The 57,671-nt window shown below is 39.7% G+C and carries 52 protein-coding genes and 1 other annotated feature (2 of these 53 only partly in view); of the genes, 46 read left to right on the top strand and 6 right to left on the bottom strand.

Going from position 1 to position 57,671, the window contains the following annotated elements; genetic code table 11:
* On the top strand, positions 1 to 295 hold the 3' portion of the coding sequence (locus tag FLK20_RS10385) for an RsfA family transcriptional regulator (protein ID WP_152656487.1). 167 nt of this gene lie to the left of the window's left edge; the window shows 295 of its 462 coding nt (coding positions 168-462); its start codon lies off the left edge, out of view; its stop codon occupies positions 293 to 295.
* 166 nt (positions 296 to 461) lie between these two features.
* Here FLK20_RS10385 and FLK20_RS10380 read toward each other — a convergent pair whose 3' ends face one another.
* Entirely contained in the window at positions 462 to 944 is a 483-nt protein-coding gene (locus tag FLK20_RS10380; RefSeq protein ID WP_152656486.1) for an N-acetyltransferase, read from the bottom strand.
* 376 nt (positions 945 to 1,320) lie between these two features.
* On the opposite strand from FLK20_RS10380, the gene FLK20_RS10375 reads away from it, so the two are divergent.
* The 38 genes from FLK20_RS10375 to FLK20_RS10190 all read left to right on the top strand — a co-directional run bounded on the left by FLK20_RS10375 (position 1,321) and on the right by FLK20_RS10190 (position 43,675).
* The gene (locus tag FLK20_RS10375; protein ID WP_152656485.1) at positions 1,321 to 1,701 is read left to right on the top strand and encodes a DUF3397 domain-containing protein; all 381 of its coding nucleotides are present in this window, start codon (positions 1,321 to 1,323) and stop codon (positions 1,699 to 1,701) included.
* A 102-nt stretch (positions 1,702 to 1,803) separates the two neighbouring features.
* Positions 1,804 to 3,432, top strand: a complete 1,629-nt coding sequence (gene bshC, locus FLK20_RS10370) for a bacillithiol biosynthesis cysteine-adding enzyme BshC (RefSeq protein WP_152656484.1) — start codon at positions 1,804 to 1,806, stop codon at positions 3,430 to 3,432.
* Between the two features lie 196 nt (positions 3,433 to 3,628).
* Entirely contained in the window at positions 3,629 to 4,060 is a 432-nt protein-coding gene (gene mraZ, locus FLK20_RS10365; RefSeq protein WP_152656483.1) for a division/cell wall cluster transcriptional repressor MraZ, read from the top strand.
* A gap of 22 nt (positions 4,061 to 4,082) precedes the next feature.
* The gene (gene rsmH / locus FLK20_RS10360; protein WP_152656482.1) at positions 4,083 to 5,060 is read left to right on the top strand and encodes a 16S rRNA (cytosine(1402)-N(4))-methyltransferase RsmH; all 978 of its coding nucleotides are present in this window, start codon (positions 4,083 to 4,085) and stop codon (positions 5,058 to 5,060) included.
* Positions 5,060 to 5,434 carry a cell division protein FtsL gene (gene ftsL / locus FLK20_RS10355; protein WP_152656481.1) on the top strand — a complete coding sequence of 125 codons (375 nt, stop codon included), beginning with the start codon at positions 5,060 to 5,062 and terminating at the stop codon, positions 5,432 to 5,434. The genes rsmH and ftsL overlap by 1 nt, the downstream gene beginning before the upstream one ends.
* A gap of 16 nt (positions 5,435 to 5,450) precedes the next feature.
* Entirely contained in the window at positions 5,451 to 7,730 is a 2,280-nt protein-coding gene (locus tag FLK20_RS10350) for a penicillin-binding protein (RefSeq protein ID WP_152656480.1), read from the top strand.
* Positions 7,731 to 7,979: 249 nt separating this feature from the next.
* Positions 7,980 to 9,914, top strand: coding sequence for a stage V sporulation protein D (locus FLK20_RS10345; RefSeq protein WP_152656479.1), 1,935 nt, complete (start codon positions 7,980 to 7,982; stop codon positions 9,912 to 9,914).
* Between the two features lie 264 nt (positions 9,915 to 10,178).
* Positions 10,179 to 11,660 (top strand): UDP-N-acetylmuramoyl-L-alanyl-D-glutamate--2,6-diaminopimelate ligase, encoded by a 1,482-nt coding sequence (locus FLK20_RS10340; RefSeq protein WP_152656478.1) that lies wholly within the window; start codon positions 10,179 to 10,181, stop codon positions 11,658 to 11,660.
* A 3-nt stretch (positions 11,661 to 11,663) separates the two neighbouring features.
* Entirely contained in the window at positions 11,664 to 13,019 is a 1,356-nt protein-coding gene (locus tag FLK20_RS10335) for a UDP-N-acetylmuramoyl-tripeptide--D-alanyl-D-alanine ligase (RefSeq protein WP_152656477.1), read from the top strand.
* Between the two features lie 234 nt (positions 13,020 to 13,253).
* Positions 13,254 to 14,234, top strand: coding sequence for a phospho-N-acetylmuramoyl-pentapeptide-transferase (gene mraY, locus FLK20_RS10330; protein WP_152656476.1), 981 nt, complete (start codon positions 13,254 to 13,256; stop codon positions 14,232 to 14,234).
* Complete coding sequence (gene murD / locus FLK20_RS10325; RefSeq protein WP_152656475.1) at positions 14,234 to 15,583, top strand: UDP-N-acetylmuramoyl-L-alanine--D-glutamate ligase; 1,350 nt, start codon at positions 14,234 to 14,236, stop codon at positions 15,581 to 15,583. The genes mraY and murD overlap by 1 nt, the downstream gene beginning before the upstream one ends.
* A 207-nt stretch (positions 15,584 to 15,790) precedes the next feature.
* Positions 15,791 to 16,915 carry a stage V sporulation protein E gene (gene spoVE, locus FLK20_RS10320; protein ID WP_370453184.1) on the top strand — a complete coding sequence of 375 codons (1,125 nt, stop codon included), beginning with the start codon at positions 15,791 to 15,793 and terminating at the stop codon, positions 16,913 to 16,915.
* Positions 16,916 to 17,157: 242 nt separating this feature from the next.
* Entirely contained in the window at positions 17,158 to 17,994 is an 837-nt protein-coding gene (locus tag FLK20_RS10315) for a cell division protein FtsQ/DivIB (protein ID WP_152656473.1), read from the top strand.
* Between the two features lie 197 nt (positions 17,995 to 18,191).
* Entirely contained in the window at positions 18,192 to 19,481 is a 1,290-nt protein-coding gene (gene ftsA / locus FLK20_RS10310; protein ID WP_152656472.1) for a cell division protein FtsA, read from the top strand.
* A gap of 65 nt (positions 19,482 to 19,546) precedes the next feature.
* A complete protein-coding gene (gene ftsZ, locus FLK20_RS10305) occupies positions 19,547 to 20,704 on the top strand; it encodes a cell division protein FtsZ (protein WP_152656471.1) in 1,158 nt (385 codons plus the stop codon).
* A gap of 366 nt (positions 20,705 to 21,070) precedes the next feature.
* The gene (gene spoIIGA, locus FLK20_RS10300) at positions 21,071 to 21,991 is read left to right on the top strand and encodes a sigma-E processing peptidase SpoIIGA (protein WP_152656470.1); all 921 of its coding nucleotides are present in this window, start codon (positions 21,071 to 21,073) and stop codon (positions 21,989 to 21,991) included.
* A gap of 21 nt (positions 21,992 to 22,012) precedes the next feature.
* Entirely contained in the window at positions 22,013 to 22,726 is a 714-nt protein-coding gene (gene sigE / locus FLK20_RS10295) for an RNA polymerase sporulation sigma factor SigE (RefSeq protein WP_152656526.1), read from the top strand.
* Between the two features lie 121 nt (positions 22,727 to 22,847).
* Positions 22,848 to 23,630 carry an RNA polymerase sporulation sigma factor SigG gene (gene sigG / locus FLK20_RS10290; RefSeq protein WP_152656469.1) on the top strand — a complete coding sequence of 261 codons (783 nt, stop codon included), beginning with the start codon at positions 22,848 to 22,850 and terminating at the stop codon, positions 23,628 to 23,630.
* Between the two features lie 122 nt (positions 23,631 to 23,752).
* Positions 23,753 to 24,013, top strand: coding sequence for a YlmC/YmxH family sporulation protein (locus FLK20_RS10285; RefSeq protein ID WP_152656468.1), 261 nt, complete (start codon positions 23,753 to 23,755; stop codon positions 24,011 to 24,013).
* A 120-nt stretch (positions 24,014 to 24,133) separates the two neighbouring features.
* The gene (gene pgeF / locus FLK20_RS10280; protein ID WP_152656467.1) at positions 24,134 to 24,952 is read left to right on the top strand and encodes a peptidoglycan editing factor PgeF; all 819 of its coding nucleotides are present in this window, start codon (positions 24,134 to 24,136) and stop codon (positions 24,950 to 24,952) included.
* A gap of 12 nt (positions 24,953 to 24,964) precedes the next feature.
* Positions 24,965 to 25,645 (top strand): YggS family pyridoxal phosphate-dependent enzyme, encoded by a 681-nt coding sequence (locus FLK20_RS10275; protein ID WP_152656466.1) that lies wholly within the window; start codon positions 24,965 to 24,967, stop codon positions 25,643 to 25,645.
* A 15-nt stretch (positions 25,646 to 25,660) separates the two neighbouring features.
* Positions 25,661 to 26,098 (top strand): cell division protein SepF, encoded by a 438-nt coding sequence (locus FLK20_RS10270; RefSeq protein ID WP_152656465.1) that lies wholly within the window; start codon positions 25,661 to 25,663, stop codon positions 26,096 to 26,098.
* Positions 26,099 to 26,107: 9 nt separating this feature from the next.
* On the top strand, positions 26,108 to 26,368 hold the full coding sequence (locus FLK20_RS10265) for a YggT family protein (RefSeq protein WP_152656525.1): 261 nt from the start codon (positions 26,108 to 26,110) through the stop codon (positions 26,366 to 26,368).
* Between the two features lie 14 nt (positions 26,369 to 26,382).
* A complete protein-coding gene (locus FLK20_RS10260) occupies positions 26,383 to 27,159 on the top strand; it encodes a YlmH family RNA-binding protein (RefSeq protein WP_152656464.1) in 777 nt (258 codons plus the stop codon).
* 70 nt (positions 27,160 to 27,229) lie between these two features.
* The gene (locus FLK20_RS10255) at positions 27,230 to 27,733 is read left to right on the top strand and encodes a DivIVA domain-containing protein (protein ID WP_152656463.1); all 504 of its coding nucleotides are present in this window, start codon (positions 27,230 to 27,232) and stop codon (positions 27,731 to 27,733) included.
* 92 nt (positions 27,734 to 27,825) lie between these two features.
* Positions 27,826 to 28,042, top strand: a binding site (T-box leader).
* Positions 28,043 to 28,123: 81 nt separating this feature from the next.
* Entirely contained in the window at positions 28,124 to 30,880 is a 2,757-nt protein-coding gene (gene ileS / locus FLK20_RS10250; protein WP_152656462.1) for an isoleucine--tRNA ligase, read from the top strand.
* Positions 30,881 to 31,336: 456 nt separating this feature from the next.
* A complete protein-coding gene (gene lspA / locus FLK20_RS10245) occupies positions 31,337 to 31,807 on the top strand; it encodes a signal peptidase II (RefSeq protein ID WP_152656461.1) in 471 nt (156 codons plus the stop codon).
* On the top strand, positions 31,804 to 32,715 hold the full coding sequence (locus tag FLK20_RS10240) for an RluA family pseudouridine synthase (RefSeq protein WP_152656460.1): 912 nt from the start codon (positions 31,804 to 31,806) through the stop codon (positions 32,713 to 32,715). The genes lspA and FLK20_RS10240 overlap by 4 nt, the downstream gene beginning before the upstream one ends.
* Before the next feature lie 164 nt (positions 32,716 to 32,879).
* Positions 32,880 to 33,428, top strand: a complete 549-nt coding sequence (pyrR, locus tag FLK20_RS10235; RefSeq protein WP_152656459.1) for a bifunctional pyr operon transcriptional regulator/uracil phosphoribosyltransferase PyrR — start codon at positions 32,880 to 32,882, stop codon at positions 33,426 to 33,428.
* Between the two features lie 150 nt (positions 33,429 to 33,578).
* Positions 33,579 to 34,508 (top strand): aspartate carbamoyltransferase catalytic subunit, encoded by a 930-nt coding sequence (locus FLK20_RS10230; protein WP_152656458.1) that lies wholly within the window; start codon positions 33,579 to 33,581, stop codon positions 34,506 to 34,508.
* Positions 34,465 to 35,748, top strand: a complete 1,284-nt coding sequence (locus FLK20_RS10225) for a dihydroorotase (protein WP_152656457.1) — start codon at positions 34,465 to 34,467, stop codon at positions 35,746 to 35,748. The genes FLK20_RS10230 and FLK20_RS10225 overlap by 44 nt, the downstream gene beginning before the upstream one ends.
* Positions 35,741 to 36,841, top strand: a complete 1,101-nt coding sequence (locus FLK20_RS10220; protein WP_152656456.1) for a carbamoyl phosphate synthase small subunit — start codon at positions 35,741 to 35,743, stop codon at positions 36,839 to 36,841. The genes FLK20_RS10225 and FLK20_RS10220 overlap by 8 nt, the downstream gene beginning before the upstream one ends.
* Entirely contained in the window at positions 36,834 to 40,034 is a 3,201-nt protein-coding gene (gene carB, locus FLK20_RS10215; RefSeq protein ID WP_152656455.1) for a carbamoyl-phosphate synthase large subunit, read from the top strand. The genes FLK20_RS10220 and carB overlap by 8 nt, the downstream gene beginning before the upstream one ends.
* Positions 40,034 to 40,789, top strand: a complete 756-nt coding sequence (locus tag FLK20_RS10210) for a dihydroorotate dehydrogenase electron transfer subunit (RefSeq protein WP_152656454.1) — start codon at positions 40,034 to 40,036, stop codon at positions 40,787 to 40,789. Before carB ends, FLK20_RS10210 begins: the two co-directional genes overlap by 1 nt.
* Positions 40,786 to 41,700: a dihydroorotate dehydrogenase gene (locus tag FLK20_RS10205; RefSeq protein WP_152656453.1), complete on the top strand. Its 915-nt coding sequence runs from the start codon at positions 40,786 to 40,788 to the stop codon at positions 41,698 to 41,700. The genes FLK20_RS10210 and FLK20_RS10205 overlap by 4 nt, the downstream gene beginning before the upstream one ends.
* Positions 41,697 to 42,386: an orotidine-5'-phosphate decarboxylase gene (gene pyrF / locus FLK20_RS10200; protein ID WP_152656452.1), complete on the top strand. Its 690-nt coding sequence runs from the start codon at positions 41,697 to 41,699 to the stop codon at positions 42,384 to 42,386. The genes FLK20_RS10205 and pyrF overlap by 4 nt, the downstream gene beginning before the upstream one ends.
* Positions 42,376 to 42,984: an orotate phosphoribosyltransferase gene (pyrE, locus tag FLK20_RS10195; protein WP_152656451.1), complete on the top strand. Its 609-nt coding sequence runs from the start codon at positions 42,376 to 42,378 to the stop codon at positions 42,982 to 42,984. The genes pyrF and pyrE overlap by 11 nt, the downstream gene beginning before the upstream one ends.
* A 232-nt stretch (positions 42,985 to 43,216) precedes the next feature.
* Positions 43,217 to 43,675, top strand: a complete 459-nt coding sequence (locus FLK20_RS10190; RefSeq protein ID WP_152656450.1) for an SRPBCC family protein — start codon at positions 43,217 to 43,219, stop codon at positions 43,673 to 43,675.
* Between the two features lie 130 nt (positions 43,676 to 43,805).
* Here the strand turns inward: FLK20_RS10190 and FLK20_RS10185 are convergent, their stop codons facing one another.
* From FLK20_RS10185 to FLK20_RS10175, 3 genes are all read right to left on the bottom strand, one after another.
* Positions 43,806 to 44,696: a manganese catalase family protein gene (locus FLK20_RS10185; RefSeq protein ID WP_152656449.1), complete on the bottom strand. Its 891-nt coding sequence runs from the start codon at positions 44,694 to 44,696 to the stop codon at positions 43,806 to 43,808.
* A 62-nt stretch (positions 44,697 to 44,758) separates the two neighbouring features.
* On the bottom strand, positions 44,759 to 44,971 hold the full coding sequence (locus FLK20_RS10180; RefSeq protein ID WP_152656448.1) for a YuzF family protein: 213 nt from the start codon (positions 44,969 to 44,971) through the stop codon (positions 44,759 to 44,761).
* Positions 44,972 to 45,117: 146 nt separating this feature from the next.
* A complete protein-coding gene (locus FLK20_RS10175) occupies positions 45,118 to 45,879 on the bottom strand; it encodes a class I SAM-dependent methyltransferase (RefSeq protein WP_152656447.1) in 762 nt (253 codons plus the stop codon).
* A gap of 129 nt (positions 45,880 to 46,008) precedes the next feature.
* Between FLK20_RS10175 and FLK20_RS10170 the strand changes: the two genes are divergently transcribed.
* Positions 46,009 to 46,875, top strand: coding sequence for a LysR family transcriptional regulator (locus tag FLK20_RS10170; protein WP_152656446.1), 867 nt, complete (start codon positions 46,009 to 46,011; stop codon positions 46,873 to 46,875).
* 530 nt (positions 46,876 to 47,405) lie between these two features.
* Here the strand turns inward: FLK20_RS10170 and FLK20_RS10165 are convergent.
* Complete coding sequence (locus FLK20_RS10165) at positions 47,406 to 47,948, bottom strand: NADPH-dependent FMN reductase (protein ID WP_152656445.1); 543 nt, start codon at positions 47,946 to 47,948, stop codon at positions 47,406 to 47,408.
* Positions 47,949 to 47,983: 35 nt separating this feature from the next.
* Positions 47,984 to 49,687 carry an Rqc2 family fibronectin-binding protein gene (locus FLK20_RS10160; RefSeq protein ID WP_152656444.1) on the bottom strand — a complete coding sequence of 568 codons (1,704 nt, stop codon included), beginning with the start codon at positions 49,685 to 49,687 and terminating at the stop codon, positions 47,984 to 47,986.
* A 100-nt stretch (positions 49,688 to 49,787) separates the two neighbouring features.
* On the opposite strand from FLK20_RS10160, the gene FLK20_RS10155 reads away from it, so the two are divergent.
* The 6 genes from FLK20_RS10155 to fmt all read left to right on the top strand — a co-directional run.
* On the top strand, positions 49,788 to 52,442 hold the full coding sequence (locus FLK20_RS10155; protein ID WP_152656443.1) for a calcium-translocating P-type ATPase, SERCA-type: 2,655 nt from the start codon (positions 49,788 to 49,790) through the stop codon (positions 52,440 to 52,442).
* A 244-nt stretch (positions 52,443 to 52,686) separates the two neighbouring features.
* Complete coding sequence (gene remA, locus FLK20_RS10150) at positions 52,687 to 52,947, top strand: extracellular matrix/biofilm regulator RemA (protein WP_152656442.1); 261 nt, start codon at positions 52,687 to 52,689, stop codon at positions 52,945 to 52,947.
* 157 nt (positions 52,948 to 53,104) lie between these two features.
* Positions 53,105 to 53,299: a DNA-directed RNA polymerase subunit omega gene (gene rpoZ / locus FLK20_RS10145; RefSeq protein ID WP_152656441.1), complete on the top strand. Its 195-nt coding sequence runs from the start codon at positions 53,105 to 53,107 to the stop codon at positions 53,297 to 53,299.
* A 399-nt stretch (positions 53,300 to 53,698) separates the two neighbouring features.
* The gene (gene coaBC / locus FLK20_RS10140; RefSeq protein WP_152656440.1) at positions 53,699 to 54,907 is read left to right on the top strand and encodes a bifunctional phosphopantothenoylcysteine decarboxylase/phosphopantothenate--cysteine ligase CoaBC; all 1,209 of its coding nucleotides are present in this window, start codon (positions 53,699 to 53,701) and stop codon (positions 54,905 to 54,907) included.
* Entirely contained in the window at positions 54,904 to 57,312 is a 2,409-nt protein-coding gene (gene priA / locus FLK20_RS10135) for a primosomal protein N' (RefSeq protein ID WP_152656439.1), read from the top strand. The genes coaBC and priA overlap by 4 nt, the downstream gene beginning before the upstream one ends.
* A gap of 73 nt (positions 57,313 to 57,385) precedes the next feature.
* On the top strand, positions 57,386 to 57,671 hold the 5' portion of the coding sequence (fmt, locus tag FLK20_RS10130) for a methionyl-tRNA formyltransferase (RefSeq protein WP_194165596.1). The gene runs 656 nt beyond the window's last position; the window shows 286 of its 942 coding nt (coding positions 1-286); it begins with the start codon at positions 57,386 to 57,388; its stop codon lies off the right edge, out of view.

Below are 57,671 nucleotides of genomic sequence, written 5' to 3'. Positions count from 1 at the left end.
AATAAGAAAACAGTGTCAGGAACAGGTTCAGACTGCAAAAGAAAAGAGAAAAGCAGGCTTAAAGCAGCGAATCCTCTACCCAACGATAGAAGCGTCATCGATTCAATCTATTGATGCAGCGATTCAGCTGTTAGAAAAAATGCGGACAGATATACCGCAGCAGGCGGATTTTGTAAAGCGTGAAGAATTAGATAAAATCCTGCTGGAAAATAAAAATTTAAAGAAACAGATTGAAGCTTATGAAGTGGTATGGGGAAAAATAAATCATCTTATTAAAACCATATCTAACCCTTAAGAATTAGAAATCATTCTTCTTTATCTTAGTGAAATGAAAAGCGCAAAGCGCCGCGAGTTTGTGGCGCAACACCTGTACTAGCACGTCCTGGGACAGCGATTACTCGTCCCGCCGAAAACCATTGCTGCAATTTTATACTTTCCTAATGTGAAAAAAGACAGGAAGCTTATTGCTTCGTGTCTTTTTCTTCAACGCCTTCAGGCAGCCAGAGTAATGGGTTTTCCCCTAAATCGCGTTCCACTTCATAATGCGGCTTAATAAAATCCATCTTTTCCCAAAAATCATGTGAATTAATTCTTGGACTTGTTTTGATAGGGAGCTTAAAGCTTTTTGCAAAATCTACAAGTGCTTTTCCGTATCCCTTTCCTTGATAATCAGGAAGCACCTCTAATTTCCATAGGGTGAGATAATCCTGAGGAGGATCGAAGTAAAAATCATACTTCTTACTCACTTCATACAGACTCATTCTAGCGATTAAATTATCACCAATATAGATTCCGTAAAAAGGAGATTTACTATTATTCTCAATAATCTTATTCTGTAAATCTTCCATCATCGTCAATTCTTGATTCCCGTATTCACGAAAACGCTTAAATTTTTCCAGAGTTTTAAAATTGATAAGTAAATTTTCTATCTTTACATTTCCCATTGTAACTCCTCCTGAATAGTGTAGTGTCCTCTTTCTTTAAAACATTAAAAGATGAATGTGGATTTCCTTCTCTGTCTAAATTATAATACATAGGAGACAATTTTAAAATTATTTCAGTCTATTTTCACACAAACTAGCTAAAAATGAATCAGACTATTTTGTGTTGGAAGGTTAGTAGTATGTCTATAAAAGGATGTTTAAAAGTCCAATAAAAGTGATACGGCAGGAAAAGGAACTTCTACAAAGAACACCCACACCGTGTGGACAACACAGAAATCATCACAACACGCGAGAAGCCCGCCAGCCTGAGACTTGGTCCTTTTTATCAAACTTTTTGAACACGCACTATAAATAATTGTTAGACAGGGGGAAAAGAATGCGGGATTATATTTATTACACAGTAGCTTTTTTTATTGCATTTCCATTCACCGTTACTTTTTTGGCGTATTGGATAACGAAGCTGCGGAAAAAACACACATGGAAAGCTGTACATAATGCTGTCCAGTGGTCAGCAATCTTTTTTATCTTAGGTGCAGGCGTTTTATTGCAGCTTCTGTTTGATCGCACCTTTTTTGGCTGGATTATCCTTCTGCTCCTGGTAAGTCTGACAGCCATTTTAATTAACCAGTATCGGAAGCAAACAGATATATCCGTAGCCAAAGCGATTAAAATTGTTTGGAGAAGTGCATTTTTATTATTTGCTTCTGCTTACCTTATTTTAAGTCTTATATATATTATCCTGGGAATTTTTTCTTGAAGTGTGATGGGTTCGTTTTCTCATAAAGCAGATTAGTTTGATTCTTACTGTTTTTTCTGTACAATACGGAATGTATCCAAATCGATATAAGGGGAAAATGATATGCAGATAAATTCATTAACTTTACCTACTGCCAACAGGTTAGTAGCTGATTATAAAAGTGAAAAAGATAATATAACCAATTTGTTTGATTACCATCCATATAAAGATTTTCGTAAAAGACTTCAGGATATATCAGAAAAAGCGTTTAACCGTAGTGCGCTGACGGATGTATTACATACATTAAATAAAGGGTGGGGGGCGCCCGAAGAAACGCTTAAACAAATTGAGCGCTTAAATGATGAACGTAGTACAGTTGTCATTGGCGGTCAGCAGGCAGGGCTTTTGATAGGTCCAATTTACACGATGAATAAAATTATCTCTATTCTTGAGCTGGCAAAGCAGCAGGAAGAAGCATTACAAGCGCCAGTTATTCCAGTTTTTTGGATTGCCGGTGAAGATCATGATTTTGAGGAAATCAATCATATTCACTGTCCCGGTGATGATGGAGATTTTCATAAAATAAAACTGCGGACCAAGAATATAGATGCCGGTAAGAAAGCTGTTTCAGAATTAAAGATGGATAAGGAAGAGCTCTCAAAATGGATAGAAGCTGTTTTTGAAGCACTGCCGGAGACAGTACATACAAAAGATATCTATACGTTAATTCAAGGAGTGCAGGAAGAAGCTTCGAATTATATTGAGTTTTTTGCACGTCTTATTTTTGCCCTGTTTCCTAATCAGGGGATTGTTCTGGTTGATTCCGGAGATCCATCATTCCGTAAATTGGAGACAGATTGTTTTCTTAAATTGATTGAGAAGCAGGCACAAATTAGTGAAACGGTAGTCAAGACTTTGAGCGATTTAGAAGCGTTTGATTATCCGCTTGCTATAGAAGCTGGTACATCAGATGGAAATTTATTTTACCATGATGATGTACAAGGAAGAATCTTGTTGAAAGTGGACGGGAGCGGGAACTGGGTTGGCAAACAGCAGGAGATTTTACTTACGGAGAAGGAACTTGTGGATATCGCCAAAAATACACCATGGAAATTAAGTAATAATGTCGTAACAAGACCAATCATGCAGGAGTATATGTTTCCTACGCTGGCTTTTATAGCCGGACCCGGTGAGATTGCTTATTGGGCTGCATTGAAATCAAGTTTTCATGTGATGGATTTACAGATGCCCCCTGTTGTCCCAAGGCTTTCTTTAACATTTATAGATTCGTCTACAAGGAAATTAGTTACGAAATATCAGCTGTCGGTAAAAGAAGTTATCTTAAACGGTGTTCAAACAACAAAGAAAAAATATATGGAAATGAATGGTCAGCAGGAAATTGATCAAGTAACCGAAGACGTTGCAAAGAAGATTAAAGAGGCACATCTGCCGATTCGAAATATGGCTGCCGAAATGGGAGACGATATTCAGGCACTGAGTCAAAAGAATTTAGCATACTTGTTAGAGAATATTCAATTTATGAACAAACGTTTCCATAAGGAATTTAAGAAAAAGCATTCCCGCTCTTTGAGTGAATTTAATCAGCTGGAGCAGGTGCTTCATCCACATGGAGGCTTACAAGAGCGTGTTTGGAATCCGCTATTTTTATTAAATCACTATGGTACGGAATTTATTTCACAGTTAACCACTTTTTCATTTGCTATTGAAAAAGGACATTGGGTGGTTGAATAAAATCCCCCACAAGTCCCCACCACCATTCTATATTTTATTGAAAAACTGTCTATCTACTGATATGACAGTTTTTTTTAATGCTTTTAAACAGCGGGTTACACATGCTTAGGCGAAGAAATAAAATATTTTTGAAGAAATAGTGGAGCATAGTGGGGGGATGTGGTATTATGAATTTACGAAAGTGGGGGGCGTCTATATGTTTATGGGAGAATTCCTGCACAGCATTGATACAAAAGGACGAATTATTGTCCCTTCTAAGTTTAGAGAAGACTTAGGGGTCAGTTTTGTGTTAACGCGTGGACTCGATAAATGTTTATTCGCATACCCCAAGCATGAATGGGAAATTTTAGAAGAAAAGCTAAAACAGCTCCCACTGACTAAAAAGGATGCCCGGGCTTTTACACGTTTCTTTTTCTCCGGTGCGGTGGAATGTGAAGTAGATAAACAGGGAAGAATAAATATTCCTGCGAATCTGCGAGCTTACGCTAATCTGGAAAAGGATTGCAATGTGATTGGTGTTTCCAATCGGGTAGAGCTTTGGGCCAGTGACCACTGGAATACGTATGTGGAAGAATCGGAAGAATCGTTTGCAGAGATCGCTGAGAATCTAATGGATTTTGATATTTAATTTGAAGAAGTTGGTGGCTTAGATGTTTGAACATTATAGTGTTTTGAAAGAAGAAACAATAAAAGGGTTAGGAATAAAACCAGATGGTATCTATGTAGATTGTACAGTAGGCGGCGGCGGTCATTCATTGGAGATCGCATCCAGGCTGAATGGAAAGGGCAGGCTTTTTGCATTTGATCAAGATGTACAAGCTTTAGGGGCTGCCAAGGAACGCCTGCTTGCATATCAAGATAAAATCACATTTATTCATTCTAATTTTCAAGGATTGAAAAAAAATCTATCAGCACATGGTGTGACACGAGTGGATGGAATTCTTTTTGATTTAGGCGTATCCTCTCCGCAGTTGGACCAGGCGGAGAGGGGCTTCAGTTATCATCAGAATGCAACATTAGATATGCGTATGGATCAATCTCAGGCCTTGACAGCATATGAAGTAGTCAATGAATGGCCCTATGAACAATTAGTGTCTATTTTTTTTCGTTATGGCGAGGAGAAGTTTTCCAAGGGGATTGCCCGGAGAATTGAAAAGGTAAGAGAGGCGGGGTCAATTGAAACAACTGGGGAGCTGGTAGAGATTATTAAGGATGCCATCCCTGCACCTGCCAGAAGAAAGGGCGGACATCCTGCCAAGCGTATTTTCCAAGCGATACGTATTGCTGTGAATGATGAGCTGGAAGTATTTAACCAGGCACTTCATCAGGCTGCTGAATTGACAGGTGAACATGGAAGAATTGCAGTAATTACATTCCATTCATTAGAGGATCGCCTTTGTAAGCAGGCTTTTAAAGCGTGGAGTACGGATAAACCGGTACCCAGGAATCTTCCTGTTGTCCCGGAAACACATCAGGCTCCATTTAAATTAATAACCAGAAAACCAATTATAGCTCAGGGAAGTGAGCTGGATGAAAACAGACGATCACGATCAGCCAAGCTGCGGATTGTCGAAAAAATAAATGAATGGAATAATGATTTTCGTTATGAAGAAGGGTGGAAAAAGTGATGAGTGAAAACCAGGCTAGAAAATGGCAAGCAGATCCCCAGTATACTCCTCAGAAAGAATCGAAAACGGTAGTCAGAAAAGTAAAGAAGACACCTTGGATTACCAAAGGAGAAAAGGTTATTTACTCTGTTACGGGTGCTGCTATTTTAGCATTCGGGATTGGAGTGGTTTCTTATGCCTCCGGAACGGATACGTTAAACCGTGAAATGCAGCAATTGGAAGATAGTATCAACAGTCAGGTAATTATAAATGAAAACCTGAATTTTGAGAGGGAAGAATTGTCACGTCCAGAGAGAATTATTGAAATTGCAGAGAAAAACGGTTTGAAAATCCAAAACTCAGAAGTGAAACAAGCTGAAACGGTTAACAACTAGCAAGGGGTTTCTTAACATGAAAAAAAATAAGATGGCAAATATAATGGCCGGCATTTATATGCTGGTTTTCGCTGCTTTATTCCTTGTAATTGCGGGCAGGTTTATGTATATACAAGCTACAGGTGAAATTAGCGGTGTTTCGTTGGACGATTGGGCGGAACAGCAGCGGACTGCTTCTTATAGTATGCATGCACAGCGCGGTCAAATCATGGATAAAAATGGTATGGTATTAGCCTATGACCGTCCTGCATATCGCATGTATGCCATCTTAGATGAAGCATATTCAGAAAATTCACCTGAGGATCTGCATGTTACAAATACAGAAGAAACAGCAGAAAAACTAGCATCTATTTTAGATGAGGAAGAAAGTGAAATCCAAAGAATCTTAGATGGAGCTGTCGAAGCAGACAGATTTCAGGTGGAATTTGGAAATCTGGGACGTCAGCTGTCACAGCAGGAAAAAGAAGCAATTGAAGATGCAGAGATTCCAGGAATTTATTTTGATGAGGAGCCAATGCGCTATTATCCAAATGGCATATTTGCTTCACACATTATCGGCTTTGCCCGTGAGGTAGAAGAAGAAACAGAGGACGGCATTGAGCATCGTATTACAGGTGTAACTGGAATGGAAAATGTTATGAATGAGATTCTTGGTGGAGAGGATGGCTTTATTTCTTATCAGCGTGACCGCTATAACAAGAAATTATTGGATCCTGATGAAATTATTCAAGAGCCGGAAGATGGAGATCTTGTTTATTTAACACTTGACCAAAAAATTCAAACCTTGTTAGAAGATTTAATGACACAAGTGGATAAACAGTATAAGCCTGCAAAAATGAATGCAATTATTATGGATCCGAAAACAGGTGAAATTCTGGCAATGAGTACACGGCCAAGCTTTAACCCAAATAGCCCTGATAATGTGGAGAATTGGTATAACGATCCGATTTCTTCTCCTTTTGAACCCGGTTCTACATTTAAAATTTTCACATGGGCGGCAGCAATTGAAGAAGGTGTCTATAACGGGGAAGATACATTTGAATCAGGAACATATAAGCCTAATGAAAGAATTGAAACAATCCGAGATCATAACCAGGGTGAGGGCTGGGGAAAGATTTCCTACGATGAAGGCTTTATGCGTTCTTCCAACGTAGCTGCTTCTAAATTACTTTGGGAAGATATTGGTGCAGATGAATTCTATGAATATATTCAAGCATTTGGTTTTGAGGAACCTACGGGAATTGATCTTCCTGATGAATCTATCGGCCGGATTCAATACAACTGGCCATCAGAAAAATTAAGAACCGCCTTTGGGCAAGGCTCTACTGTAACTCCGATACAGCAAATGAGAGCAGCATCAGCTATTGTGAATGACGGGCAGATGGTAAAGCCATATGTATTGGATAAAATTGTTGACTCTACGACAGGTAATGTACTGGAAGAAACGGAACCAGAATACACTGGACAACCGATTTCACCAGAAACAGCAGAGGAAATGAAAGAATTGCTGGCGTCTGTGGTGAATGATGAAGATGGAACCGGTGCTCCATATCGGTTAGATGATTATGTGGTCGGAGGTAAAACTGGAACAGCTCAAATGCCGGACCTTGAAAACGGCGGCTATTTAACCGGGAGAGAAAATTATGTATTTTCATTTTTAGGGATGGCTCCGATGGATGACCCTGAATTAATGGTTTATGTATCGATTCAGCAGCCGGAATTAGAAGATACAGAATCAGGCTCTACGCCGCTTGCTTTTATATTTAATAATGTGGTAGAGAATAGTCTTCACTATTTAGATGTTGAACCGGACGAAAATGAATCTAACCAGATTGAAGAGGTTGAATTCCCGGAAGTAGTTGAGCAATCTACGGAAACTATCCAGTCTGATTTAGAAGAGAGAGGTTTTCAGCCAATTGTCATCGGTGAGGGAGAAACCATTGTGTCCAGTAATGTGCAAGCAGGAGAGAGAATATTACCAAATGAAAAAGTTCTGCTGCTTACAGATGAACCAACGATGCCTGATTTAACAGGCTGGTCTCTAAGAGAAGTAATGCATTTTGCTGATATGCTGGATCTGCAGACAGAAAGATTTGGTAATGGCTATGTCACATCACAAAGCATTGAGGCAGGAAAACCAATTCAAGAAGGAGACTATCTAGGCTTTGAATTAGAAGTCCCTACTGGTGAATCAGCAGATACATCATCAGATGCCGGCGATGCGGATGATACAGATGATGGAGAAACAGAAAATAATGAAGATAATACAGAAACAGAAAACGAAGAAGCAGAATAAAAGGAAGGCTTGCTGAAAAGGCAATAACTTTTTCAGCAAGCTTTTTCTTTATGATTAAGAAAGTATATAAGTTTTGCACAAATTTAGAGACAGTCATGTTCAGCTCCAAGCGCAGACAGAAGTTTTCTTTATGATGAACAATTGAAAAAATAGCTGAGTGGAGTAGTGCAAGGTATAGAACATAGCTTGTTCTATTCCATTTTTTTCATTCATATAGTGGATACAAAGCATGATGAAAGGAGTTCTTTCATGAAACGCACATCCACAATCATCATAAAAAAACGAATGGTCACTGTTTTTTTATTTGCGATTTTTATTTTCCTTGTTATTATGGCAAGATTAGCTTATGTTCAGCTTATATTAAGCGATGACCTGGCAGATAGTGCAAATGATTTATGGACAAGGGATATAACATTTGCTGCTGAAAGAGGGTATATCCTTGATTCTGAAGGAGAAATCCTGGCAGAGAATGTAACGGCTCCTACAGTCTTATTAATGCCGCGGCAAATTAAAGAACCGGAAAATACAGCGAAGCTTCTGGGGGAAATACTTGATGTGCCGGAAGAAAGAATGATGGAATTAGTTACACAAAATTCTCTTAGTGTTATGGTGCGTCCGGAGGGAATCAAAGTGAATAATGAGCAGGAGCAGGCAATTAGGGAATTAGATTTGGATGGTGTTTATTTAGCAAAGGATTCCAAGCGCCATTATCCCAATAATAGTGCTTTATCGCATGTGCTCGGCTTTACCGGGATTGATAATCAAGGATTAATGGGACTTGAATTATACTATGATGATAAATTAAAAGGAGAAAATGGAAGTTTATCATTTTATTCTGATGCAAAAGGAGGAAGATTAGATCAGCTTGCAGATGAATATAAATCTCCAAAAGATGGTTTAAATTTAAAAACAACGATTAATAACAAAGTGCAAACGATTATGGAAAGGGAGTTAGACCAAATTGTTGCTGCATATAATCCGGACGGCGCAACAGCAATTGCGGTTGATCCTAAAACAGGTGGTGTGCTTGGTATGTCCAGCCGGCCAAATTTTGATCCGGAAAATTATCAGGATGTAGATGCATCTATATTCGGCAGGAACTTGCCTATCTGGAGTACGTATGAGCCAGGGTCAACATTTAAAATTATTACATTAGCTGCCGCTTTAGAAGAAGGTGTCGTTGATTTAGAAAAAGATCGATTTTATGATGATGGTGATATTAAAGTCGGCGGGGCAACAATTCATTGCTGGAAACGTGGGGGGCATGGAGATCAGTCATACCTTGAAGTTGTACAAAACTCTTGTAACCCGGGATTTGTAAATTTAGGACAAATGCTGGGTACAGAAAAGCTTTTTTCGTATATTGATGCTTTTGGATTTGGAAGAAAGACGGGAATTGATTTACAGGGGGAAGGGAATGGCATCCTTTTTAAACCGGAAAATGTCGGTCCAGTTGAGCTGGCAACGACATCCTTCGGGCAAGGTGTCTCGGTAACCCCGATTCAGCAGGTGATGGCTGTTGCCGCAACAGTAAATGGCGGTTATTTATATGAGCCAATGATTGCGAAAGAATGGGTTGATCCTGTGACTGGAGAAGTGGTTGAAAGCTATGAACCTAATTTAAAGGAACAAGTAATCTCTCAGGAAACATCTCAAACTATTCGAGAGACTTTAGAAACGGTGGTGGCACAGGGGACAGGGAGACCTGCATATGTTGATGGATACCGTGTCGGCGGGAAAACAGGGACTGCTCAGAAGGTAGGGCCCAACGGCGGTTATTTAGAAAATAACTATATTGTATCTTTTATTGGCTTTGCACCTGCCGATGATCCGGAAATTGTTGTTTACCTGGCTGTCGATAACCCGAAAAATACGATTCAATTTGGCGGTGTTGTTGCTGCGCCTGTTGTTGGAACGATTATTGACGACAGCTTACGGGCGATGAATGTAGAGACACGTACGGATGGCTTGGAGAAAGAATATGCCTGGCCGGATCAGCCTAAAATTGAAGTACCGGATTTTATAGGCGAAAGCACAGATAAATTGGTGGAATATCCTTTGGATCTTTCTATTGAAGTAAATGGTGAAGGAGATGAAATTATTGATCAATCTCCTCAGGCAGGGACAATGCTAGAATCTGGAAGTACGATTCGCTTATTTTTAGGTCATGAAAATAATCGTTAAATCTATTAAAATTTGCTATAATAGATTTTGTTACACTTTAAGAAGGAATAAAGAGTTTAAAGAATAAAGTATAAGTGCAGCGATTTTCATGGGGGGAGTAATCGCGACCCCAACTAAGACTGTCATCTAAAGGCCTGGTGACGACCAAGTTTTATAAAACACTATACGAATAAAAATGTAAACAGAACATTCTTGACAACCCTCTTAAACAAGAGGTTAGCCGAGAATACATTAAAAGGAAAAGAATAGAAACAGGGTGTAAAAATGAAGCTTAAACAACTATTAGATGGAATTGGATTCTATCAGACAACAGAATCAATACAGGATATAGAAATTGCAAATATTGAAATGGACTCCAGAAAAGTAGAATCAGGGAGTTTGTTTGTATGTATTGAAGGTTATACCGTGGATGGTCATGACTTTCTAAAGCAGGCAATAGACAATGGTGCGGCAGCAGCAGTTGTCTGTAAAGACGTGGATGTTGACGGGAATATCCCGCTCATCCGTGTGAAAGACACTGGACGTGCTCTGGCGATGCTCTCGGCTGCATACTATGATTATCCAACAACGAAATTTCCGCTGATCGGTGTAACGGGAACGAATGGGAAAACAACAACAACCTATTTATTAGATGCTATTTTTGAAAAACAGGGTAAGAAATCTGGTGTTATTGGAAGCATTCAAGTGAAAATTGGTAATGAAACATTCCCGGTATTGAATACAACACCGGATGCGCTAGCGTTAAACCGTATTTTTCAGCAAATGCAAGAAAGAGAAGTGGATCAGGCCATTATGGAAGTTTCTTCGCATGCCTTAGACATGGGAAGAGTTTTTGGCTGTGATTATGACATTGGTATTTTTACCAATCTATCGCAGGATCATCTTGATTATCATAAAGATATGGATGATTATTTGCGGGCAAAAAGTCTTCTCTTTGCCGGGCTGGGGAATGACTATCACCATGGGAAGAATAAATATGCTATCATCAATGAAGATGATGCATCCAGCGATTTGTTAAAACGAAGTACTGCACAACAGGTGCTCACATACAGCTGTAAGCAGGATGCTGATATTATGGCAAAAAATATTATGCTGTCTCCGGCCGGAGTAGCGTTTAACCTGGTAACACCAATTGGTACAGCACATATTAAAACGAATTTAATCGGCATGTTTAATGTGTATAATATGCTTGCGGCAAGCAGCGCTGCAATTGCATCGAATGTAGGTTTAGATGTCATTAAAGAAGCTTTAGAGGATATTAAAGGCGTAGACGGCAGGTTTGAACCGATTAATGAAGGACAGGATTATTCTGTAATTGTAGATTTTGCGCATACACCTGATTCCTTGGAAAATGTTTTGCAAACCAGTCGTGAATTTGCGGAGCGTAAAGTATATGTTGTCGTTGGCTGCGGAGGCGATCGTGATCGTACCAAACGCCCGTTAATGGCAGATGTTGCCGTAAAATATGCCGACCATGCATTATTTACATCAGACAATCCGCGTACAGAGGACCCGGTGCAAATCTTAGATGACATGACAGGGCATTTAACAGAAGAGGAAGCAACGTTTGAAGTCATTGTGGACCGCGCTGAAGCAATTAAGCATGCTGTGGGGCTTGCTCAAAAAGACGATATTATTTTGATTGCAGGTAAAGGGCATGAAACCTATCAAATTATCGGTAAGACGAAATATAATTTTGATGATCGTCAAATTGCCAGAGAAGCCATTAAAGAGAAAGGGGAATAAGAGATGTTATTTACTGCATCGGAATTAATAAAATTATTTCCCCGGTATCAAGGGAAAGCGCCTGCTGATTTGGAGATTCATGAAGTAGTTCATGACAGCCGTGTACATTCCCATCAGGGGCTTTATGTACCGATTGCCGGTGAAAAATTTGATGGGCATCAATTTATTGAAGGAGCAGTAAAGAATGGAGCTGTGGCAGCCTTTTGGCAAAAGGACACGCCGCTTCCGGAAAATCTTCCTGTTTCTCTTCTGATTTTATTTGCAGAAGACACTGTAAAAGCATTGCAGGAGCTTGCTTCTGCTTATCGTAAGAAAGTGAATCCAACCGTTATCGGCATTACTGGATCAAATGGGAAAACAACCACGAAAGACCTTGCCAGAGCTGTTTTGCAGACGACTTTTAAAACTCATGCCACACAAGGGAATTTTAATAATCATATCGGGCTGCCGTTAACGATTTTATCGATGGCCCCGAGTACAGAAGTATTGATTCTTGAGATGGGTATGAATCATTTTGGAGAAATAGAGCTGCTGAGCAATATCGGTCAACCGGATCAGGCGATTATTACCAATATTGATGGACAGCACATTGAAAATTTGGGGTCTAAAGAAGGAATTGCCAAAGCGAAATTAGAAATTGTCTCAGGAATCAAGCCTGAGGGTGCATTAGTTATTGATGGAGATGAACCTCTTTTAACCGGTGCAGCTGTACCTGTTCCTAAAAAAAAGGTCGGCTTCCGTGAGGACAATGATGTTGTTGTACGTCATATAGCTGTGGAGGAAGCAGTAACCACTTTTGAGATTGAAGAGGAATCCTATCAAATTCCGCTTTTAGGTAAGCATCATGCTAAAAATGCCGCTTATGTTATTCAACTGGCATATGGAATGGGGATTGCACCTGCAACAATCAAAGACGCATTCGGACAATTAGAGATGACAAAGATGCGTTTTGAAAAACATACGGGCAAAAACAACATTACTGTCATTAATGATGCTTACAATGCTTCTCCTGCATCGATGAAGGCATCCATTCAAGTGGTCGAAGAAATGAAGGGATATCAGGATAAAATTCTTATTTTAGGCGATATTTTAGAACTTGGGGATTACGCAGAAGAATTTCATCGAGGTATTGCAGATGTAATTAATTCAGAAATTACAGCTGTATATACGTATGGTAATCATTCACATTACATACATGATGAGTTGAAAAGGAGACATCCCGGCTTGATTGCTGTACATTTAACAGAAAAGCAAGAGCTTATGCATCATGTGGAAAAATATCTGCAGCCAGAAAATCTTATTTTGTTGAAGGCGTCGAGAGGTATGCGTTTTGAAACATTTTTAGAGCAGTTATGCTGAAGAACCCAATAGACAGATTTAAAGCGGTCAAGGAACAGAATCAGTGCGATCATATAAGGGCTTAAGAGACAATGGATCTCCATAGAGAAACCCATGAAAATTGCACTGATTCTATCATGTTTTTAAACCGTTCTTATAGAAGATGTTCAAAAAGTCCAATAAAAGTGACACCTGGTTCTTTTTATCGTCCTTTTGAACACGCACTTAGAAGGTTACAAATGAGGTGGAGAGAAAATGAATATTACAGGTTTATTAATTACAATCGCAGTAGCGTTTCTTATAACAGTTCTTCTATCTCCAATTTTTATCCCGTTTTTAAGACGATTAAAGTTTGGACAAAGTATTAGAGAAGAAGGCCCTGAATCCCATAAAAAGAAATCAGGAACCCCGACAATGGGAGGAATTATGATTGTTTTCAGTATCATGATTACATCGCTCATCATGGGAATGAGAACCGATGGTGGAATAGGCTATGAGCTGTGGCTATTACTTTTTGTATTATTTGGCTATGGTTTATTAGGTTTTTTAGATGATTATATAAAAGTAGCGATGAAACGAAACTTAGGCTTAACATCAAAGCAGAAGCTATTTGGGCAAATTATTATTGCACTCGTATTTTATTTTGTTTTACGCGGACAAGATTTCTCGACGGTAATCGCCATTCCGGGAACAGCGGTTGAATTTGATATTGGCTGGTTCTATGCAGTTCTTATCATTGTGATGCTTGTAGGGGCTTCTAATGCTGTTAATTTAACAGATGGATTAGATGGCTTATTAGCTGGTACGGCAGCGATTGCCTTCGGTGCTTTTGCCATTATTGCATGGTATGGTGTGCCTAACGATATGGTAACTATCTTTTCTTTAGCAGTAGTAGGTGCTTTATTAGGCTTCTTAGTGTTTAATGCGCACCCTGCCAAAGTATTTATGGGTGATACAGGATCATTGGCATTAGGAGGAGCGATTGCAGCGATTGCGATACTCCTGAAGCTCGAGATTCTGTTAGTAATTATCGGCGGTGTGTTTGTCATTGAAACATTATCGGTTATTATCCAGGTTATTTCCTTTAAAACAACGGGAAAGCGTGTTTTTAAAATGAGTCCCTTGCATCACCACTATGAATTAGTAGGATGGTCAGAGTGGAGAGTTGTGACAACGTTCTGGTTTGCTGGTCTCCTATTTGCGATTCTGGCTATTTATATTGAGGTGGGGATGTAATGAAGACCTTGAAAGAATTTGCAGAAAAAGTGCTTGTCTTAGGATTAGCCCGAAGTGGTACAGCTGCTGCTAAAGTCCTGTTAGAGCAGGGGAAGGATGTAACAGTAAATGATGCAGCAGCTTCTTATGATGATGCACTTGTTTTAGAACTTCAGGAAAAGGGGGCACACCTGGTGCTGGGCTCTCATCCTTTAAGTGTTTTAGAGGGCATCGAGGTGGTTGTCAAAAATCCTGGTATCCGCTATGATCACCCGGTTGTTGTAGAGGCATTGAAACGCCATATTCCAGTAATCACAGAGGTAGAGCTGGTTTCTTATTTAACACAGCAGCCAATTATCGGAATTACCGGGTCCAATGGGAAAACAACGACAACTACATTGGTTACGGAAATGCTAAGTAAAAGTAATTGTAATGTGAAGCTTGCAGGGAATATCGGGATTGCAGCAACGGAAGTCGCCGAAACGATACAAGCAGATGAAAAAATGGTTATTGAGCTTTCCTCTTTTCAATTGCAGGGAATAGACTCATTTCGCCCATCTACAGCAGTACTGTTAAATATTTATGAAGCACACCTGGATTATCATGGTGATTTAAAGAGCTATGTGCATGCGAAATGTAATATATTTAAAAATCAGCATCCGGATGATTATCTTGTATATAATGCCGATGACCCGGTGCTTAAAGAGCATATGGCGGATGTGAGGGCCAAGAAAATTCCTTTTTCAGCAACAAAGAATCTACATCAAGAAGGTGCCTGGGCTGATGATACACATATATACTTTTTCGATGAAGCAATTATCCCGTTAGAAGATATTGTATTAGTTGGGAAACATAATTTAGAAAATATCCTGGCGGCTGTTGCGGCAGCAAAATTAAATGGAGCAACAAATGAAGGGATACAGCATGTTTTAAAAACATTTTCCGGTGTAAAGCATCGTTTAGAATTTGTTGGAATGCTTCAGGACCGTTATATTTACAATGATTCCAAAGCAACCAATATATTAGCCACACAAAAAGCATTAGATTCCTTTAAAAAAGAAATTGTCCTTCTCGCAGGCGGTTTAGATCGCGGAAATGAATTTGATGAGCTTATTCCACATCTTAAAAATGTAAAAGCGATGGTTGTCTTTGGAGAGACTGCTGCTAAGTTAGAACGTGTTGGAAAAGAAGCAGGAATTCAGGTAATTGAGCATGCGGGCGGTGTTGATACTGCTGCGAAAATCGGTTTTTCATTAACGGATGAGGGAGATATTTTGTTGCTTTCTCCAGCATGTGCAAGCTGGGATCAGTATAAAACGTTTGAAGAAAGAGGAGACATATTTGTTCAGGCTGTTCATACAATGAACTAAGGGGCTTGTACGAATATAAAATGAAAAGTGCATGTTCAAAAAGGTCGATAAAAAGCCAAAAAGTTCGCTGTGTATTTTTGTTGAACCTTTTGAACGTTCTCTAAAAATAACAAAATAGAATTGGACAAGTTCTATATACAATATGTTAGCATGCCCCTATTTCCTAAGTTAATCTCGTGGAAAGAAGGGGTATTTTTGTATAAATTCATTCAAAATCAAAATAAACTGGACAAAGTCTTATTTGGAATTATTGTTGTTCTCTTAGGTATTGGACTGCTGATGGTTTACAGCTCCTCTCATATTTGGTCCGAATATAAGTTCAATGATTCCTTTTATTACTTAAAAAGACAGCTTTTATTTGCCGGGATTGGGTTTATTGGAATGGTTCTTATCTCTTATGTTCCTTACTACACATGGAAAAAATATGCAAAAATTTTATTGTTTTCTTGTTTCATTATGCTTTTGCTTGTGCTTATACCGGGAGTTGGAATGGTTCGTGGCGGAGCACAAAGCTGGATTGGTGTCGGCGCATTCAGTATTCAGCCGTCTGAATTTATGAAATTAGGATTAATCATTTTTTTGTCAGCTATTCTATCTGACTATCAAAAGTATATTACTTCGTTTAAAAAGGGATTCTTTCCATGCCTGCTTTTAATCTTTACTGCTTTTGGTCTTATTATGCTACAGCCCGATCTGGGTACAGGAATGGTACTTGTATTAACTTGTATGATTCTCCTTTTTGTAGCAGGAGCCAAGCTTTCCCATTTTTTTGGTTTGGCTAGTATTGGTGTCATTGGTTTTATTGGGTTAATTGTTTCTGCCCCTTATCGCATTAACCGGATTCTGGCCTTTTTAAATCCATGGGAGGATCCTTTGGGGCATGGTTTTCAAATTATCCAATCCCTTTACGCTATTGGGCCGGGAGGGCTGATGGGGCTCGGTTTAGGGAACAGTTTGCAAAAATATTTTTATCTTCCCGAGCCGCAGACAGATTTTATTTTTTCAATTATTGGTGAGGAATTAGGATTAATAGGAGGTTGTACAACTATTCTGTTGTTCTTTCTGCTATTATGGAGAGGGATCAAAATTGCGATGGAGGCACCAGATTTATTTAGCAGACTATTAGCAATAGGAATAGCGAGCATGCTAGTGCTGCAGGCAATGATTAATATCAGTGTAGTTATCGGTTTAATTCCTGTAACAGGCATTACTCTTCCTTTTCTAAGTTATGGAGGTTCTTCGTTAACTTTGACATTGTGTGCAGCAGGAATTTTATTAAGCATCAGCAGGCATGCTAAAAGCATGGAAAAAAGTACAAAGCCGATCATTTAACAGGGAAATAAATGAAATGAAGATAAGGTCTTTCCTTCCATATGTACGTAAAAGAAACTAAGATGTATGTTTCATTTAACCTATATTAGAGCAAAATTTTATAAGAAAAGAAAAAACTTTAAAAACAATGAAGGTCAGCTATATGTATCACCTTAATTTATGATATAATTTTTGTAAATACAAGAGGATATAGGCTATGCAGTTATATTCTCTGAAAATAATGGGCAAAGGAAGAAATGGAGATGAGTGATAAAAACATTGTTTCTATTGAGGATCGAATTCCAAAATTGAAGCAAGCCAGAAAGAAAAAAGCGAATAGGCGATTAATATTTTATCTATCAATATTTTTCTTTCTCATCGCTATTATTGTTTACTTACAATCTCCATGGAGTGAAATACGCTCGATTGAAGTAAATGGTAATATATTCTTAACGGATGAGTACATAATAGATGGATCAGGCTTAACAGAAGGTATGAACATCTGGTCTGTGAATGGGTCCTCTGTTGCAGCGCAGATAGAAGAAGACCCTGTCATTGAACAAGCATCTATTAGCCGGAGTTTTCCGAGCACCGTTGTGATTGAAGTGGAGGAACAATCTGTCCTCGGATTTGTTCAGGATGGAAGAGAGTTTTATCCGGTTCTGGCAGATGGTCAGGTCATCCGGCGGTATGTACAGGATTCTATTGGTAATGCGCCATTAATGACAGGCTTTAATGAAGAGCAGCTAACCGAATTAGCGTCAGAAATGAAGGATATTCGCCCGAGTATTTTTAATATGATTTCTGAAGTTGAACGGAATGAATCAGATACAGAAGCTGAGGGCGAGCTTATTACTCTTTATATGAGTGATGGCTTTCTCGTACAAGGAAAAGCAGACCAGATGTTTGATAAATTGGATTTCTATCCGTCAATCGTTTCTCAGCTTGAGGCAGGAGATAGTGGTATCATTCATATAGGGGTTGGGGTCTATTTTGAATCTTTTCAGAAAGAAGATATGGAAGAAGTAGATCTCGAAGACGAATTGGAAGAAATTAATGAGCAAGTTAATGAAGAAAATGAAGAAACAGGAAATGAATAATTTGCAGAATGAAGTCATATATCCGTTTTTTTTAACGAATGGTATATTGTCGATTTTTATGGAAATAGATTACTTGAAAAAATAAGCATAAAATATGTTTATTTTTTATTCATTTTCTTTTAGAATTAAAGACTATACAAAGGATAACGTGGCAGTAAAAATATCGGAAGCATATTTTTACGGGGAGGTGCACTTTTTTGAACAACAGCGAAATATTAGTTAGTCTTGATATTGGGACAAATACAATAAAAGTAATTATTGGAGAAGTACAGCCGGACTCTTTAAATATTATTGGAGTGGGTACTGCTACCTCAAACGGAATGAAGAAGGGTGCTATCGTTGATATCGATCAGACTGTTCATTCTATCAGAAGTGCAGTTGAACAAGCTGAAAGAATGGTAGGAATGGAAGTTCACCGCGTTGTAGTGGGGATAAATGGCTCCCATATCCAGCTTCAGCCTTGTCATGGCGTCGTAGCTGTACAAAGCGAGAATCGTGAAATTAATGATGAAGATGTAACAAGAGTAATTGATGGCGCTCAAGTCATTTCTATTCCTCCAGAACGGGAAATTATTGATGTGATTCCAAAGCAATTTATTGTGGATGGTTTAGATGAAATTACAGACCCCAGGGGAATGATTGGAGTTCGCCTGGAAATGGAAGGAACAATCATTACTTGCTCTAAAACGATTCTGCATAATATTTTAAAATGTGTAGAGCGGGCTAATTTAGAAGTGGCAGATATTTGTCTTCAGCCGCTTGCTGCGGGAACCATTGCCTTATCGAAGGATGAGAAGAATATGGGGTCAGCGCTTATTGACATTGGCGGAGGCTGTACAACTGTATCCGTATTTGAAAATGATCATTTAGCTGCAACAAGTGTCATCAATTTAGGCGGAGATAATATAACCAAAGATTTATCTATCGGCTTACGTATTTCTACAGAAGAAGCAGAACAAATTAAATTGAATTATGGGTATGCATTTTATAACGATGCTTCCGAGGAAGAGACTTTTGAAGTAGCCACAATTGGTAGTAATCAAAAACAAGTGTTTAATCAGCTTCAATTAGCTGATATGATAGAAGCTAGATTAGAAGAAATATACACTTACATTGATAGAGAAATTCGGAAAATGGGCTTTCAGGAGCTGCCTGGCGGTTTTGTACTGACAGGAGGCACTACTGCGATGCCCGGAAGTTTAGAGCTGGCTCAGGATTTATTCTATTCCAATGTGCGTGTAGCCGTACCGGATTATATTGGTGTCAGAGAAGCCCAATACACATCTGGTGTAGGTATTTTGCAATTTGCTTACCACAATGCGAAAATACAAGGGAAAGAATTATACCCTGCTGTAGCTTTAGATGGCGAAGAAATGGAACAGCGGCCAGTGAAGCAATCAAGACCTGTCAGTGAAAAGAAGGAAAAGAAAAAAGGCAAGAAGAAAGAATCAGGATTTGCTAATCTATTCAAATATTTCTTTGATTAATTCCTGTCTGCAGAAGCTTATATCAGGAATTGTTCGTAATTAGTAGACTAGGAGGAAACCATAATATGTTAGATTTTGATACAAACATGGAAGAATTAGCAACGATAAAAGTTATTGGAGTTGGCGGTGGCGGAAATAATGCAGTTAACCGTATGATTGAGCATGGTGTAGAGGGTGTCGAATTTATCGCAGTAAATACAGATGCCCAAGCCTTAAATCTTTCCAAGGCAGAGTCCAAGATACAGATTGGCGGAAAATTAACCCGTGGTCTTGGTGCCGGTGCCAACCCGGAAGTAGGGAAAAAAGCAGCAGAAGAAAGTAAAGAGCAGTTAGAAGAAGTATTAAAAGGTGCAGATATGGTTTTTGTTACTGCTGGAATGGGCGGCGGTACAGGAACCGGTGCGGCTCCGGTTATTGCCCAGGTAGCTAAAGATTTAGGTGCATTAACCGTCGGTGTCGTAACCCGCCCATTCTCCTTTGAAGGCAGAAGAAGATCTACACAGGCTGTTTCCGGTATTGACACACTTAAAGGAAGCGTGGATACACTAATTGTTATTCCAAACGACCGTCTACTGGAGATTGTTGACAAAAACACGCCAATGCTTGAAGCATTCCGTGAAGCAGATAATGTTCTTCGCCAAGGGGTACAAGGTATTTCTGATTTAATTGCAAAACCTGGTTTGATTAATGTTGACTTTGCTGATGTGAAAACGATTATGTATGATAAAGGGTCTGCTCTAATGGGTATTGGTATCGCTACGGGAGAAACAAGAGCAACAGAAGCGGCTAAAAAAGCGATCTCTTCTCCATTATTAGAGACATCCATCGATGGAGCTCACGGTATTTTAATGAATATTACGGGCGGTACAAACCTAAGCCTTTATGAAGTGCAGGAAGCAGCTGATTTAGTTACGTCTGCAGCAGATCAAGAGGTAAATGTGATCTTTGGTTCCGTAATTAATGAAAACCTTAATGATGAAATTGTTGTGACCGTAATTGCTACTGGCTTTGATGAAAATGCACAACCAAAGGCAGATATGCGTCAAAAACAGCAGCGTCCAAATCTAGGACAAGCCCAGCAGGCAGCTACGAAACAAACAAATGAATCAAATCATCCTGTAAGGGAAAGAGAAGCATCCAATCCATCACCTTCTAAACCTCGTCCAGAGGAAGATGAATTAGATATCCCGACTTTCCTGAGAAATCGTAATCGTAACCGATAACGTGAAACTTCATTATACTGGCGTATTACGAACGGCTACCTTGATAAATATAAAACAAAAAATGCTGTGTTAAAGGGAATCCTTTAGCACAGCATTTTTTGTTTTGACATGAAAGAAAGAAAATAGGATTGTCCGGCTGCTGCGAATTATCATTCTTTTCCCCTCTTTTTTAACTCCAAAATCATTAGACATTATTTCTAAGAATAAGTGCTAAATAGCTTAATTTTGCACACAAGAACTGACAGACTTTTCTCTTGCCATTGTCTATACTTTTCATCATATATTACTTTCATGGTATGAAAATCATGTACAAAAGAGGATAATCATTTCTTCTGATTAGTAGCAATCAAGGGGGTGGAGCACAGATTGTCTATTTACTTAGACGTCATTTGGGCATTAAATTTTATGGTAGATTTAATGCTGCTGATGCTCGTACAGATACTTGCCCGAAAATCAGTCAAAAGAACTCGTTTATTTCTAGGTGCATTTATTGCTTCATGTATTGTTCCATTGACGATTTTTTATCCAAATTCTTTTTTTAATCATGTTGCCGGTAAGCTGATCTATTCTTTCTTAATTATATTTAGTACATTCGGCTTTAAGAGTCTGTACCGCTTTATCAAGCTGACACTGCTCTTTTATTTTGTGTCTTTTGCAATAGGAGGAGGATTAATGGCAATTCACTTTTTTCTACAGCGTCCGGTAACAGTCTCTTTGGAGGGAATGATTACTTTTAATCAGGGGTATGGTGATCCTGTCAGCTGGCTCTTTGTGATCATCTGCTTTCCGATTATCTGGTATTTTACAAAGCGGCGAATGGACGAGCACGTTGGAGAAAAAGTGAAATATGACGAGATGCATAAGGTAATATTGACAATCGAACATCAGTCGTTTGAATCGATTGGTTATATTGACAGTGGAAATCAGCTTGTCGATCCGCTGACCAAACAACCTGTTGTTATTTGTGATGAACCATTTTTAAAACAGTGGTTTGCTGAAGAAGAGTGGGAAGAGCTGCGAAGAGTGAGAGAGGATTTGGATTTCAGTCAGCTGCCAAAGAAATGGGAGGATAAACTGCATATGGTTCCATATCAGGGGGTTGATGGTGCACATGCTTTCATGCTGGCAATTCGGGCTGAAGAACTGACGGTTTTTTATAATAATGAAATTCTTCAGACGGCAAATGTGTTAATTGGTATTCAATTTGGAGTATTGGAGAGGGACGAGCAATATCATTGTCTGCTGCATCCCCTTATTATTAAACAATCTATCATTCAATCTGCATAAAGGAGAGTGCGTCAAGTGGCTATTTGGAAGTTTAAACTTAAATTACGTTGGTATCAGTTTCTTAGGAAGATTGGATTTAAACCAAAGGAAATCTACTATATTGGCGGAAGTGAGGCATTACCGCCACCTTTAACAAAGCAAGAAGAACAGGAATTGCTAAAAAAATTGCCTAAAGGAGACAAAGCAGCCAGATCGATGTTAATTGAAAGAAATCTGCGGCTGGTCGTTTATATTGCCAGAAAATTTGAGAATACAGGTATTAACATTGAAGATTTGATTAGCATAGGTACGATAGGGCTGATTAAGGCAGTGAATACCTTTAACCCGGAGAAAAAAATTAAACTGGCAACCTATGCCTCCCGTTGTATTGAAAATGAAATCTTAATGTATCTGCGTAGAACCAATAAACTAAAAACAGAGGTTTCTTTTGATGAACCGCTAAATATTGATTGGGATGGCAATGAACTTTTATTATCGGATGTACTGGGAACAGAGGAAGATATTATTACAAAGAATATCGAATCAAATGTTGATAAATCATTGCTGAAATCTGCATTAGGCAAATTAAATGCACGTGAAAAACAGATTATGGAGCTGCGTTTTGGATTAGTCGGCGATGATGAAAAAACGCAGAAGGATGTAGCAGATATGCTGGGAATTTCCCAGTCTTATATTTCCCGATTAGAGAAGAAAATTATACGTCGATTAAAAAAAGAATTTAATAAAATGGTGTAGCTTGATATATCAATTCTTCACCGCATATCAATTATTTTTTTACAGGTTTTTCCTGAATAAAAACTTTTCCCGGGGAGATACTGTCCTTGAACAGCATCTAAGATTGGGGAGGTTTTCGGGAATGGCAAGACATAAAGTTGAAATATGCGGGGTTGATACATCAAAGCTTCCAGTACTTAAAAATGATGAAATGAAAAAATTATTTATCCGGATGCAGGAAGAAAACGATATGATTGCCCGGGAAGAATTAGTAAATGGCAATTTGCGCCTTGTTCTTAGCGTTATTCAGCGCTTTAATAACAGGGGGGAATATGTTGATGACTTATTTCAGGTCGGCTGTATTGGGTTAATGAAATCAATTGATAATTTTGATTTGTCCCATAATGTGCGTTTTTCCACCTATGCTGTTCCGATGATTATTGGTGAGATCAGAAGGTACTTACGGGATAATAATCCAATTCGTGTATCAAGGTCTTTACGGGATATTGCTTATCGGGCTTTACAGGTCAGAGAGCAGTTAATCAGTAAAACATCTAAAGACCCGTCTCCAGCAGAAATCGCCAAGGAAATGGGAGTTGAGCAGGCGGATATTGTTTTTGCACTGGATGCCATTCAAGACCCTGTTTCTCTTTTTGAGCCAATTTATAATGATGGCGGCGACCCTATTTTTGTAATGGATCAGTTGAGTGATGAAAAAGATAAAGATTCATCATGGGTAGATAAGCTTTCCTTAAAAGAGGGGATGCACAGATTAAATGCCAGAGAAAAAATGATATTAAATAAACGCTTTTTTCAAGGAAAAACACAGATGGAAGTGGCGGATGAGATAGGAATTTCTCAAGCGCAAGTATCCAGACTTGAAAAAGGAGCTATTCACCAGATGAATAAGCAAATGTTTGAATAAGAAACAAAAAGCCTTGCCTCCAGTGGTAAGGCTTTTTGCATGCAATAATGCATCCTTCCTTTTCATTTTCCATGAAAAAAAGCATCTTTCTATGCATAGGATAAGAAGAGGAGGGAGCTGACATGGTGAAACTATCTGAATTACAAATAAAAGAACTTATTGTGATGGACGATGGAACACGTTTAGGGCATATCATTGATTTAGAAATCGACGGCAGAACAGGAAGAATTATTGCTGTTATTGCTGAAGCAAAAGGGAAAAAAAACGGTATGTTTGCTAAAGCAGGAGAGCTTTTTATTGCTTGGGAAAAAATCGTACGGATTGGTGAAGATGTCATTTTAGTGGAGAAAGTCAAGGGACCGGACCTCTATACAGAAGATTAAGAAGAAATTATCGATATAATGTGTTAAAATAAGACATAAAATTGAATTTAAAGAAAATCAAAGGTCCCTAAAAACGAAATTTAATAAAATGTATCCATAAAATGAAAAGAGGGGAAAGACATGGAGCCATTTCAGCTTAAAAGTGAGACAAGACTCCACTTATCTTCATTAGAAGAAGAAATTCCCGGTCTGATTGCAGGCTTTACAACAAAAAATGGAGGTGTAAGTGAAGGAGCTTACGAGCAATTAAATATGGGGCTCCATGTATTGGATGACGAGCAGAAGGTATTAGAAAATCGGTGTATTTTAGGTCAGGAATTAAATATCCCGTTACAACGATGGGTTTGCGGGGAGCAGGTACATGGAACAAACGTACATCTAACCATTCCAGAAGATGCCGGGAAAGGCAGCACTTCCTTTGACTCCAGCATACCTGGAGTCGATGGACTGCTAATCCATGAGGCAGATCAACTGCTTGCTGTTGCTTTTTTTGCAGATTGTGTTCCCTTGTTTTTTGTTGACCCAACTACGAGAATAGCCGGGATTGCTCATGCTGGCTGGAAAGGAACCGTTGGACAGATTGCCCGGGAAATGGTACAAAAATTAAAACAAGCCGGCGCCTCTTTAAAGAACATGAAAGTGGTAGTAGGGCCAAGTATTTCTAAAGAAAATTATATCGTTGACGATGTTGTCTTATCGCATCTGAGTGATGAACAGAAGCAGAAATTTACTGTGGAAGTATCAAAGGGACAATATCTGATTGATCTAAAAGAGATTAATGTCGATATCCTTGTACAATCCGGCGTCTTTCGTCATAATATAGAGGTAACAAAATATTGTACCTTACAGGATGAGTCGTTATTTTTCTCTCATCGGCGCGATAATGGAAAAACGGGAAGAATGCTCGCGTTTATAGGCTTTGAGAAACAAAAGAAGTAATGGAGGATAGGAATGGCTGCAGTAAGAGATAATTTAATTGGAATTCAAGCGGATATAGCACAAGCTGCGGAGAGATCCGGCAGAAATAAAGAAGATATTCATATTATCGCTGTGACGAAGTATGTTACAATAGAACGAGCAAAAGAAGCAATATCTGTCGGGATTCATCACCTGGGAGAGAATAGAAATGAAGGCTTTTTAGCAAAATTTGCAGAGATCAGAGACAGTGCTGTTTGGCATTTTATTGGATCACTACAATCCAGAAAAGTAAAAGATATCATTCATCATGTCGATTATATTCATTCATTAGATAGAAAATCTTTGGCGAAAGAGATTAATAAGCGCAGTAAGAAGACAGTTCCTTGTTTTGTTCAGGTCAATGTAAGCGGTGAGGAATCGAAGCACGGATTGGCTGTAGAAGAAGTGGAATCTTTTATAAAGGATTTAGCTGCATTTGAGAATATACAAATTGTCGGTTTAATGACGATGGCTCCACATGTGGATAATCCGGAAGAAACCCGCCCGCTGTTTAAAAAATTACGTTTGCTAAGGGATCAAATCCAGAAATTGAATTTAGATTATGCACCATGTGAATACCTGTCTATGGGTATGAGTAACGATTATGAAGTTGCTGTAGAGGAAGGTGCTACACATATTCGGATAGGTACCAAGCTGGTCGGCAAAGAAATTTAAAGTGAGGTGCAGAGAATGAGCTTTAAGAAGAAGCTTAAAAATTATTTCACGTTGGATGATGAATATGAGTATGAATATGCTGAAGAAGAACAAAAAGAAGAAATACCTCAAACAAAGGAAAAAATGGCAGCAGGTAAGAATGTTGTGAATCTTTCCAGTATACAAAATACAAATTCCAAGGTTGTTTTAGCCGAGCCCAGAAATTATAATGAAGCTCAGGACATAGCAGATAATATTGTTAACAGACGTGCCGTTATTATTAATTTGCAGCGTGTGGATCATCAACAGGCAAAACGGATTGTTGACTTTCTGAGCGGAACGGTTTATGCCGTGAAAGGAGATATTCAAAAATTAGGGTCAGAGACCTTTTTGTGTACACCGGATAATGTAGAAGTATCTGGAAGTATTTCCGAAATGTTATATGAACAGCAAGATTATGATAAAGGATGGTAGCAGCAGATGTTGACACAAATCGTTTCACTAATAAGTTTTGGTTTAACCATTTATAGCTTTGCACTCATTGTGTATATTTTTATGTCCTGGTTCCCCGGGGCCAGAGAGTCCCAATTTGGAGAGCTGCTCGGGAAAATTTGTGAACCTTATTTAGAAATTTTCCGTAAGTTTATTCCGCCGCTTGGTATGATTGATTTTTCTCCAATTGTTGCGATTCTATTATTACATTTCGCAAGACAGGGTTTTGTACAAATTGCCATGATGGTTTAAGGAAAGAGATGGCTATGGAAGTTTATCAGCATTTTCGTAAAGAAGAGCAGCCTTTTATTGATCAGGTGCTTTCCTGGAAAGACCAGGTGGAGAGATCTTATATCCCGAAGCTGACTGATTTTTTGGATCCGCGTGAACAGGAAATTGTCCAGATGCTTTTAGGCACCAATCATGATGAACTGCAAGTGGCTGCCTTTGGCGGATCTGAATGCAGTGAGCGCAAAAGAATCATGATTGCACCTGTTTATGAAGCCATTACGGAGGATATATTTCAAATAGACCTTCTGGAGGCCGCTTATCCAGAAAAATTTGTAAGCCTGGAGCATCGGGATGTAATGGGTGCTTTTTTGTCTCAGGGTGTGAAGCGTAAAAAGCTTGGAGATATTACGGTGGCAGATGGGAAGATTCATTTATTGGCAGCGGGGGAGGTTGTCCCTTTTATCAAATTGAATCTAACATCTATTAAGAAATCCCGGATCTCCTTTCAAGAAAAGCCGCTTACATCTCTCATTGTAAAAAAAGAAGTCTGGAAGGAATACGATAAAACCATTTCTTCCTTGCGTTTAGATACCGTGATTAAAGAGATATATGGTGTATCCCGGAAGGATGCAGCTGTATTGATTCAAAAATTGCATGTGAAAGTAAATTATCGTGTTGTAGATGATGTGAAATTCCAATTACAAGAAGGAGACATGCTGTCTGTACGGGGAAAGGGCAGAAGCAAAGTAGTAGAGATTCGCGGGAGATCAAAAAAAGATAAGATTAAAATGACTGCTGCAGTTTTACAATAAAGATTAGAATGTTATAGAATAATCAAAAAGAGATATTGGAAGCTAAGTACCGATTTGGGAGGTGGAGATGGTGGCATTATCACCATTAGATATTCATAATAAAGAATTTGCAAGAGGGTTTCGTGGCTATGATGAGGATGAAGTTAATAAATTTCTTGACCAGGTAATGAAGGATTATGAAATCGTCATACGTGAAAGAGATGAATTGGACCAGAAGGCAAGAGAGCTTCAGGAACGATTAGGACACTTTACAAATATTGAAGAGACATTAAATAAATCCATTCTTGTTGCCCAGGAAACGGCCGAAGATATTAAAGGCAGTGCACAAAAAGAAGCCAAATTAATTATGAAGGAAGCGGAAAAAAATGCGGATCGTATTGTCAATGAAGCATTAAGTAAAGCACGAAAAATTTCGCTTGATGTAGAAGAGCTGAAAAAACAGGCGAAAGTATTCCGTTCAAGAATGCGCATGCTTGTTCAGGCACAGCTGGAAATGCTCGGCACGGATGACTGGGAAGAGCTGTTTGATACGGAAGTCGATGAAGATTTAGAATTGATGGAGCACGAATCTTAAAGGCTTGACTTAGGCTTGTATATTACATATAATTCATACAAGTATAATGTTTTTTGACACTTATTTCACATTAAAAGCTTCATGAACTTTATAGTGATACAATGAAAGAGAAAGTATAAAAGAATTTTCTGCATAAGCGAGTTGGGGATGGTGGAAGCCTAATACAGAAGCCTTTTAGAAAATCACTCTGGAGTAGCTGTTATGAAAATATGTAGTAACAGCCGTCTGTCCACGTTACGGATTTCGAGTGAATTTAATGCAGGCCATTAAATTTATAAGGGTGGTACCGCGAGTCTTCTCGTCCCTTTAGGGATTAGAGGACTCTTTTTGTATATAAAGTGAAACTTAAATACATTTCAATATGTAATGAACACTACAGGAGGGAATATTTTGGAATATAAACAAACATTATTAATGCCGAAAACAGCTTTTCCAATGCGTGGAAATCTGCCCAATAAAGAGCCTGAGCGCCAACAGAATTGGGAAGAAAACAATCAATATCAAAAAAGCTTAGATCGTACAAAGGACAGACCACTATTTATTTTACATGATGGTCCCCCTTATGCGAATGGAGATATTCATATCGGGCATGCACTGAATAAAATTTTAAAGGATTTCATTGTCCGTTATAAATCAATGACCGGCTTTCATGCACCTTATATTCCGGGGTGGGACACACATGGATTGCCGATTGAAACAGCATTGACGAAGAAAAAGAAAGTTAAGCGGAAAGAAATGTCCGTGGCAGAATTTCGCAGGCTTTGTGAAGAATATGCGCTTGGACAAATTGACAGTCAGCGTTCGCAATTTAAAAAATTAGGTGTACGCGGAGATTGGGATAATCCGTATATAACGTTAACAAGGGATTATGAAGCTTCCCAAATTAAAGTTTTTGGAGAAATGGCTCGTAAAGGCTATATTTATAAAGGTCTAAAGCCGGTTTATTGGTCTCCTTCTTCTGAATCCGCACTTGCAGAAGCAGAAATCGAATATCAGGATAAACGCTCACCTTCTATCTATGTTTCATTTGAAGTAACAGATGGAAAAGATGTCCTTGATGGCGGCGAGAAAATTATTATCTGGACAACAACCCCTTGGACGCTCCCGGCAAACTTAGGAATCAGCCTGCATCCTGATTTAAGCTATGTAGTGGCACAAGTGAATGATGAAAAGTATATCGTCGCAGAGGCTTTGCTGGAGGATGTTAAAGAAGTATTAGGCTGGGAAGATGTAACGGTTGTGAAGAAATTTAAAGGGCAGGAAGCGGATCGTGTCGAAGCACAGCATCCATTTTATGACCGTAAGTCTCTTGTCATGCTTGGTGAGCATGTTACGACAGATGCGGGAACAGGCTGTGTTCATACTGCTCCCGGCCATGGGGAAGATGACTTCTATGTTTCCCGTAAATACAATCTGGATACCTTCTGCCCGGTTGATGAGAAAGGTATCTTTACAAGTGAAGCACCAGGATTTGAGGGTTTATTCTATGACGAAGCAAATAAAGTCATTACCGAAAAATTGGATGAAAATGGCTCTTTATTGAAGCTGGATTTTATCACACACTCTTATCCGCATGACTGGAGAACAAAGAAACCGACGATCTTCCGTGCAACCTCACAGTGGTTTGCATCGATTAAAGATTTCCGTCAAAATATCCTTGATGAGATTAAAAGTGTTCACTGGTATCCGCATTGGGGAGAAACCAGACTCTATAATATGGTAAGAGATCGTGAGGATTGGTGTATCTCCAGGCAACGGGCTTGGGGCGTTCCTATTCCAGTATTTTACGGAGAAGATGGTACACCAATCATAACAGATGAAACCATTTCACATGTATCTGATCTTTTCCGCGAGCATGGTTCGAATATATGGTTTGAGAGAGAAGCGAAAGATTTACTGCCAGAAGGGTTTACATCTGAGCATAGTCCGAATGGCGAATTTACAAAAGAAGTCGATATTATGGATGTATGGTTTGATTCAGGCTCTTCTCATGAGGGTGTTCTTATGAATCGTGAAGACCATAAGCGTCCAGCTGACCTTTATTTAGAGGGCAGTGACCAATATCGCGGCTGGTTTAACTCCTCTTTGTCTACATCTGTAGCAGTAACAGGAAAAGCGCCGTATAAGAATATTGTCAGCCATGGATTTGTTCTTGATGGTAATGGCCGTAAGATGAGTAAATCATTAGGGAATGTCATTGTCCCTTCCAAAGTACAAAAACAATTAGGATCAGATATTTTACGTCTATGGGTAGCAAGTGTGGATTATCAGGCGGATGTGCGTATCTCTGACGATATTTTAAAACAAACATCCGAAAGCTATCGGAAAATCCGTAACACTTTCCGTTTCTTATTAGCAAACCTTGCTGATTTTGATCCTAATAAGGATCGTGTGAAGGATGAGGACCTGCAGGAAGTAGATCGCTATATGCTTTACCGCCTGCAGCAAGTGCTAAAAAATGCACGTGAGGATTATGAGCATTTTGAATTTGCTCCGGTAATCAATCAGATTCATAATTTCTGTGCAGTAGATTTAAGCTCCTTCTATTTAGATTTTGCGAAGGATATTCTATATATTGAAGCTGCAGATCATCCGCGCCGCCGCAGTATTCAAACAGGCTATTATGAAATTTTAACAACGCTTGTGAAATTATTAGCGCCGATTATTCCGCATACAGCAGAAGAAGTATGGGAATACATTCCAGGTGTAGAGGCAGAGACTGTTCACTTAACAGATATTCCTGAGCCCCGTCAGATTGCCGGTGCAGAAGGCATTGTCGGAAAATGGAATCACTTTATGGAAGTGAGAGATGATGTCCTGAAGGCTCTTGAAGAAGCTAGAGCAGAGAAGGTTATTGGAAAATCGCTGGAGGCTAAAATTACATTAGCTCCCCTTGATGAAGAGACAAAGCAGGTGCTTGAAAATGTAGCGCATCTGCATCAATATCTCATTGTTTCTGAAGCAGTTATTGCGGATGGAAAAGGTATTGGAAAAGCATATGATTATGTAGAAGTTGCTGTTGAAAAGCATTCTGGCGAAACATGCGAACGCTGCTGGGTTGTTTCTGATACAGTAGGAGAAGATAAAGACCATTCAACATTATGTGCAAGATGTGCCAGTGTTGTCAAAGAAAATTATACAAACTAAAACAAATAATGAGTCAGTCTTAAAATAAAAGGCTGGCTCTTTATTATGACATTATCTAAAGCATAGAGACTATAGAAATAAGGAGATTCCATTTTTTAAGCAGATGCAGCCTGACTCTATATCTATATTAGCAGGATGTACCCTTTCCTTATCGTTGTTTCTTGAAAATTACCAGCATAAAGGATAAGATAAAGAAAGCTTGGTAAAGCCAAGCCTGAAAAAGGCGCAGATTTGCCTTAGCCGGGACTGGGACCGGGATTACTCGTCCCACCGAAAAAACATTGGGGTTGCGATTATTCACCTTATAAAAAGCGTTGCACTTTCGCCGGCTCAGTTTAGTCCCATTGTGCGACCAGCGCCGATACTAGGACATTGTGTCCGTCGTACTTTATTCCTTGATCTTTTTATACTTTCTTAAAGTGTAAAAAAAGACTTCCTTAGATTGGAGAAATGAACATGTGGAGATACTATCTTATTGCCATTATCTTAATTGGAATAGACCAATGGACAAAGTGGCTAGTTGCAACAAAAATGGAAATAGGTGAATCGATACCAATTATTAATGACTTCTTCTATATTACCTCACATCGGAATTCGGGAGCTGCGTGGGGTATTTTAGAAGGGCAGATGATGCTATTTTATATCATTACAGTTATTGTGATTGCCGGATTAATTTACTTTTTACATACACATGGAAAACAAGATCGCCTGATTGCTGCAGGAGTTGGTGTATTGATAGGCGGAGCGATCGGGAATTTCATCGATCGTATCTTATTTCAAGAAGTAGTAGATTTTGCAAACTTCTATATTTTTAATTATAATTTTCCGATATTCAATGTCGCTGATGCTTCACTGACAATTGGTGTAGTGATTGTAATGATTGCAATTATAATGGATGAGAGAAAGCGGGGGAAAGCGAAAAAATGACAGTAAACCAGCACACAGTATCAGAAACAGAGCATAAAAAAAGAGTGGATAAAATTCTATCTGATTTATTGCATGACCATTCACGTTCGCAAATTCAAGGCTGGATTGAAGAAGGCAATGTGAAACTGAATGATGAAGTCGTAAAAGCAAATCAAAAATGCCAAACAGGTGATATGATCACCTGGGAAATTCCAGAAACAAAGCCGCTTGTACTGGAGCCGGAGAATATTCCTTTGGACATTGTCTATGAGGATGAGGATCTGCTGGTGGTTAACAAGGCGAAAGGAATGGTTGTCCATCCTTCCGCAGGACACCATACGGGAACGCTAGTACATGCATTATTGTACCATTGTAAGGATTTATCTGGTATCAACGGTGTGGAGCGCCCCGGAATTGTACACCGGATTGATATGGACACCAGCGGGCTGTTAGTTGTAGCCAAAAATGATTTTGCGCATCAGCATTTATCAAAGCAGCTGCAGGAAAAGCAATTAAAAAGGATCTATGAAGCAATTGTTCATGGGGAAATTGGTCATGAGACTGGATTGATTGATGCACCTATCGGCAGAGATCCGAAAGATCGTCAAAAAATGGGAATTGTCGAAAGTGGAAAACCAGCCGTAACACATTTCCGTGTGCTGGAGCGTTTTCCGAAGTACACCTATGTGGAATGTCAGCTGGAAACAGGAAGAACGCATCAAATACGGGTTCATATGCAATATATTGGTTTTCCACTTGTAGGTGATCCGAAGTATGGACAGCGGAAGTCATTAGATGTACACGGTCAGGCACTGCATGCGAAGCAAATTGCTTTTATACATCCAAGAACAGGGGAGCAGATGGAATTTGAAGCTGCACCACCTGCCGTCTTTACAGAAACACTTGACCAAATCCGCAAAATGTATTGACAGACCCGTCATATTCTGACATACTAAGGAAGAACAAACGAAGACCTTTAAAAATAGTCCTGTGAGGCTAGGAAGGATACGAATAGCTAGTTTACTTATGGTATGCGTATGCCCTTTTCCATCAGCAGGAAAAGGGCTTTTTTGTACGGAAGGAGCGGGCTAAGATGAAGAAAAAAACAGAGATTCTCGATGCTGCTGCAATAAATAGAGCATTGACCAGAATGTCCCATGAGATTCTGGAAAAGAATAAAGGTGGAGAGAACCTTGTTTTAATTGGAATCAAAACAAGAGGTGTTCCGCTGGCAAAAATTATTCAGGAAAAAATCAAACAGATTGAAGCGATTGAGGTTCCTTTTGGCGAATTGGATATTACGATGTACCGGGATGACTTGGAGAAAAAAAGTAATCATGAGGACCCGCAAATCAACTCGGTTTCCATTGACATGGATATAACAAACAAACAGGTGATTCTGATTGATGATGTTCTTTATACAGGAAGAACTGTCCGTGCGGCAATGGATGCAGTGATGGATGTCGGCAGACCGGCAACGATTCAGCTTGGTGCTTTAGTAGACCGGGGACACCGTGAGCTGCCTATTCGGGCTGACTATGTAGGTAAGAATATTCCTACTGCTGAACAAGAAATAGTTGTTGTCCAGCTGAGTGAAGAAGACAAAATTGATCTTGTATCTATTTATGAAAAGAATACATGATAACTTTTAATCAGATCCAGAGAGATTTGAAAGGTTGTTAAGGAACGCGGATGCTTATTTCAGGTATTCGTCTGACTCTCTGCAGCCTTTTGCAGGGAGTTTTTTAATTAATAAATATAAAAAATGACACCGAAAAGGGAGAGATGAATCGTGAAACATTTTATTTCGATGCAACAACTTTCGAAGGAAACGATGAATCAAATTCTTAAAGAAGCTGAATTAATAAGAAAATCACCAAAAACCATTAATAAACAGTTATTTGCTGCAAATCTTTTTTTTGAACCTAGCACACGAACTAAAATGAGTTTTGAGGTTGCCCAGAGAAAGCTTGGTTTAGAAGTACTGAATTTGTATGAAGAAGGGTCGAGCCTGATAAAAGGCGAGTCATTGTATGACACAGCGAAAACCTTTGAAGCGATAGGTGCGGATTTCCTAGTTGTCCGTCATCCATCTGATTATTGGATGGATGAAATTGAAGAAGAGGGGCAACTGAATATTCCTGTCTTCAATGCAGGCTCAGGAAAGGAAGAGCATCCAACACAGTGCATGCTGGATTTACTGACAATGTACCAGGAATTTGGAAACGTTGAAGGGAAAAAGGTTGTTATCGCAGGTGATATTATACACAGTCGTGTAGCGAAGTCAAATGCACGTGCTCTGGAAAAACTGGGAGCTGATGTTTATTTTAGTGCAGCACCGGGGTTTGAAGATCACTCACTGCCTTTTCCATATATTACAATGGATGAAGCGGTAGAAATTGCAGATGCATTAATGTTATTAAGAATTCAGCATGAGCGTCATATTCATAAAACCGAAACGGATGATTATCTCTCTCTTTATGGATTAACAATGGAAAGAGCAGCAAGAATGCAAAAGCATGCTATTATTATGCATCCTGCTCCAATTAATAGAGGAGTCGAGATTGATACAAGGCTTGTTGAGAGTAAACAGTCACGTATTTTTAAACAAATGGAAAATGGCGTCTACGTCAGAATGGCTATTTTAATACATGTACTGAAAGAATGGGGGATTATTAATGAGAACGATATTAACGAATGCAAAGCGCTTAACATCATCTAATGAACTGATAGACTGTGAGATTTTGATTGAAGACGGCAAAATACGGAAGGTAGCTCCTGAAATAACCGAACAGGCTGATCAAACCATTGATGCAAAAAATAATCTTGTATCCCCAGGTCTGATAGACGTGCATATTCATTTACGCGAACCGGGCGGTGAATATAAAGAGACGATCGCAACAGGCACACAATCTGCAGCAAAAGGCGGATTTACAACCGTTTGTTCTATGCCGAACACGAACCCGGTTCCTGATAATGTCGATACGCTGGAACAGCTGCAGCATAAATTTAAGGAGGATGCTGTCGTTCGGGTTCTTCCATATGCATCCATCACCAAAGGATTAAAAGGGGAAGAACGTACAAATATTAAAGAGCTGTTTGAGCAAGGTGCATTTGCTTTTACAGATGACGGTGTAGGTATTCAGACAGCTAATCAAATGCTTCAGGCTATGAAGGAGGCAGCTGCCTGTGGTGCGGCAATTGTTGCTCATTGTGAAGATAACTCCATTGTTTATGGCGGGGTGACACATGATGGAGAGGTAAGCAAGCGGCTCAATCTTCCAGGAATCCCATCCCTAAGTGAATCTGTGCAAATTGCCAGAGATGTTTTATTAGCAGAAGCAGCTGATTGCCACTACCATGTATGTCATGTCAGCACAAAGGAATCTGTCCGTGTGATTCGTGATGCGAAAAAAGCAGGAATAAAGGTAACTGCAGAGGTTTCACCGCATCACCTGATTCTAAATGAAACAGATATTCTTGAAAATGATGCACATTTTAAGATGAACCCGCCGCTCAGAGGAACAGATGACCAGCAAGCACTTATCGAAGGCCTTTTAGATGGAACACTTGATTTTATCGCAACAGATCATGCTCCTCACGGCGAGGAAGAAAAAGCAAATGGATTCTTAGAAGCGCCATTTGGTATTGTTGGATTAGAGACGGCCTTTCCATTGCTGTACACACATTTAGTACAGAAAGATGTTTTAAACTTATATGAATTAATTGATAGAATGACAAAAAAACCGGCAGATGTTTTCGGACTTCCTTATGGAACAATGGAAGAAGGTGCAGCTGCAGATTTAACAATTATTGATTTGGAAAAAACAGCAAAAATTGATCGTTATCAATTTGCTTCTAAAGGTAAAAACACTCCATTCCATGGCTGGGAGGTAACAGGATTTCCAGTCTTGACAATGGTAAACGGTAAAGTCGTATTTAAGGAGGACAGCGATGCGTAAATGTCACTTGATTTTGGAAGATGGAACAGTTTTCGATGGATACGGTTTTGGAAGCGAAGAGGCTTCAAATGGAGAGATTGTATTTAATACTGGAATGACTGGATATCAGGAAGTTATTACAGATCCTAGTTATTGTGGACAATTTGTAACGATGACATATCCTTTAATCGGCAACTATGGGATAAACAGAGATGATTATGAAACGGTTACCCCCTTTATTCACGGTTTAATTGTGAAAGAGTATAGTGAGCAGCCTTCCAACTTCCGAAATGAAGAGACAATTGACAGTTTCTTGAAGGCGAACAATATTCCGGGCATTGCCGGAATTGATACAAGAAAATTAACACGCATTATTCGTAAGCATGGAACAATGAAGGCAGCTATTATTGCTGCCGGCGAAGATATCGGGCAAGCATTAGAAAACTTAAGAACGGCTGTATTCCGGACGGATCAGGTAAAGCAGACATCAACAAGCAAGCCTTATGTAGTTCCGGGCCGGGGAAGCCGTATCGTATTAGTAGATTTTGGCGCAAAGCATGGAATTCTTCGTGAATTAACAAAACGTGATTGTCAAATTACCGTTGTACCTTATAACTATCATGCAGAGGATATTCTGCGTCTGCGTCCGGACGGTATTATGCTGACCAACGGACCGGGAGATCCAAAGGATGTACCAGAAGCAATTGATATGGTTAAAGGGATTTTAGGGCAGGTGCCGATATTCGGAATCTGCCTTGGACATCAGCTTCTGTCCTTGGCTTGTGGAGCTGATACAGAGAAAATGAAATTTGGGCATCGGGGAGCGAATCATCCGGTAAAAGATTTAAAAACCGGTAAAACGTACCTGACTTCCCAAAACCATAGTTATGCGGTGAATCCGGCTACTTTAGACAATACAGGACTTGAATTAACACAGGTTGCCATCAATGATGGAACAGTAGAAGGGGTAAGACATACCACTTACCCTGCGTTTTCCGTACAGTACCATCCGGAAGCATCTCCAGGACCGGAGGATACAAATTATTTATTTGATGAATTTTTAGAGCTGATTAAGCAGCAAGTGAAGAAGCAGGAGGTTCATATTCATGCCTAAACGTACAGATATTCAAAAAATTCTCGTCATTGGATCCGGTCCAATTGTTATTGGACAAGCAGCAGAGTTTGATTATTCTGGAACACAGGCTTGTCAGGCATTAAGAGAAGAAGGGTACGATGTTATCCTGGCTAACTCTAACCCGGCAACGATTATGACAGATAATGCAGTTGCAGATAAAGTATATATGGAACCTTTAACCGAAGAATTTTTAACAAAAATCATTCGTAAAGAGCGTCCGGATGCTATTCTGCCCACGCTTGGCGGACAAACTGGCCTAAATCTTGCCATGGAGCTTGTCCGTAAAGGAACTTTAAAAGAGCATCATGTACAGCTGCTGGGAACAGCACCAGAATCGATTCAAAAAGCAGAGGATAGAGAACTGTTCCGTACTTTGATGAATGAATTAAATGAACCGGTACCTGAAAGTGAAATTGTACATACCGTAGATGAGGCTGTAGCTTTTGCGAATGTAATTGGCTACCCATTAATTGTCCGTCCGGCATATACCCTTGGCGGTACAGGTGGAGGAATGTGCTATAATGAGGAAGAGCTCCGTGAAATTACACATAACGGACTTGTACTTTCTCCGGTTAATCAATGCCTAATCGAACGGAATATTGCCGGTTTTAAAGAGATTGAATATGAAGTGATGCGTGATCATAAGGATCAGGCAATTGTAGTTTGTAACATGGAAAACATTGACCCGGTAGGAATTCATACCGGGGATTCTATTGTTGTTGCACCATCACAGACATTAAGTGACCGTGAATATCATATGTTACGTAATGCTTCCTTAAAAATTATTCGTGCTTTAGAAATTGAAGGTGGCTGTAATGTTCAGCTGGCGCTTGATCCATATAGCTTCCAATACTATATCATTGAAGTGAACCCGCGTGTCAGCCGTTCATCAGCCCTGGCTTCTAAAGCAACGGGTTATCCCATTGCCAAAATTGCAGCGAAAATTGCAGTCGGTTACACATTGGATGAAATCATTAATCCAATTACCGGTAAAACCTATGCCATGTTTGAACCGGCATTGGATTATGTTGTAACGAAATTCCCGCGGTTTCCATTTGATAAATTTACCTCAGGAGACCGTCGTTTAGGAACGCAAATGAAGGCAACCGGGGAGGTAATGGCCATTGGCCGTAATCTGGAAGAATCATTACTGAAAGGTGTACGTTCCCTGGAAATGGGAACGGAGGAGCTTTACCTTGCCAAAGCAGAAGAAATAGATGAAGACACATTGAATAAACGTTTGAAGCGTGCAGATGATGAACGTATTTTCCTGTTAGCTGAAGCACTGCGCAGAGGTTATTCCCTGGATGAAATCTTTGCTATCACAAAAATCGACCGCTTTTTCTTAAACAGCTTAAATAAAATAATTGAAATAGAAAAAGCATTAATCAAAAACAAGCATGATATTGCTGTGTTAAAACAAGCAAAGGAATCAGGTTTTGCAGATGCCCAAATCGCCCGTCTTTGGGATATTTCCCTGGATGAGGTGTATGCATTAAGAAAAGAAAAAAATATCCTCCCGGTTTATAAGATGGTAGACACATGTGCAGCAGAATTTGAATCGGAAACACCGTATTTCTACAGTACGTATGAATCGGAAAATGAATCTGCGGTAACTGGCCGGAAGAAAATCTTAGTGCTCGGCTCCGGTCCCATCCGAATTGGTCAAGGGATTGAATTTGATTATGCAACGGTTCATTCTGTATTGGCGATTAAAGAGCTCGGCTATGAAGCTATTATTATGAATAATAACCCGGAAACGGTATCTACCGATTTCACGATATCCGATAAGCTTTATTTTGAGCCGCTCACGTTAGAGGACGTCATGCATGTAATTGAACTGGAAAAACCAGAAGGCGTTATTGTACAGTTCGGCGGTCAAACAGCCATTAACCTTGCTGCCGGGCTGGAGCGCCGCGGTGTAAAAATTTTAGGAACAGGTCTGGAAGCAATTGACCGTGCGGAGGATCGTGATAAATTTGAAGTTTTATTAGATGAGCTTGATTTACTCCGTCCACAGGGAAAAGCAGTGCCAAAGCTCGACCAGGCCATTGAAACAGCAAACAAAATAGGCTATCCGGTCCTTGTCCGTCCTTCTTATGTCATTGGCGGAAGCCGGATGGAAATTGTTTATAGTGAACAAGAGTTAGAGAATTATTTAGCGAAGTCAGATCATATTGACTCCGCACATCCCATTTTAATAGATAAATATTTGACTGGGATGGAAGCAGAGGTAGATGCGATCAGTGATGGGGAAACAACAATTATTCCTGGAATTATGGAGCATATTGAACGTGCCGGTGTTCACTCTGGTGACTCCATGGCCGTATACCCGACCCAGCGCTTAAGTGAATCTGTGAAAGAAAAATGTTTAGATGCTGCGGTTAAAATCTCAAAAGCACTAAATGTAAAAGGATTAATCAATATCCAGTTCATTATCCGCGGTGAAGATGTTTACGTACTTGAAGTAAATCCAAGAGCCAGCCGAACGATTCCTTTCTTAAGTAAAATTACTGGTATAACGATGGCAAACATTGCGACCAAGTGTATATTAGGGGAGCAATTATCCGATATGGGCTATGAAACAGCTATTTTACCTGAACAGGAGCTTGTTTCTGTGAAAATTCCGGTATTCTCTTTTGAAAAGCTGCACAGTGTGGATACGATTCTTGGACCGGAAATGAAATCTACCGGAGAAGCAATCGGCTACGATAAAACATTAGAAAAAGCATTATATAAAGGATTGATCGCTGCCGGATTAAAAGTTCCGCAAGAAGGCGGTGTGCTATTAACAGTTGCTGATAAAGATAAGGCAGAAATGCTGGAAGCAGCCGAACGATTCCATCAGCTTGGATTTGTACTTTATGCAACAGAGGGTACAGCAGCTTATATCTGTGAACAAGGAGATATTCCAGTTGTGAAGGTAGGTAAGGTTGGATTAGAAGGACCGAATGTGCTTTCGATCATCGATGAAGGAAAAGTACAATTTGTTATTAATACACTTAATTCCGGACAAAAGCCCAGGTCAGATGGTTTCTTAATCCGTCGTGCAGCAGTAGAGCATGGGATCGCCTGCTTAACAAACCTGGATACAGTCAATGCGATTATTAATGTAATTGACTCTACAACATTTACAGCAAAACCAATCAGTAAGCAAAAGGTGATACAATGATGAAGAAAAAATATGAAATGAAAGTACTATCCGTTGAATTTATTGCGAAAGAGACAATTGAAATGGAATTGTATCAGCCAGAGGTTAGTAAACAAACAGTTCCGGGACAATTCTTACATTTGCTTGTCTCCGGCTTTACCTTAAGAAGACCAATTTCTATTGCAAAAGTAGATCCACAGGCAGGAACAGTTACGATTTTATTCAAAATTGTTGGAGATGGAACAAAAGCATTAGCTGCTTATCAGCCTGGAATGACAATCAATGTGCTTGGTCCGAATGGAAATGGCTTTTCTATCGACGATGTAAAAGATGGAGAACGTGTCCTGTTAGTAGGTGGAGGAATCGGTGTTCCTCCTATCTATCATTTTGCGAAACGTTTAAGTGAAAAGAACGTGGATCTTATTGCAGTTTTAGGCTTTCAATCAAAGGACTATGTTTTTTATGAAGAAGCATTTAAGGAAATAGCAGAAACATATGTGGTTACCAATGATGGTTCCTATGGGTATCAAGGGTTTGTAACACATGTATTCCCGGAAGTTGGCGCTTTTGATCAATATTTCAGCTGTGGACCGCTGCCAATGCTTCGGGCAGTGACAACTGAATTAAAAGATTCGAAGGGGAAAGTGTCCCTGGAAGAGAGAATGGGCTGCGGGGTCGGTGCATGCATGGCATGTGTGCTGCCGACAGTGGATAACAGCTACAAGAAGATTTGCAGTGATGGACCAGTATTTTCTGCACAGGAGGTTATTTTATGAACCTGGAGGTAAAATTACCTGGACTGACTTTAAAAAATCCGGTTATGCCGGCATCAGGCTGCTTTGGATTTGGCAAGGAGTACAGTGAATTCTATGATTTAAGCCGTTTAGGTGCTATAATGATGAAGGCGGCAACGCAATTTGAACGCTTTGGAAATCCTACCCCGCGGGTGGCAGAAACCTCCTCAGGCATGTTAAATGCGATTGGGTTGCAAAACCCGGGTGTAGAAAGAATTATTGCAGATGAGGTTCCTAGACTGGCAGAATATGATATGTCTATTATTGCAAATATTGCAGGGAGTTCTTTAGAGGAATATATTTTTGTTGCCGAAGCATTTAATCAGACTAAAGATGTTCATGCGTTGGAATTAAATATATCCTGCCCTAATGTAAAAGAGGGCGGCATTCAATTTGGAACCGATCCGGACATGGCTAAAAAGGTTACAGCAGCAGTAAAAGAGGTAAGTAATCTTCCTTTGTATGTAAAGCTGTCACCTAATGTGACAAATATTGTTGAGATGGCAAAAGCAGTGGAGGAGGCTGGAGCTGACGGACTGTCGATGATTAATACATTAACAGGAATGAAGCTTCATCTGCCAACCGGGAAGCCGCTGATTGCCAATCAGACAGGTGGATTATCAGGAGCAGCCATTAAACCAATTGCGATCCGGATGATTTATGAAGTGCGGCAGCAGGTATCGATTCCGATCATTGGCATGGGCGGTATTTCTACGGCAGAGGATGTACTGGAATTCTTACAGGCTGGTGCAGATGCAGTTGCAGTCGGTACGGCAAATTTCCAAAACCCTTTTGCCTGTGTAGATATCATTGATGCACTTCCAGAAACATTAACCAAATATCAATATACCTCTGTCCAAGATGTGATTGATAGAAGGAGTGTGCAGGTATGAGCGTCTTTGTTGCATTAGATTTTCCAACGTGGACAGAAACAGAACGGTTTTTAAAAGAAAATGATTTAGCAGGTGTTCCTGTAAAGGTAGGCATGGAGCTTTTTTATCGGGAGGGTACGGCAATTATTGAAAAATTGCAGGCCGATAATCACCCGATCTTTCTTGATTTAAAGCTTCACGATATTCCCAATACCGTTCATCAGGCTATGAAAAATATTGCTGCTTTAAATGTGGATTTAGTAACAACACATGCTATTGGCGGTAAAGAAATGATATATCAGGCAAAGCAAGGCTTGGCAGGTTCATCTACCAAACTGATGGCAGTGACAATACTTACTTCGATGGATGATAATACTTTAGGGCAGGAACTTGGCTTACCGGGAAATGTAGAAGAGAATGTCATCCGTTTTGCATCTCTAGCAAAAGAAGCCGGAGCAGATGGCGTTGTCAGCTCTGTTCATGAGGTGCCGCTGATTAAAAAGCACTTGGGCAAAGACTTTTTATCGATAACGCCTGGTATCCGCCTGGCTGATTCTTCGCAAGATGATCAGAAGCGTGTGGCAACTCCTGAAACTGCCAAAAAACTTGGCAGTGATTTTCTGGTTGTCGGCAGAAGTATTACAAAAGCAGAAAATCCGAGAAAAGCATATGAACAAGTAATGAAGGAGTGGCAGCATGGAGAGTAATATAACAAAAGATTTATTAGCAATTGGAGCAGTACAATTAAGCGTAGATAACTATTTCACATGGACATCCGGATTAAAATCACCTATCTATTGTGACAACCGTTTAACCATGAGTTATCCTGCTGTCCGAAAAAAAATTGTGAAGGCATTTGCCGAAATGGTGAAAAATAGTGATACAAAGCCAGAAGTAATTGCCGGCTGCGCAACTGCCGGCATTTCGCATGCAGCCTGGCTGGCAGCAGAGCTTGATTTACCAATGGTGTATGTACGTTCTAAACCAAAAGGACATGGGAAAGGCAATCAGATTGAAGGTGCATCTGTGGAAGGGAAAAAGGTACTCGTTATTGAGGATCTGATTTCCACCGGCGGATCATCGATTCAATCTGCACAGGTGCTCGAGCAGGAAGGTGCTGAAATTACAGCAGTATATTCCATTTTCACTTATGGGCTGCCAAGAGCACAGGAAGCATTTGCGGAAGCTGGCTTCTCCTATCAATCGATCAGCGGCTTTGATCAGCTGTTAGAATTACTGTTAGCAGAAAATAAACTTACAGAGAAAGAAAAAGAGACGGTACTTGCCTGGAGAAGTGAATTATAAGAGAAAATAAAGGATGTGAAACGTGAAATGGTTTTACATCCTTTATTTTCTTGTTAAAAGCTTATAAAAATGAGGTGTCGTTAGCTATTATTCGCAGATAGCGAACGCCACGGTTTTAATTAACGTGGACTAAAGGATTTTGATGGGTTGATTAAGCATGGCCGACATAGCCTGAAAAAGATTAGAAATATCAGGTGAATGACGATTTTTATTTTGATAGGAGGTCTTAAGCTTGAGTATACATTTTGAATTGAAAAGAACTGTTCAGGTATCCAGAGAAGATACTTATAACAGTTTATTGGATCTCGAAGCTGCGAAACAGTGGATGCAGGGATTGGTAAGAATAGAGCGTTTGGATGAGGGGCCACTGGAAGCGGGAAGCAGGTGGAGGGAAACAAGAAAGATGTTCGGAAAAGAGGCTACAGAACATTTTGAGGTTGTTGAGATAGATGAGCCTAGTAAGATTGTACTGCGTTGTGATGGGACAAAAGGAACAACAGGTAAAGGAGAATTTATATTTACTTATCAGCTTGCTTCAGCGGGTGACATGACACATACAGAAATTATCCTGCATGGAGAGATAAATGGACTTACTGGATTATCTAGATTTTTCGGTAAAATGATGGCAGGAAGTTTTAAAAAGGCTTGTGCAAAAGATTTGGATCAGCTTATTGCGTATTTGGAGAAGTAAGTACCGTCTCAATAGTGATGGAATTAAATGCTGAAGAGGAGCGTCTACGGTTGCAAATATATAAAGAGTCTGAAGAAAATGTAACTAACCTGCTAAGATTGGTGGACAAACTTAGCAGGTTTGATTTTAATTACATACTACTCTTTAATCGTTTTAAAATCCGATGGTAGTCATCCAGATCAATCCCCGGTGCAAATTGCTCTGGAAGCTCTGGAAAATCAGGTACAGCAGCTCCTTCAGGCATACCGTCAATTACTTTTAACGTTTCACCAGTTTCCGGATTTTCTCCTTTCCAAATCTGGTTGATATCCCGATAATCTTTCTCTCCCCATGTATACAGCACGTTATACAGTCCTTGATCCATGAATTTTCTTGCGTAATCAAACTGGTTATTATCCAGGCTTGGAACAGGCAGCATTTTACCAACGTTTACTCCTGTAGCTACTTCAATTGCTTTTGCATAAGCAATAATATGTGTCCCGCCACGAACAAGTAAGTAGCCGATCATTTCTAATGCCGTTGGATGTGTCGTCATTTCATACACACGCATCTTGTGGTTTCTCGCACCGATTTCCAGTAAATAATTAGCAAGAAGATCTTCGACGAGTGTGCCACTATTATTTACATAAGATCCATTCCATGGTCTTCCCATTCCGTCTCCCGGATAGGCTGTTTGAGCAGTGGTTGTAAAATGGGTGGAGTAACGGGCATCTTTTCCATTTTGTAAAGGAGCAGTGTCGGGATCACCGGGAACTGTATTGCCAATAGACAGCAGATTAATCGCATTGGCAACTAATTCAACATGACCAAATTCTTCAGCTGTAATACTTGCAATTAAATCATAGAAAGGCTTTAGCTTTTGTTTGCCCCGAAAATTAAAAGATTGAAACATATAATTATTCAATGTGGACATTTCACCAAATTTGCCTCCCATTAGCTCCTGAACTGCGGCAGCGGCGTTCATATCACCATGCTCTGGAACAGGCAGATCGATAGCGATCTTATTCACACGTTTCATCATAAGTTTTATGCCTCCATCCGTAAATGATAAGCCTTACTATCGTATGTTGGATAGAGCTTGGTTTATGCATCCTTTACTTCATGAAACCAGATGATTTGAGCTGTCCGGACATAGAAGGATGAACCTCCCATACGGATAACGATAAAGTCCGGCATAACCCTTTTTAATACCCCTCGTACAGAGCCTCGTACTGTTTGGACGGCAAGCGGTTTATTTTGAAGCTCTGTTAATGCTTCATAAACAAATGGATCACTGATACTCCATTTCTTACTCATTATGCAACACTCCTTTTCTCAAAACCAGTAGCAGTATATGCATGAAAGTAAAAATGTGTATTTGTCTATTTAAAATTTTCTTTTCATTGAAAAGTGCAATGCCTGGAGTCTGTGATAAATCAGCCAGTAATTCGATTTGTATATACTTACTTTTCCCACATGCTTATCCACTCATCAATAGCAAAGGATTGAATTCTATCTTTTTCCTTTTGTAGACGGATACATTTTTGCAGCTTTTCATCAGCTGTTTGTATAAATTGGATAACTTGCTGGCGTGTTTCCTCTGTATCTGTTGTCCGATGGAGCCAGTCTTGAAAAGGAAGTTCTTTGATTCGTATATCCTCCTGCAGAAGAGTAAACGAATATGTGGAGAACAGTTTCTTCCATTCTGAAATTTTTTTGGCACGTCCATGGCTTGGATCACGCATTGCTTCCAGCTGATTTAAAAATTGATCTTCTGCTTCATCCTCTGAAGCAACATTATCGACAAATAAGCATTTTCCTCCAGGTTTTAAAACACGATATGCTTCCTGAATGAACTTTTCAGGATGTGGAAAGTGATGTGCTGCAATACGACAAGTGACAATATCAAAGGAATGATCGAGAAATGGAAGCTCTTCCGCATCAGCAATCATAAAAAAGATGTTATCGTTCTCATTTATGCTGTTTCGGACATTTGTCAGCATAGACGGTGTTAAATCGGTCGCAATGACCTGTTTGGCGGAGGGAGCTAATGTTTTGGCGACCTGCCCTCCACCTGTCGCAACATCTAAAATAATTTGTTCACTGGATGGGTTTAACCACGCAGCGATTTTTTGTAAAGCGGCCGGGTTACTGTGTGTGCGGCTGTTGACATAAGCATCTTTTCGTTTGGTAAATAGTTCTTTGTTTAATTGTTTTTTATCCATTTAACATACTTCCTTTCAGTATAAGGTTGAGAAAATCTTCTTAAATTAATGTTATATGCTATAATGAAATAAGTAAAATACTATATTTTAATCAAAAATGATAATCTATACTTATTGGAGGCTTTTGTTATGCGGATGGATGATTACGAAATCCTGTTAAAACTTTATGAAATCGGCACAATAAGGGGAACAGCAAAAGCTATCCTTATTTCCCAGCCGGCAGTTACACAGCGTTTAAAATACATGGAGGGCTATTTTGGGGAAACGATATTTATACGGACATCGAAGCGGCTGCTGCCGACACCGGCCGGAGAACAAATTATTCAGCATGCCAAAGAAACGGTAGAGAAGGAGCGGCAATTTAAAAACCGTTTGGCGGAGACAGGAGCAGAAATACAAGGGACATTATCGATTGCCTGCTCTTCGCTAATCAGTCAGCGTTACCTGCCGGCTATTCTAGGGGAGTACACTGCTGCCTATCCAAAGGTAACAATTGATTTAGTAACAGGAATCAGTGAAAATATTAAAAAAAATCATAAGCAATATCACGTATGTATTATTCGTGGTGAAAAATTAAAAGAAACGACTTCTGTGCATCTATTTGATGATCCGCTCTATATTTTTGATACTGAGCCTTTTCCGGAACATGCCTTAAAAGAAAGATCTATTATCTCCTTTAAAAGCGATGACAGTATGCATGAACTTGTGGACAGCTGGTTATTTGACCAGCAGAATTATATTAAACCGCAGAAAAAGATGACAGTAGACCAGATTGAAACCTGTAAACAATTTATGAAGCAGGGAATTGGCATGGCTGTATTGCCGGGCAGTGTCTCGAATCATTTGAAAGAGCACTATCCATATATACCTTTATTTTTAGACAAAAAAGCAGTGACACGTGATACCTGGGTCTGCTTTCAGGAAGGAATCCGCCAGCTCCCGCAGGTTGATCATTTTCTTCGTTTACTGGAAAACTATGATTTTATCGCGGATTGAGAGAGATGTAACTTCTTGAAAGAAATTAAAATCTTGATTTGAAAGTTGGCGTGGCATGAAGCTGCGTCAACTTGAATCAAACTAGCAGCAGGTCGAAGAGCAAATCACAGCAACAAAATCAATGTTTGAATCATTAGTATGGGAAAACGGACTTGCTGTTGGAACAATGGAAGAACACTCAGATTATTTAGTTGAAATATTAAACTGGAATAAATATATGTTGAATCTATTTAACTAAGCTATCGACATGAAAGCTCTTGCCAGTCTTATATGAGATAAAATAGAGCAGGTGACTAATTATAAGTTTGTTAGTCACCTGCTTACACAATTGTTTCATATTTATTAAAGTACGTGTTCAAAAAGCTCGATCAAAAAGAATCAAATTAGCTAAGGTTGCAATTCCTTTCCGTGATACAAAGCTTTCTTTTTGAATAAATCTCATCACAAATATATTTTATATTGTACAAATTTCACTTGTGCACCTTATAAAGTGTTTATTCTTTAAGGTTTTTGCGTGCCCCACGGGTGTATTACCGATGCTTTATCCCTTGCTGCAAAGAAACCATTTCCTCTGCAAGTACTTGAAGCCTTTCCAAAACACGATCATCCACAATTTCATCACTGTCCATATTAAAAGCACCGTTATGGACAAAGACATTTCCAGTTGGCATTAAGCCTTTAAAATAAGACAGAACCGATCTTAGATGGTATTCCATGACAAGAAAATGCTTGTCTGACCATCCGGTTGCCACCATCCCTGTTACCTTATGTTTGAAGGTATATTCTGGTAAATGATCGAACAGATTTTTTAAAGCTCCTGAAATAGATGCTTGATAAATGGGTGTTCCAAAAACAAGCAAATCAGCAGATTGAATTTTTTTAACAGCATTCCAGGTATCGTCATTATAATCAGCTAACGGAGCACCGTTAAAAAAGTCAATTTCATAATCTTTTAAGTCGACTAATTCTGTTTTTATGGATGCATCGAAACGGCGGGCGTGGACTAAAATCTGGTTAACCACGATAGATGTTTTATCCCCTGCAAGAGCACCTGATATTCCTACAAGTTTCATTTATTTAAACCTCCTGGAAAAAAGATACACCGATTTTACTTCACTCGTAGTTGATCCACAATTTCTTTTTTCGGCGTTACAAACAATGTTTTTTGATTATCATATGTCACGTATCCCGGCTTTGAACCATTGGGCTTTTTAACATGACGAATCAACGTATAATCTACCGGAACAGAAGAAGATTGCTGTGATTTACTAAAGTAAGCAGCTAAGACAGCAGCCTCCTCTAATGTTTTCTCACTTGGATTTTTGTCCCGGATAATAACATGCGAGCCGGGAATATCCTTCGTATGCAGCCATACATCATCGCGATGGGCCAGCCGCATCGTTGCATATTCATTCTGCTTGTTATTTTTTCCGACTAAAATTGTTGTCCCGTCAGAAGACTGATAGGTTTCCGGTACAGGCTTCTGCAGTTTTTTCGTCTTTTTCGAAGCACGCTGCTTTCGCAAATAACCTTCCTCCCTCAGTTCCTCACGAATTTCTTCAATATCATCGGTATTGGCTACATCAAGCTGCTGCAGCAGTTGGTCAAAATAAGCAATCTCTTCATTGGTTCGTTTGATTTCAGATTCCATGATTTTACGTGAATTCTTCAGCTTTTGATAGGTTTTAAAATAATTCTGCGCATTGGCACTTGGTGATTTATTTGGATTTAGCGGAATCGTTATTTCCTGCTGCTCCGGATCATAATAGTCTACGACAGAGATTTCTTTTTGATTCGGCTTGACTAAATGCATATGCGCTGTTAAAAGCTCGCCCATTTTTTGATAATAGTCTGCCTGTTCTGATTTTTCCACCGTCTGCCGATGTTTTTTCAGCTTCCGGACATTTTTATCCTGTTCATTTTTAATAAAACGATAGAGATCTTTTGCCTGCTGCTTGACACGATCCCGTTCTGCTTTTCCAGAGTAAAATGCATCGAGCATCAGGTTGACTTCCTCAAATACGGTAGCTGTCCTTTCATCAGAGAAAGCGAGCACATGAAAATCCTCTTTCGGTTCTTGGTAGATAGCAGGCTGATAATCATTTTCCTCCACCTGTTTTCTAACATCTGAAAGCATATTCTCATAATCCTGATTGGAGCCGAGTTGAACACGGGCAATCATTTTTTTTGTAACAAATGGAGAAAAGCCTTCTAATAGCTCAAGCAACTGTCTGTCCATTTTGCCAGCGTTAAAATCTAATTTCTTCACAATCGCTGCACTGTCTATATCTAAGATAGAAAATTTATGCTGATCAGGCGGTAATTGATAACTCTGTCCGGGCAAAATCATCCGGTGCCGGTTTTGGGATAAAGATACATGCTTTAAGCTGTCAATAATCTGTCCTTTTTCCTGATCCACTAAAACTAGATTACTATGCTTGCCCATCAGCTCGATAATCAATTGTTTATAGCTGATATCGCCTATTTCATTACGGGTCCGGATGGTAAAGGTCACGATCCGTTCCATTCCTTTTTGCTCGATCCGCTCAATCACACTTCCGCTCAGATGCTTTCTTAGCACCATACAAAACATCGGAGGCTCTTTAGGATTGGTATAGGAATCGTTGGTGATATGGAAACGGGCATAGGTAGGATGAACAGAAAAAAGCAGACTGTGGTTAACGGACCTGCTGCGGACTGTCATCACAATTTCCGTTTCCGATGGCTGATAGATTTTATTGATTTTTCCTGTTGCTAATTTTGCTCTTAATTCTTCTGTAACCGCTCTTGTTACAATACCGTCGAATGGCATATGTGATCACCTCATCGGCAATTATAGCATCTTTTTACATGTTCGGGCATAGAAATGGATTAAGTGCTTGTACAATTCATGTCTGCCGGAGGAATGTATAATGAAATGGTATCAGCTTAACAAACAAAAATTAGAAGAGACATTACAAGTAAAATCGAATGTCGGGTTAGGGGAGAAGCAGGTTGCAAAGCGACGTCAGCAATATGGTGAAAATGTTTTAGCAGCGAAGAAAAAAATACCTAAATGGATTTTATTCTTAAAACAATTTCAGGATTTTATGGTATTAGTTTTATTAGCCGCTACCTTGATTGCCGGATTATTAGGGGAGTATATTGATGCCATCGCGATTATGGTGATTGTATTAATTAATGGGATTATTGGTTATTTCCAGGAGCAGAAAGCAGAAAATTCATTAGAAAAACTGAAAGAATTATCTGCACCGATAGCCAGTGTCAAACGGGACGGGCAATGGGTAAAGATCCCATCGAAGGAAATTGTGGTAGGAGATGTTGTCAGATTCACTAGCGGAGACAGGATTCCAGCAGATGTAAGGGTCATCCAGACAACCAGCCTGGAAACAGAGGAATCCGCTTTAACAGGAGAATCCCTTCCTGTTGCAAAACACACAAAAGAAATTAGAATGGATGGATTAGAAGCGCAGGATCAAGTTAATATGGCCTTTATGGGCACTCTGGTCACACGCGGTTCGGGTGAGGGAATTGTTGTCGGTACAGGAATGAAAACGGTGATGGGTCAGATTGCTACCTTACTGGATAATACCAAAAAGACGATTACACCGCTGGAAATGAAATTAGCCGAGTTAGGTAAAATACTGATTGTTGTTGCTTTATTCCTGACGATTCTAGTTGTCGGAGCGGGTATTTTTCAAGGGCATCCGATGTATGAAATGTTTTTAGCAGGGGTGTCTCTGGCAGTGGCTGCTATCCCTGAAGGTCTGCCGGCAATTGTTACCGTTGCTTTATCTCTTGGTGTTCAGCGGATGATAAAAAAGAAAGCCATTGTCAGGAAGCTTTCAGCGGTTGAGACGTTAGGCTGTGCTTCTGTCATTTGTTCGGATAAGACAGGCACTATGACGGAAAATCAAATGACGGTAAAGGAAGTCTATATAAATGGGGAAAATTTGTATGTTACCGGAGACGGCTATCAGACGCAGGGCGATTTTCTATATCATCAAAAAAAGGTAGACGATTCCCATTCCAATTTAAAGTCGATGCTGCTCTATGGAATGCTCTGTAACCATGCCTCCATCTCTACCAGAAAAGGAAAGCATGTGGTGGATGGTGATCCGACAGATGGCGCCCTGCTCGTTGCAGCATATAAGTTTGGATTCCATGAAAATGATAAAAAGCCTTTTCGGATTGTAAAAGAAATTCCCTTTGATTCTAATCGGAAGCGCATGAGTATTGTGATCGAAGATGAGAATGGCATGCGTTTATTAATTACGAAGGGTGCACCTGATATTTTGCTTCCGAAATCGTCCTATATCCAAACAGCGGATGGAAAAACAGTTTTAACAAAGGAACAAAGCAAAAAGACAGAACAAGCAGTAGTAGCTATGGCTGAAAAAGCACTGCGAACCATTGCCATCGGTTTTCGGGTATTATCTTCTTCAGAGTCATTAGATGGTGCATTATTGGAGGAAGATTTAACATTAATTGGCCTGTACGGGCTCATGGACCCTCCGAGAAAAGAAGTTAAAGCAGCTGTTCGTGAGTGTAAAGAGGCCGGAATTAAAACGGTGATGATAACTGGCGATCATGCCCATACAGCAAAGGCAATTGCCAATCATTTAGAGATTCTTCCAGAAAACGGGAAGGTGCTGGAAGGAAAAGAATTAACCCAAATGTCAGATACTGAATTAGTGGATACAATTGAAGATACGTATGTTTTTGCACGTGTAACACCAGAACATAAACTGCGGATTGTTAATGCCTTTCAGGAAAAAGGGCATATTGTTGCTATGACAGGAGATGGGGTGAATGATGCTCCGGCGATGAAAGCAAGCGATATAGGCATTGCAATGGGGATAAGTGGAACGGATGTAACGAAAGAAGCGTCATCGCTTGTTTTAATGGATGATAATTTTGCAACGATCAAGTCTGCTATTCAAGAAGGCAGAAACATTTATGAAAATATTCGTAAGTTTATCCGCTATCTGCTGGCTTCCAATGTAGGAGAGATTTTAGTGATGCTATTTGCCATGCTGCTTGGACTGCCACTGCCGCTTGTACCTGTACAGATCCTTTGGGTAAACTTAGTGACAGACGGATTGCCGGCAATGGCATTAGGGGTCGATCAGGCAGAGGGAGATGTCATGAAAAGAGGTCCGCGAAATCCGCGGGAAGGAATCTTTTCCCGGGGACTTGGCTATAAAATTATCAGCAGAGGCATATTAATTGGCGTGGTAACTTTAATTGCCTTCATTGTCGCTTACCAAAATGATCCAAGTAATCTTGTTTATGCCCAGACAATCGCTTTCTCCACACTTGTTGTGGCACAATTAATTCATGTGTTTGACTGCCGCAGTGAAAAATCAATTTTTGCCAGAAACCTGTTTGAAAACCGTTATCTTATTTTAGCTGTGCTGTCATCGATGCTGCTGCTTTTAGTTGTTATTTACTTCCCGCCGCTCCAGCCGATCTTTCATACAGTAACTCTGTCTATAGTTGACTGGTTCCTTATCATTGGGTTAGGAGCATTGCCGACCGTGTTATTTGGATTTACTAAAAAATAAAGGATACGAAGCAGCTATTCCATCCAGCATCATTTTTAAGCAGGTTGGGGTAGCTGTTTTAATTCTATAATAACTGAATTTTACAAAGCAGAAAAACATGCCATATTCAACCTGCAAACATCACTCTATTTTCCTATTTATTAGTTTAGCCCTTGTAACAAAAAAGTTTATAGTATAAAATTCATTAAAGATACAGTATAATGGTACTATTATAGATAGAAAAGAAATGGCAGGGGGAAAAAAATTGAATTTAAGTTTAATAAACATTGGCTTTGGAAATGTTGTTTCCGCAAACCGCATTATTTCTATCGTATCTCCGGAATCAGCACCTGTAAAAAGAATTATTACTGTGGCCAGGGAAAATAATAAATTGGTGGATGCAACGTATGGAAGACGTACCAGAGCTGTTATCATAACAGATAGCGACCATGTTGTATTATCTGCGGTGCAACCTGAAACAGTAGGACAACGGGTTGTAACAAATGATGAAATTACAGATGAATAACGTAGCCGGGAATCTGGAGGAAAGGGTTTGATGTTTTTTGTACTTTTAGAAAGTATGAAAACGCTAAGGAATATAGCATAAGCGCAACGATGGAATGCGTGTTTTTCTAAAGATATAATCGCAAACAATATAAACAAATTTTGGAGGATGATTTATTATGATGTTAGAACCTTCTATTGATTCACTGCAAACAAAAATCAAATCAAAATACAGCCTGGTTACTTTATCAGCCAGAAGAGCCAGGGAGCTGAGTGAAACAGACGCTGTTTTAGTAGAGCATTCAAAATCACATAAATATGTTGGAAAAGCACTAGAAGAGATTGAGGCTGGAAAGCTGTATATTAAAAAATAATATATAACATATAGCACTAAAAAGACCTTTGCACGGCGAGTAATTCTTCATTCAAGAATTATTCGCCATGCAAAGGTTTTTCTATTGCCATACGGATAAATTCAACCACTTAACGTAAGCCTTTATTCGGCAGAGGAAGCTTATTATATGTTATAACTATAGAGAAGATAAAAAATAAGTTGAAACATGCTTTTACACGTTAGAAAAATATAAAATGTTAGCAACGATTTTTGATGGGGCTAGTAACCGCAGCCCTACAGAGGGATTTCGACGCAGTAAAAATCTTTAGGTGCCAAGTATAAGCGCAACTTGGCAATCCTGCGCCTTTTAGGCTTGGCTTACCAAGTTTTCTTTAAAATTCAAATACATGCAAAATAAATGATAGAGAGGAAGTTTTCCATGCTTAGTCAGAAAAAAGTACTTTTAGGTGTTTCCGGTGGCATTGCTGTTTATAAAGTAAGTGCTCTGGCAAGTAAATTGACGCAGCTTGGTGCGGAAGTAAAGGTTATTATGACAGAGAGTGCGACCGAGTTTGTTACGCCGTTAACCTTCCAGGCCTTGACGAGGAATCCAGTGTATACAGATACCTTTGACGAAAAAAATCCAAAGAAAATAGCACATATAGATTTGGCCGATTGGGCAGATATTGCAATTATTGCGCCGGCGACAGCAAACATTATTGCAAAACTGGCTCACGGACAAGCGGATGATATGCTTTCTACAACGATGCTGGCGACACAGGCAGAAGTATATATTGCACCGGCAATGAATGTGCATATGTACGAGCATCCGGCTGTGATTCAAAATATGAAGCAGCTTGAAAAATGGGGATACCATTTTATTGAGCCGGGTGACGGTTATTTAGCTTGCGGCTATGTTGGAAAAGGCCGTCTGGAGGAGCCGCAGGAAATAATCACTGCAATCGAACGCCATCAGCTGAGAACGCTCGATATGCAAGGGAAAAAAGTGCTTATCTCTGCAGGTCCGACCAAGGAAATGATTGATCCGGTACGTTTCTTTACCAACCGTTCTTCAGGAAAGATGGGTTTTGCTTTAGCTGAAGCAGCTGCGGAACGGGGAGCAGCTGTTACATTAGTTGCCGGGCCAGTGTCCATATCGTCACAGCATCCATCGATTAAACGAATTGATGTTGTTTCTGCCGCAGAAATGTACGATGCTATGAATGAGCAGTTTCCGGATCAGGATATTGTAATTAAAGCGGCTGCAGTAGCAGATTACCGTCCTAAAGAAGTGTATGCATCCAAGATGAAGAAAAAAGAGGACGATGATGTAATTATCTTAGAACGGACCGAGGATATTTTGAAAAAGCTGGGAGAAAGAAAAGAGCATCAATTTTTAGTCGGGTTTGCAGCAGAAACGGATACCCCTATCGAATATGGACTAGGAAAACTGAAAAAGAAAAATTTAGATGCTATTGTTGTGAATGATGTCAGCCGTGAGGGTGCGGGATTTGAAGGAGATACAAATATTGTTTCCTATATCAATAAATCGGAAGCTGTCACCGATTTGCAGCAGGCAACCAAAAAGCAGATAGCAGTACAGCTGCTGGACTGTATTTTACAAGATATGAAGGATGATTCGATTTGAACATTGCCAGTGTCATAGTAGATGTTCCAACGAGTGCAACGAATCAAACATACGACTATCTCGTTCCAGAGAGATATCATGAAATAATTACCCCGGGTATGCGGGTCACTGTACCATTCGGGCCTCGGAAAATTATGGGTTTTGTTGTACAGTTGAAGAGTGAGAGCAGCTTAACAAAATTAAAGGAGCTGCATGAGGTTTTAGATATAACACCTGTATTAACAGAGGAGCTGCTTCAGCTTGGGAAATCGGTAGCAAAAAAAACACTCAGCTTATATATTACTGTATTTCAGACAATGCTTCCTCAAGTATTAAAATCACATTATACAAAAGATTTAGTTCGGGAGACAGATGCATTTCTCAGTCCTGAATTAGAAGATTTGTTTGCAGGAAGAGAGTCAATAGCCTTTGAAGAATTTACGGCATCCTCTATCAGCTATTATCACCTGCAAAAACAAATAGAAGTAGGAAATATCGTTATCTATTATCATGTGAAGTCGAGAATTACAAAAAAACAGCGGACAATGGTGCAGTTGGATGTTTCTGAAATGCGGGCTATGGAAGCTTTAGAGGATCTGTCTAAACGGGCAAAAAAACAAAAAGAGCTTATTCAGTATTTTCTTGAATATCCAGAGCCTGTCGAACAGACAAAATTAATTCAGATGTTAGACACCTCTGCACAGACGGTTAAAGCATTAGTATCCAAAGGGCTTGTGAAGACATTTCAGCAGGAAGTGCTCCGTGACCCATATAAAAATCAACGGATAGAACAAACAGAAGCATTTGAGCTTACAGGAGAACAAGCGAATGCTATGGAAGCTATTGTTGCTTCAATAGACGAAAAAAAGGACAATGTATTTCTGCTGCATGGTGTAACAGGCAGTGGTAAAACGGAGGTTTATTTGCAATCCATTCAGCATGTTATCTCAAAAGGCCAGGAGGCTATTGTCCTCGTTCCGGAAATTTCGTTAACTCCGCAAATGGTCCGTCGCTTTAAAGGAAGGTTTGGGTCAAATGTTGCAGTGATGCATAGCGGGCTTTCCGCTGGAGAAAAATATGATGAATGGAGAAAGATTCAGCAAAAACAGGTGCAGTTGGTTGTTGGTGCACGTTCTGCGATATTCGCTCCTTTTTCAAATATTGGTATCATTATTATTGATGAGGAGCATGAAACAACTTATAAGCAAGAGGATCAGCCCAGGTATCATGCCAGGGATGTTGCAATAGAACGGGCGGGTAATCATCATTGTCCGGTCGTGCTTGGCAGTGCAACACCTTCGCTAGAAAGCTTTGCCAGGGCTAAAAAAGGTGTTTATCAGCTGTTAACGCTTGCCAGCCGTACCAATCAGCAGCAAATGCCGAGTGTCGAGATTGTTGATATGCGAAAAGAACTGCATACTGGTAACCGGACTATGTTTTCCACGGTGCTGATGGAGAATATGAAAGCTTGTATAGAGCGGGGAGAGCAGATTGTTCTGCTTTTAAACCGCAGAGGCTACTCCACATTTGTAATGTGCCGGGATTGCGGGCATGTAGCCGAATGTCCGCATTGTGATATTGCTTTAACCTACCATAAGAACACGCATCGGCTTAAATGCCACTATTGTTCCTATGAGCAGGCAGTTCCTGAAAAGTGTCCGTCCTGTGAAAGTGACTTGATTCGATATTTCGGAACAGGGACGCAGCGGGTGGAGGAATCGTTAGCAAAGCTTCTCCCGGAAGCTCGTGTGATTCGGATGGATGTAGATACGACGAGGAGAAAGGGATCACATGAAAAATTATTAAAACAATTTTCAGAGAAACAGGCTGATATTTTATTAGGGACGCAAATGATTGCCAAAGGTCTGGATTTTAAGGATGTGACTTTGGTTGGTGTTTTGTCTGCAGATTCGATGTTGCATCTTCCTGATTTTCGTGCGTCGGAACGTACTTTTCAATTATTGACACAGGTAAGCGGAAGAGCGGGCAGACATGAACTTGCCGGTAATGTAATCGTCCAAACCTATACACCGGAGCATTATAGCGTGACATATGCTGCCGGGCATAATTTTCTCGATTTTTATCAGCATGAAATGGCTGTTCGAAAAGCATTCCAATATCCGCCGTTTGTATTCCTTGTGTTAATTACTGTGTCGCATGAAAATCATGTCCGGGCTGTTCAGGTTACCGGCGAGATTGTGAAACAGCTTAGCGAGGTTGTGTCTCCCGGGACAACCGTTTTAGGTCCAACCCCTTCAACCATTGCACGGATAAAAGATAGATATCGATACCAGTGCATGGTAAAATACAAGCATGAGCCGGACTTAATAAGCTATTTAGAGCATATTCGATCCGTATATGCCGAAGAAATACGAAAGCAGATGTTACAGCTGTCTATCGATATGCAGCCGTACTATATGATGTAAAGGGTGTTCAAAAAGTCTAATAAAAATCGCATATCAAACCTTTTGAATACAGAAAGAAATGAGGGGAATCCATTTGAAACGAATCGTTTTTATGGGGACACCAGATTTTGCTGTCCCTGTTTTACAAAAAATTATTGAAAACAAATATGAAGTTGTTCTTGTTGTTACACAGCCTGACAGGCCAAAAGGGAGAAAAAAAATTATTACACCTCCGCCGGTAAAAGAGGAAGCTTTAAAGCATGGGATAGAAGTATTTCAGCCGGAAAAACTGAGAGATGATTATCAGGCGCTTATAAATGCAAAGCCTGACCTGATCATAACGGCAGCTTATGGTCAACTCCTGCCTAAAGAAGTACTTG

Origin of the sequence: Oceanobacillus sp. CFH 90083, from assembly GCF_009389585.1 — a bacterium.
In the GTDB taxonomy this organism is placed as follows: Bacteria; Bacillota; Bacilli; order Bacillales; family Amphibacillaceae; genus Oceanobacillus.
The sequence above is the reverse complement of the archived record's forward strand: the minus strand, read 5'-3'. Positions and strand labels throughout refer to the sequence as shown.

What these genes read in the sequence shown, in the direction of transcription:
- FLK20_RS10380 (WP_152656486.1), bottom strand. Translation starts at nt 944, where the DNA reads ATGGGAAATGTAAAGATAGAAAATTTACTTATCAATTTTAAAACTCTG.
- FLK20_RS10375 (WP_152656485.1), top strand. Translation starts at nt 1,321, where the DNA reads ATGCGGGATTATATTTATTACACAGTAGCTTTTTTTATTGCATTTCCA.
- bshC (WP_152656484.1), top strand. Translation starts at nt 1,804, where the DNA reads ATGCAGATAAATTCATTAACTTTACCTACTGCCAACAGGTTAGTAGCT.
- mraZ (WP_152656483.1), top strand. Translation starts at nt 3,629, where the DNA reads ATGTTTATGGGAGAATTCCTGCACAGCATTGATACAAAAGGACGAATT.
- rsmH (WP_152656482.1), top strand. Translation starts at nt 4,083, where the DNA reads ATGTTTGAACATTATAGTGTTTTGAAAGAAGAAACAATAAAAGGGTTA.
- ftsL (WP_152656481.1), top strand. Translation starts at nt 5,060, where the DNA reads ATGAGTGAAAACCAGGCTAGAAAATGGCAAGCAGATCCCCAGTATACT.
- FLK20_RS10350 (WP_152656480.1), top strand. Translation starts at nt 5,451, where the DNA reads ATGAAAAAAAATAAGATGGCAAATATAATGGCCGGCATTTATATGCTG.
- FLK20_RS10345 (WP_152656479.1), top strand. Translation starts at nt 7,980, where the DNA reads ATGAAACGCACATCCACAATCATCATAAAAAAACGAATGGTCACTGTT.
- FLK20_RS10340 (WP_152656478.1), top strand. Translation starts at nt 10,179, where the DNA reads ATGAAGCTTAAACAACTATTAGATGGAATTGGATTCTATCAGACAACA.
- FLK20_RS10335 (WP_152656477.1), top strand. Translation starts at nt 11,664, where the DNA reads ATGTTATTTACTGCATCGGAATTAATAAAATTATTTCCCCGGTATCAA.
- mraY (WP_152656476.1), top strand. Translation starts at nt 13,254, where the DNA reads ATGAATATTACAGGTTTATTAATTACAATCGCAGTAGCGTTTCTTATA.
- murD (WP_152656475.1), top strand. Translation starts at nt 14,234, where the DNA reads ATGAAGACCTTGAAAGAATTTGCAGAAAAAGTGCTTGTCTTAGGATTA.
- FLK20_RS10315 (WP_152656473.1), top strand. Translation starts at nt 17,158, where the DNA reads ATGAGTGATAAAAACATTGTTTCTATTGAGGATCGAATTCCAAAATTG.
- ftsZ (WP_152656471.1), top strand. Translation starts at nt 19,547, where the DNA reads ATGTTAGATTTTGATACAAACATGGAAGAATTAGCAACGATAAAAGTT.
- sigG (WP_152656469.1), top strand. Translation starts at nt 22,848, where the DNA reads ATGGCAAGACATAAAGTTGAAATATGCGGGGTTGATACATCAAAGCTT.
- FLK20_RS10285 (WP_152656468.1), top strand. Translation starts at nt 23,753, where the DNA reads ATGGTGAAACTATCTGAATTACAAATAAAAGAACTTATTGTGATGGAC.
- pgeF (WP_152656467.1), top strand. Translation starts at nt 24,134, where the DNA reads ATGGAGCCATTTCAGCTTAAAAGTGAGACAAGACTCCACTTATCTTCA.
- FLK20_RS10275 (WP_152656466.1), top strand. Translation starts at nt 24,965, where the DNA reads ATGGCTGCAGTAAGAGATAATTTAATTGGAATTCAAGCGGATATAGCA.
- FLK20_RS10270 (WP_152656465.1), top strand. Translation starts at nt 25,661, where the DNA reads ATGAGCTTTAAGAAGAAGCTTAAAAATTATTTCACGTTGGATGATGAA.
- FLK20_RS10260 (WP_152656464.1), top strand. Translation starts at nt 26,383, where the DNA reads ATGGAAGTTTATCAGCATTTTCGTAAAGAAGAGCAGCCTTTTATTGAT.
- lspA (WP_152656461.1), top strand. Translation starts at nt 31,337, where the DNA reads ATGTGGAGATACTATCTTATTGCCATTATCTTAATTGGAATAGACCAA.
- FLK20_RS10240 (WP_152656460.1), top strand. Translation starts at nt 31,804, where the DNA reads ATGACAGTAAACCAGCACACAGTATCAGAAACAGAGCATAAAAAAAGA.
- pyrR (WP_152656459.1), top strand. Translation starts at nt 32,880, where the DNA reads ATGAAGAAAAAAACAGAGATTCTCGATGCTGCTGCAATAAATAGAGCA.
- FLK20_RS10225 (WP_152656457.1), top strand. Translation starts at nt 34,465, where the DNA reads ATGAGAACGATATTAACGAATGCAAAGCGCTTAACATCATCTAATGAA.
- FLK20_RS10220 (WP_152656456.1), top strand. Translation starts at nt 35,741, where the DNA reads ATGCGTAAATGTCACTTGATTTTGGAAGATGGAACAGTTTTCGATGGA.
- carB (WP_152656455.1), top strand. Translation starts at nt 36,834, where the DNA reads ATGCCTAAACGTACAGATATTCAAAAAATTCTCGTCATTGGATCCGGT.
- FLK20_RS10210 (WP_152656454.1), top strand. Translation starts at nt 40,034, where the DNA reads ATGAAGAAAAAATATGAAATGAAAGTACTATCCGTTGAATTTATTGCG.
- FLK20_RS10205 (WP_152656453.1), top strand. Translation starts at nt 40,786, where the DNA reads ATGAACCTGGAGGTAAAATTACCTGGACTGACTTTAAAAAATCCGGTT.
- pyrF (WP_152656452.1), top strand. Translation starts at nt 41,697, where the DNA reads ATGAGCGTCTTTGTTGCATTAGATTTTCCAACGTGGACAGAAACAGAA.
- pyrE (WP_152656451.1), top strand. Translation starts at nt 42,376, where the DNA reads ATGGAGAGTAATATAACAAAAGATTTATTAGCAATTGGAGCAGTACAA.
- FLK20_RS10185 (WP_152656449.1), bottom strand. Translation starts at nt 44,696, where the DNA reads ATGATGAAACGTGTGAATAAGATCGCTATCGATCTGCCTGTTCCAGAG.
- FLK20_RS10180 (WP_152656448.1), bottom strand. Translation starts at nt 44,971, where the DNA reads ATGAGTAAGAAATGGAGTATCAGTGATCCATTTGTTTATGAAGCATTA.
- FLK20_RS10175 (WP_152656447.1), bottom strand. Translation starts at nt 45,879, where the DNA reads ATGGATAAAAAACAATTAAACAAAGAACTATTTACCAAACGAAAAGAT.
- FLK20_RS10170 (WP_152656446.1), top strand. Translation starts at nt 46,009, where the DNA reads ATGCGGATGGATGATTACGAAATCCTGTTAAAACTTTATGAAATCGGC.
- FLK20_RS10165 (WP_152656445.1), bottom strand. Translation starts at nt 47,948, where the DNA reads ATGAAACTTGTAGGAATATCAGGTGCTCTTGCAGGGGATAAAACATCT.
- FLK20_RS10160 (WP_152656444.1), bottom strand. Translation starts at nt 49,687, where the DNA reads ATGCCATTCGACGGTATTGTAACAAGAGCGGTTACAGAAGAATTAAGA.
- FLK20_RS10155 (WP_152656443.1), top strand. Translation starts at nt 49,788, where the DNA reads ATGAAATGGTATCAGCTTAACAAACAAAAATTAGAAGAGACATTACAA.
- rpoZ (WP_152656441.1), top strand. Translation starts at nt 53,105, where the DNA reads ATGATGTTAGAACCTTCTATTGATTCACTGCAAACAAAAATCAAATCA.
- coaBC (WP_152656440.1), top strand. Translation starts at nt 53,699, where the DNA reads ATGCTTAGTCAGAAAAAAGTACTTTTAGGTGTTTCCGGTGGCATTGCT.